This window comes from Enterovibrio litoreus (assembly GCF_045679545.1).
Classification (GTDB): domain Bacteria; phylum Pseudomonadota; class Gammaproteobacteria; order Enterobacterales; family Vibrionaceae; genus Enterovibrio.
Window position 1 is genome coordinate 692057 of the sequence record NZ_CP166195.1, and the last position, 57671, is coordinate 749727.

Genomic DNA, 57671 nt, shown 5'->3' on the forward strand with positions numbered 1-57671 from the left:
TCGGAATAGACTGAATTATTGACAGACAGTCAAAACAAGGGCAACGTCACCCACAAAAAAAGCAGCTTTCGCTGCTTTTTACATGTCCGCTTTGTGCCTTTTAGCTGGCGACATTGACCTTGTAAGCGAAAGAGGGGGCTTAAGGCGCTAAGCGCTCTATGTCCCAATGACCATCATGTTCGTCTTGGTAGATAAACCTATCGTGCAGACGATGCTCACCACCTTGCCAAAACTCCATGGAAGATGGCTTCACGCGAAAACCACCCCAAAATGTAGGGACAGGAACTTCACCTTTATCGAACTGCTGCTTCAGCTCCATGTACTTACTTTCCAGCGCGGTACGCGCAGTAATACGCTCACTTTGACGGCTCGCCCATGCAGCCAGTTGACTCTCTTTCGGACGAGACAAGAAGTACTTCATTACCTCAAGCTTGCTCAGTTTTTCAGCGGTGCCGGTAATATGAACCTGACGCTCCAGCGGATGCCAAGGGAAATGCAAACTAATACGTGCATTGTCAGCCAATTGCTTCGCCTTGCGGCTGCCGAGGTTGGTGTAAAACACAAAACCACCATCATCCACATGTTTTAGCAACACGATTCGCTGAAAAGGCTGACCGTCTTGATCAACGGTAGCGACGGTCATTGCCGTCGGGTCGGGAAGCTTCGCGTCAATGGCTTGTTTGAGCCAATGTTCAAAGAATTGAACAGGGTTTTCAGGCAGGTCTTTGCGTCTCAAACCGCCTTGGTTATATTCTCTTCGAATATCATACAAATCCATTGTGGTGCTCCGATTTTTTGTTTTCGCCATTTTGATGTGGCTTGTCTCTTTTCTCAAGAGAATTTCTAGCATAGGGACATGTTCAGGTATCTCTCCCTAAACAAGCTGAGTCACTCAACCCATTATCACTTCTTTGAGCAGGGATGCTATGCGCCGACGTGTCTTTATAACCCTAGTTACTATTATTGGCGTGCTTTTGACCACTTTGGTTGCGGTGTTCACTTACAACGCTATCGAAAAACGTTTTGACACGGACATCAAAAGAGATGTCTACCAACTGCAGGAGAAACTTGCGGCTGAGTTAGCACGATACAGCGAGATCCCCGTCGTTCTCTCTGCCGACCCACGTCTAAAACGGCTATTGCGCGTACCCAAAAGCACGCGTCTTCTGACTGACACCAACCAACTGCTGGCGGATTGGAATGCACGTTTAAACAGCGATGTCATTTACGTGATGGATCGCAACGGGTTAACCATCGCTTCAAGCAATCATCAGCAAGAAAGTAGCTTTGTCGGCTACAACTATAATTATCGTCCTTACTACCAGCAAGCCATGGAAGGGAACAAAGGACGATACTACGCATTGGGCGTAGTGTCAGATAAGCGCGGCTATTATTTTTCGTACCCAATCTGGGATGGAGAGACCATCACAGGCGTTCTGACACTCAAAGTCGACCTCTCAATCATTGACCGTATTTGGGACCAGCAGGCGTTTGACTACCTTATCGCCGATCCCCTTGGCGTCGTGTTTTATAGCTCCCGTGATGAATGGCTCTACCAATCTCTGTCGATACTTACCGAGAATCAAAAAAGTGCGATTCGCGCGTCACGTCGTTATGGTGATTCGTCGCTTAGCAGCCTCACTGACTACCAAGATTTAGACGCGATAAAACCGCTGTCGGCACTGTCACTGGGTATTAAGGAGAAGGACAGAGAAAGTGTTCTACTTTCAAGCACTTCTTTGGGGAGCGCAGGGTGGCGGATCTACGGGTTCATTCCTACCAGCAATATTTGGCCCGTGGTGCTTCAGGCAACGTTACTGTTTGCTACGTTCTACGGACTGCTCATTTTGGTGATCACCGCTTGGCTGCAAACCGTTAAAACCCAGAGAAAGCTCGCCCTCCTTAATGATGAATTGGAACAGAAGGTGGCCTCTCGGACAGCGAGTCTAGAAGAAACGAACTCAGCGCTTCGACAGAGTATTCAACAATACGAAGAAGCCCAACACGCTTTGCGTCAAACGGAATCTGAGCTTATCCAAGCGGCGAAACTTGCCATGCTAGGTGAAATGTCGGCCAGCATTAATCATGAAATCAATCAGCCGCTAGCGGCCATGCGCACTTACACAGAAAACAGCATCAAATTAATGCAAAAAGAACGCTATGATGCTGTCAGCACTAATCTAAACACGTTAAATGAGCTAATTGGTCTCGTGGCAGATATTGTGGCGCGCTTTAAGATCTTTGCGCGCAAACAGAACCAGAGCAGCAAATCTCGTGCATCGATTGATGATGTGGTCACGGCATCCATCAAGCTGTCTGAAGCCAGCTTCAATAAGAAGGGCATTCATATTGACTGTCAGGTACCCGAACAAGGGCTTCAGGTTAATGCAGATACCGTTCAACTCGAACAGGTGGTACTTAACCTTTTAAGCAATGCCTCTCAATCGGTTGCCAATACGCCTGCGGCGCAAATCGGCATCACCATCCACACTCATCTCGATCGCGTGTCACTTTGCGTGTGGGATAACGGCCCAGGTATGGATAACAACACCAAGAAACAGATTTTTGCGCCTTTTTACACCACGAAGAAAGAAGGACTTGGCCTAGGTCTCACCATTTGCCGTCGAATTGTCGAAGGATTTGGCGGCAGCTTGCAGGTACGAGACCATGCTTCAGGTGGTGCAGAGTTTATTGTCAATCTACAACGGCTTTACGACGGAGACACACGGACATGACACCCGAAATATGGATTATCGATGACGAACGATCAATCCGAGATGCATTAAGTCAGACATTGGACATTGAAGGGTTTCAATCCCGCGCCTTTGCTTCTGCGACAGAAGCATTAACCCTACTTACGAGCACTTTCGAAGGCGTTATTGTTTCAGACATCAACATGCCAATCATGGACGGCATGACATTTCTAACCAAGGCACAAGCGATCGACCCTGAGCTATCCGTTGTCATGTTAACGGGCCATGGCGATATCTCTACCGCCGTTTCTGCAATGCGAAAAGGTGCGTACGACTTCCTTGAAAAGCCTTTTTCAACGGATCACTTATTAGATGTGCTTCGTCGTGGCATTGAAAAGCGTCGTCTAGTGATCGAAAACCGCGAATTGAAGCGAGAGCTCGAAACACAAAGCGCGCCCGGCCCACGGATTCTTGGCAACAATGAATTAATCAAACAGTTGAGGCGTTCAATTTTCCATTTAAAAGATCAATCCAACGATCTCTTGTTGCAAGGAGAACGAGGCACTGGCAAAGAGCTTTCGGCGCGCTTCATTCACGACCATGGAAATCGACAGGATGAACCGTTTATTTCATTTAAATGCCGGCAGATCCCCGAAACCTTAATGGACATCGAATTATTCGGCACTGAGCAAAGCCCATTTTCCACATTACCTACTTACAAAAACAGCAAAATTGCGGCAGCAGGGAAAGGAACGCTGTTTCTCGATGGTATTGAGGCACTCCCTCCCAGTGTGCAGGACAAAGTTGCCATTTTACTGTCTGCGCCAGATCGACCGCGAATTATTGCCTCAACCCGGGTTGATCTGCATAACAGCGTTAAACAAAATATGTTTTCTCAGTCTTTGTTTAACACATTATCTAAGACAACCCTCGATTTCCCGCCACTAAGGCAGCGAGGCGACGACATCATTAGCCTTTGCCAAAACTTTTTTCGCACTACAGCGTCACGTTTTGGTATTGCTCCGCCGAATTTGGATGCCGAACACAAAACCATGCTCATGAACCACCCATGGCATGGCAATGTTCGCGAACTCAGAACCTTTGCTGAACGTTGGGTATTGATGGGTGAGCAATCGTTGGATCAAGATAGTCGAAGCGCTCACGAAAAAGAGCATGATTCATTAGGTGAGCGGATGCAAAAGGTTGAACGCGCGATACTTTTTGATGCGCTCAATCGACACAATGGCATGCTCAAAGAAGTGCAAACTGAGCTAGGACTAGCACGAAAAACCCTTTACGAGAAACTCAAAAAATACGATTTAGATAAAGAAAACTTCAAGGGCTGATTCCAGCCCTGTTTTTCCCTGCACCCCGCATCATTCCTGACATTCACATTAATCTCAACATTCTCATCGATAAGAGCATTGAGAAAGGTCTCTATCTGTAGACTGATTCAAATTCGTGAGAATCCAATAGTTAAACTACTCTTAATTAGTAAGTTTCAGTCATTTTACCAATGGGAAAACAATGAAAAAACGCGATAAATCTGGGTCCACACTGCCAGCCAGCGAACACCTCGATTACATAGATGACAAAACCGCTGCACTTTTGCTCTCTACGCCTAAAAGCGCAAGGGTATTATTGTGGGTGATCGCGCTATTTCTCTCCATTAGTGTCGTTTGGGCATCATTTGCAGAACTCGATAAGGTTACCGTCGGTCAAGGCAAGGTTATCCCTTCGTCTCAGTTGCAAGTTGTACAAAACCTTGAAGGCGGTTTAGTCAAAGAACTGCTGATACGTGAAGGCGATGTGGTCACCAAAGGGCAACAACTACTGTTAATTGATGACACCATGTTCCGATCTGATTTCCGTGAGCGTGTCCAAGAGCTCACCAGCTTGCAGGGCGATTCGATTACGCTTCGTTCTTTGGTTGATTCGGTCGTCGTTAACCCCAACACCGATATTGACAGCTGGCAACAGGCTGTCACGCTTCCTCGTACACCGCTGGTGTTTGACCCTTTGTTCGAAGAAGAGCACCCCTCTGTAGTTTCTCGTCAGCGTGCTGAATACAGAGAAAAGCTCAATAATCTTCAAAACCAGTTATCAGTGACCTCTCAACAAATACGTCAAAAAGAACAAGAACTGATTGAAGTAAAATCACGGGTTCAAAACCTCAAGCAAAGCTATAGCTACGCCCGAGAGGAATACAACATCACGAAACCGCTCGCCGATGAAGGCGTGGTCCCTCAGATTGACTTATTGAAACTTCAGCGCCAAGTGAATGACACAAAAAGAGAGCTTTCTTCTGCTGAGCTTTCTGTGCCCTCACTGTCTTCTTCACTTCAGGAAATGGTGTTCAAACACATTGATGTCGCACTCCAGTTTCGTGGCGAACAACAAGAGCGTTTAAATGATGTAGAAGACAAACTACTCGCAATGACAGAAACCCGCGTCACGCTGGCCGACCGAGTCGAACGTACCGTGGTGCTGAGCCCTGTGGATGGCACGATTAAAAAACTCCACGTCAATACGGTTGGCGGTGTTATCCAACCCGGCATGGATTTGGTGGAAATCGTTCCCAGTGAAGACAATTTATTGATTGAGGCCAAAATCGCCCCACAAGACATCGCATTTCTCCGTCCGGGCTTAGAGGCAATCGTAAAATTCAGTGCTTATGATTTCACTGTTTATGGTGGCCTAACGGGAGTGCTAGAAACCATCAGTGCCGATACCATTCAAGACGAAGAAGGCAACAGCTTTTATCTCGTCAAAATCCGCACCGAATCGAACAATATCGGTGAAGGAGAGGAGCTACCGATCATTCCTGGAATGACGGCATCAACAGACATCATTACAGGAAAGCGCAGCGTTCTTGATTACTTACTAAAACCAATATTACAAGCTCAGAAATCAGCACTTCGAGAATAAGCTGATCACAAAACTGTTGGACTGAGTGTTCAGTCATTTATAGGGGAATGTGTTTTGAATTGGAAAAAGTTACTTATTGCTTCAGCCGTGAGTGCATTGTGCACACCTGCTTGGTCAATGTCTGTCGAGGAAGCCGTTGCCACGACGATTGCAACCGATCCCGAATTGAAAAGTGCTTTTAATGATTTTATGAGCAACCGCGAAAGCATTGACTCTGCGCAAGGAGAATACTTGCCGGACATCAACGTCAATGCGGGCTATGGTTTCGAGCACATCGACAACAGTTCAACCCAAGCCAGCGGCGAAAAAGATTTCAATCGTAAAGATGCAAACATCAGCCTTACGCAGCTAATTTGGGATGGGAAAACGCTCAACAACATCGAGCGCACTGAATTCGAAGCAGAAGCTCAACGCTATCAGCTACTTTCTGATGCCCAAGACAAGTCATTGAGAGTGACTGAAGCCTATGTCGCGGTATTACTCGCCAAGCAGCTATTGTCGCTGTCTGAGGCCAACGTTAAAGTGCATGAGAAAATGCTATCCGATATTGAACGTCGAGCAGAGTCCGGAATTGGTTCCACCGCTGACTTGTCTCAAGTGCAAGCCCGTGTTGCCCGCTCAATCACCAATATGCTGGCAGCCAGAAGTAATCTTGATGACGCTCACACCACGTTTTTCCGTCTGGTTGGCGTAAACTTAGAAGCACCTGTCGATCCTGAAGTCGATGCCCTGTTCATGCCTCAGAACCAAGCAGAAGCGCTAGAGGTTGCTTACGCCAGCAATCCTGTGATCAGGCTAGCAACCTACGATATTGATGCCGCAAGAGCACAATACAGACAAAACAAAGGCAACCTTTCCCCTACACTTTCCATTGAGGCGAGTCAAAATTGGAGTAATGATGCCAACGGTGTTGAAGAGGATGTCAACGAATTCAGTGCCATGTTGCGTTTGCGTTTTAACATTTACAACGGCGGCAGCGACATGGCCGACGTACGTCGCAGCGCTTATCAGCTCAATAAATCCAAAGACGTGTTCGACAACGCATCACGTCTCTTAGGTGAAAGTACCCGTCTCGCGTGGAGCGCGTATCAGTTGACGGAACAACAGAAGAATTATCTCGCACAACATGTTGATGCGGCGTCCGAAACCGTGATCGCTTACGAGAAGCAGTTTCGAATTGGCCGAAGAACATTGCTTGATCTGTTGAATACCGAGAACGAATTGTTCGAGGCTCGTCGCTCATACCTAGACGCTCACTATGCGCATATCACCGCCAAGTACCGCGTACTCAATAGCATGGGGAGTTTACTCGACGCCCTTCGCGTTGATGTTCCGGAAGAGTGGCTTGAACCTGTCATAGATAAAGAAGGTTGATTCATGAAACACGTTTTGCTTTTCAGCAGCATTCTATTGGCCCTCAGCGGTTGCTCTATTTCCGCAGACGCGCCTCCCCTCGCTGAGCAACGTTCAGATTTACTCGATGCCGACAATGATGGCGTTATCAACGCTCGCGATTACTGTGATGACACACCGCGTGTTGCTGTCATCGATAATGATGGCTGCCCAACATACCTTTTGAATGAAAGTGACAATTCACTAAGAATTCAGTTTGCTAACGACGCTGCAATTGTCGAACCTGCTTACCTAGAAGCGCTGGACAAAATGACGGAATTCCTTAAGCTCTACCCTGAAACCTCTCTTGAACTTCAAGGACATACAAGCTCAATTGGGTCTGATGACTACAATTCAGCGTTATCTGTCCGACGTGCACAAGCTGTACAAGCACAACTTATTGAAAGAGGCGTAGACGCCAAACGCATCACTATCCTTGGTTTAGGTGAAGGCGATTTAATGCTGCCTGATAGCACGGAAACAACGCAACTCGTTAATCGCCGTGTCGTTGGAAGGGTTAAAGGATTGAAAGGAGATATTAAAGAAGCATGGACTATCTTTACCCGTCGGGAACAATAGCTTTTGAGATTGTCTGATGCATAAGCGGGCATCGCTGTTTTTATTGTTCCTTCTGCCGTCGATCATGACATTTGCGCTGAGCGACTCAGATACTCAATGGGTTGATAAAGTGGCAAGTTTTTATGGCGATAGAGCTGGTAAGCGTGTAACAGCATGGCGAAACGTGGTTGCCAACTCGGCGAATCTCTCCGAGCAGGAGAAATTAGCCGCTGTGAACAATTTTTTCAACCAGCTCTATTTTGTCAACGATATCGACCTCTGGGGAAAGAAGGACTACTGGGCAACGCCACTCGAATTTTTGGGTAGCGCGGCGGGTGATTGTGAAGACTTTAGCATCGCGAAATACTTCACATTAAGAGAACTTGGGATAGACGATAAGAAATTAAGGCTTGTTTACGTAAAGGCCATAAAACTCAACCAATTTCATATGGTTGTTGCTTATTATCCCTCGGCCTCAGCAGAGCCGGTCCTGCTCGATAATATTGATCCTGAAATTAAAAAGGCGTCGAAACGACGAGATCTACTTCCTGTATACAGTTTTAACGGTAGCAGGCTGTGGCTCATGAAAGAACGCGGTAAAGGTGAGCTTGCGGGTAAATCTTCGCGCTTGGGATTGTGGAACGATCTCAGAGCGCGTATGGGAACTGTCAAGCTAAACAGACCGATCAAAAACTATGATGGATAAACGTCTATGACTTTATACCGGCAATTGTTTACATGGATGTTGGCAATATTCTTCCTGCTAATTCTAGCGGTGACGGGCATTGAATTAAACACCACACGTAACTTCCTGCTGACTCAGCAATCCGCTGAGGTAAACAACACAATCAACTCGATGGGGCTGGCGCTTGCACCGTATTTAGAAGACGATGACAAAGTTGCCACCGAATCTGTTATCAATGCCCTCTTTGATGGTGGTTTCTATCAAGAGGTTCGCCTCAAAATGCTCTCTGACGGTAGCGAAATTATTCGCGAATATCCCGTGACAGTAGAAGGCGTTCCAAATTGGTATATTGCGCTCGATCTTTTCCCTGTCATCACGGAAGAACGCACCTTTACTAGCGGTTGGCTTCAGCTCGCCGAGGTCAGAGTCGTATCTCACCCTGGCTATGCTTACCGAGAAATGTGGCACTCAACCATCCAGCTTGGAGTCTGGATTGGCGCGCTATTTGTCGTCGCCATGTTGATCATTGCCATTCAGCTTAGTCGTTCATTACGCCCGCTTGCGACGATCACAAGCCGCGCGAAAGAAATCGCACGCAACAAGTTTGGCGAACCGATTCCACTGCCGCCAACAACAGAACTTAGAACCGTTGTGAAAGCGATCAACCAGATGAGCAGCCAGTTAGAAGCCTATTTTGAGCAACAAGCAAAAGAGGCAGACAGACTGAGAGAGCACGCGTACCGAGACACAGTGTCTGGTCTAGGTAATCGCAGCTTCTTTGTAGGGCAGCTGAAATCTTGGCTAGCCGAATCTGCAGTTGGTGGTTTGGTGATGGCGAAGGTGGATTTGATCACGGATACCTACCAAAACCAAGGGTTTGCGCAAGGTGATACGATCGTTACTCAGTTTGCTAAAAAACTTAACACCACCATTAACGACGCGGACTTCACGGCATCTCGCATTTCAAAAGATGAGTTTGCGATTCTGGCACCCAATTGCAGCAGTGAAGATTTGATGATGATCGGTGAAAGCCTTTTGGCCATCGTCAATGACATGCAGCATGACCCAATGGGTATTAGTCCACCGAAAGTGGCCATCGGCCTTGCGGTCAATAACTCGGTGAACCGCGACCCGAGTGTATTGCTTGCCCAAGTGGATAATGCCCTTTCTCAGGCGCGAAATTCACCCGCTCATCCCATTTCGATGATAGACCAAACTGCAAACGATTCGTCTATGGGTAAACAGCAATGGAAATCCCTTATTTTGGATGCCATCGCACACGACTGGTTTGTGTTTAAGTTGCAATCTGCATCAACTAGCGACCAGAACGTTATCCATCAGGAAGTCTTTTCCGCAATTGAAAAAGGCGAAGATTACTATGGGGCTGCACACTTCCTGGGCGCCGTGGAGCAGCTAGAGTTGGGTGAATCATTTGACCGCTATGTCGTCAATCACATGATAGAGCGCTTACTCGATGAACCAGAACTTGGCCCTATCGCTATCAACTTAACCCAAAATAGCGTCACTAACGCCTCGTTCATTCGTTGGATCAGTACGACCATGCAAAAACACCGTAATTTGGCGGGCCGTCTGTTCTTCGAAATACCAGAAAGTGTATTCGTTCGCTTCCCCGATCACGTGAGTTTATTGACGGAGCAAGCGCATCGCTTCAACTTTGGATTTGGTGTCGACAACTACGGTCGCAATTTCCAATCACTGGATTACCTCAATAAGTTCAAGCCTTCATACGTAAAAATCGACTTTGCCTACACGAGCAACCTTGACGACGAAGCGCAAAGCCATGTGCTCGCCTCAATATGCCGGACAGCGCATAACTTGAACATCACCACCATTGCAACTCGTGTGGAAACTGAAGCACAGCTAAACAAGCTCTCCGAGCTGTTTGTTAACGGTTTCCAAGGCTTCATCTTCGAGAAGAAAATAGAGAATCATGGTTAAAGACCCGCTCTTGCAATCTTTGGTATACGTCAGCCGTTATTTCGGTCAATCAAACTCGCCTGATGCACTTGTGTCAGGCTTACCGATATCTGATGGGTATTTGGCACCCTTCCTTTTTCCGCGGGCAGCAGAGCGGGCGGGAATTGATGCCAAAGAAACAAGAATGGGGCTGAATGATCTCTCATCATTGCTATGCCCGTGCATTTTGTTGCTCAAAGGCAACGAAGCCTGTGTATTGCTTGGTATTGACCAAGAGAAAGGGGAAGCAGAAATTGTTGCCCCTCATACTGAAACCACATCTAACCTCGTACAAATATCCGATCTTGAAGAAGAGTACCTTGGTCGGGTGTTTCTGCTCAAAAAGCGCTTTCGGTACGATGAGCGTTCGCCTGAAATATTAAAGGAACGCACTGGACACTGGTTTTGGAGTACGCTGTGGGAATCGAGGTCGATTTACAGAGACGTTTTGATCGCCTCGATTTTCATCAATGCCTTTGCGATTGCAACCCCCCTTTTCTCTCGCATCGTTTACGATAAAATTGTCCCTAACCTCGCCTTTGATTCTCTTTGGGTTCTCGCCAGTGGCGTGTTCGTTATCTTTATTTTCGATTTAGTGCTTAAGATGCTTCGTAGTTACTTTATCGATATTTCCGGTAAAAAATCGGACCTACTCATCTCTGCGCGTATTTTTCAAAAGGTGATGGGTATTCGCATGGAGGCACGTCCTCCGTCTGTCGGCGCATTTGCCAGACACATGCAAGAGTTCGAATCGATACGGGATTTTTTCACCTCAGCCTCCGTGTCGGCGTTGATAGACTTGCCCTTTGCGTTTTTCTTCCTGTTTATTATTTGGATAGTCGCGGGGCCACTGGTTGCAGTGCCTATTATCGCCGTGCTGGTGCTTGTGGTGCATGCCATGATCATTCAAAAGCCACTTCGTCACACCATTGAGGAAGGTTCTCGTCTTTCATCACAAAAAAATGCCAACTTGATTGAAAGCCTTGCTGGTCTTGAAACCATCAAATTGTTTGGAGCAGAAAGTCAGTTTCAATATCGCTGGGAAGAAGCTGTCGCTCATATGGCCAATTGGGGCATCAAAACACGCAGACTGACAGACTCGGTTCAAAATGCCGCTGGCTTTATCCAGCAGTTTGTCAGCGTCGCCATGATTGTGTTTGGTGTGTATTTGATTGCCAATGGCGATCTCACCATGGGTGGTTTGATTGCGGCTACCATGCTGAGTTCTCGCGCTGTTGGCCCCATGGTTCAGCTTTCCTTACTTTCGACCCGTTACAACCAAGCCCGATCCGCCATGGCGATCATCAATCAGTTGATGGAAATGCCCTCTGAGCAAGAAGAAGGACAGCGTTACATTCATCGCCCTATCATCCGAGGCAAAATTGAATTTGACCGTGTTAACTTCAACTACCCCAATTCAGAAGTGGCGGCTCTGCGTGATATCTCCTTGAGCATACTGCCGGGCGAGAAGATTGCGATAATCGGACGTATCGGCTCTGGTAAAACAACGCTCAGTCGCTTGCTGATGGGCCTGTATCGCCCCACAGCAGGCTCAGTGCGTATTGATGACACAGATATCACCCAAATCCATAACATCGACATACGACGCAATATAGGCTGCGTTCCACAAGATCCTGTTCTGTTCTTTGGGTCGATTAGAGACAACATTACATTAGGACGTCCACTGGCTAGTGACAGGGACATATTGGATGCAGCAAACCGAGCTGGCGTGACAACCTTTACCCAGCGAGATCCAGCCGGCTTGGAGCGTCAGGTTGGCGAAGGCGGCAATCAGTTGTCTGGCGGTCAACGTCAAGCCATCGCGTTGGCGCGTGCCATGCTAGGTCGCCCTCCTGTTCTTATGATGGATGAGCCGACCAGTGCCATGGATAATCGCTCTGAGCAGTACATCAAACAGCAACTTGGCTCTTTGCGTCGCGACGAGACTTTGATTATCAATACCCATAAAACAGGTATGCTGGATATCGTGGATCGCATTATCGTCATTGAACAAGGGAGTATCGTGGCCGACGGTTCAAAGATCGCGGTGCTTCAAGCATTGAAAGACGGAAAAATTCAGAAAACCGGTTAACGTCCATTGCAATACCACACGATCAAAAAAAGCACCAAGCGGTGCTTTTTTTCAATTTATCTGCTTTGAATCCATCTTCAGTCTATTCAACTTTCCTTCAGATTCCTTCAAAAGATATTTACAGTGTAAATGACGGTAAAGACAATCCCCTAGAGTGGCTCAATTTTGATTTCCTTACCGTTGGTGACCATTTTACATGAGCCATACTCATTAACCAGATCGATGGAGGTATCGCCAATTTGGCAATGAGCCCCAGCAAAGCTGTTCTTGAGCACTTCAATAGAATAACGGCGGTATAACGAATTGAGCTCTGACGCACTGCTGTCCATTAAGGACTTGATTTCAGCAATACGCTCAAAGTGGTGGGTCTTAGTCCATGATAAACGTTCGATTAGCTCGTCAGGTCGCTTGTTTGCAGGTTGTTGAAGTAGCTTCATTTCCGCATCTTTCACTTTCATCAATTGCTCATGCTCATGATCGAGTTCTTTTGACAGATTTAGCGTGCCCTGCATCAACTCTGTTAGTCCCGTGAAAGCATGGATATAGGTGTGCACGCCAGATGCAGCACCTAAGGTCACCACCTGCACACCACCTGCAGCAACGTGCTTACCGCCCGTCAATGTGCCAGTACGCTTCGTCTGATCACAAATGAAGAGGCTACCATCCGTGGTCGTGATGCAATGCATCGCGTGCTGACTGATCGTGATGTCTTCCTTCGCTTCAATTCTTGCATACTGAGCAAATTTCGCGACCACTGAGCCTTTTGCTTTAATAACGGTCGTGATGTCCTTATCAGATTGAAATTGTCGACCCAAAATGCCGTTGTGAATGACAATGTCACCCCCTGCTTCCAGTATCCCAGATTCCACAACGCCACCCACAGTAATAGAGCCTGTGGCTTGAACTTTCATGCCCGAGTTCACATCGCCATTAATAACAACGCTTCCCTCGAAATCAACGTGGCCCGTAGCAACCGTTACCGACTTCATACAGAGAGCGTTATCTACTTCCACCCCGTCTGGATGCAAAATGGGCATACCAGCGACATCTGAAACGATAACATTCTCGTCATTGGGGCTGTATTTACTTCCAGGATAAAGTTTGAGTGGAATTTCTTTACCCGGTGTTGTCGGCAGTATTTCCCCAGTCACACGAAAGCCCTCAATACCTTTTGTTGAGGGAATACGTTTTGCTAGCGGCTGGCCTTCTTGAACCGTAATCATCTTACCAAGATCACGCATATCAACCGTGCCATCATCTCGCTGCTGCGGCCTTAGAACTCTCGCTTTGCTGTCTTGAACAAGGTAAGCGAGCTTTGAATCATCCCCAGGGGTAGGCCACTTACCTGCGGCAATGGGTACTTCCAAGTACTCACCAGGTTTGAGGCGGGATGACGCCGTGAGTAGCTTTTGTAAGGTTTGTTTTTTAACGCCACGCACTATCTGCTCCTTCTTCAACGAAGAAAGCAGATCATTACCCTTGATTGGATTACCACCGCAGGCGCCATTAACACGCAAAAAGGCTGTCATTTTTTGATCGTCAAAGCGTGCGCTCACTGTCGCATCACGACGTTCAGCAACGACGACATCATCAGGCTCCCCTTTCCATTCATCACTCGATGTATTCATCTTGGCAAGAATGGAATCTATTGTTTCGTCGAAACGAAAAAAGCTGGCTACATTATTCTCTTTGAGCCAGTCAACAATATGTTTTTTCTCAATACGGGGCGCATCTTCTTCTGCCTTTGGTACTACGGTCATGTAAACCCTACGACCATCATTTGAGAGCCGCAAAAGCTGCTGCAGCATGTAATCCCCTAAACTAGAACATTAAAAACGCGAACTCACATCACATTACTATTGTACCAAGATGAAACACTCAGAAAGAATCACCTCTACAGCCAAGTTAGAATCAGATCGCATTAAAAAAATAACAAACGACTCAATTAGGATACGCATGTCATATAAATGAATTATAGAGAGTTTTAGTCATTCTGCTGCAACAGAACACGGATTAATCAACGGAATTCAAACATAAAAAAAGCACACTGTGTAAGTGTGCTTTTTAAATCAGTAAGTTACTTATTAATAACAACTTCGTTTTATTGCTACGGTGACAACGTATGGTGTGTTTCATCCGATAGCCATTCGTCTAAACTAAAGCCATAGCGAAACTTGCCTTGTTCATCACTATTGCGATAAACAAGGCTGCCTTTCAATTGCGGCACATCTGCTACGTTGAGAAAACAAGCAGCATCGAGATCGATATCTTCATCTGCCACTAAGCCCAAACCACTTCGGCTGACGTCGCGGATAATCACACGATATCCAAATTCACTTTCTTCATGTTCAATATCAGTATGATGTGGCGCGAGATGCAACCGCGCGTGAATACCGCCATTTCCCAATTCAACGCGTTCTTGAAATCGCTTGCACTCACTTTCACCGCCAGATTTTTCAATTAGCACATTGCACAGTTTTTCATATTCTTTTGTCATACTGGCCTCTACCCACCACCCAACAAGTTGTCTAGCAGCAAACTTTGATTATATTAGCGTTTCATTACACTGTTCGTATTGAAAGTTAGACACGCAAATTATTATTTTCTTATCATCGGCGTCAGTTTTACAGTGTAAATTGGTTAACGTTTGATACTTTGCGAGACGCATTTTCTTCTGATTGACTGACGCTTGGAAATATACTCCTCAAACAGAGTGACGTCGCTGCTAATGATCTGGTCTTTCGACAACCCTACTGTTTTTATCAAGTCCGCAACGCTGGCTAGGTCGCCAACATTATTTGCAAAATGAGCGTCAGAACCCGTGGTAATCCATGCACCATATTCTTTCGCCATTGCAGCAATCGTTAAACAATTCGGTTCACTGCCCTTTCTCGACCCATTTAACGACGAGTTGTTCAGTTCAATCGCCACACCACAATTTGCAGCTTCGCGCACCACAGCTTCAGCATCAATCGGGTAAGACGGATTCCCGGAATGTGCGATTGCATCGACTCGCTCTGATTTCATCGCATTGATAATCGCTTGAGTGTGAGATTTCAAATCTGTGGCAGGAAACACAGCTTCATGCAGACTCGCATTCACCCATTCCAAATCGCCGTAAACATAGATTGGCATATCCAGTTCACCATCAGCATTGAGAATATTGGCTTCGACACCGCGTAACAGTCTTACGCCGCTCAGATGGTCAGGTAACACACGTTGATTGACGAAGTGCCAATGGTGCGGTGCGCCTGGCATTTTACTCGCGTGATCGGTGACGCACATATACAGCAGCCCAGCTTTGGCTGCAGCCTGCGCATTTTCTATCACCGTGCTATAGGCATGACCACTTGCCAGTGTATGGGTGTGGGTATCGGCGATAAATTTCATTCAATCTCCTTTTTCTTGTCGAGTTGCACTGCTATCCATTTACGAATTGCCATTTCTGTCTCTTTTCGCCCTTGGTAGCCGAAAGCGGTTGCGACTTCATGCCAAGAACGCCGTTGAAGAACACGAGCAATCAGAGCATTGCATGCTTCCAGTTCCCTATCATGAGGCTCTCTCGTTGCAAGCCAATGAACAGACCACACCCAAAGGCTTCCAGCCACCAGATCATAACCTAGTGCACCACTGGCAAAAAGGGCAACTTGCTTCAGTGCTCTAGGGTCAGGAGACTGAACATTTGTTAATGAAACCAGAAGCCGCGATACGAGAGTAGGGTCCATATCTGAAAACTGTTCGTTTAGTTGATACGGGAAATTGATACTGAAAAGGGCGTCAACATCACGCAGCCACATGGGTGCTTGACCGAGCGGTTTGATCAATTGCAGAGAGTAGGTACCACTGGCCGCATCACGCTGCACACCCAAACGGGCGGGGAGATACGCCATTGAGGACCAAAACTGCCAGAGCTCGCTGTTCACCCCAAAGCTGGTTCCAACAATGGAGATATCTTTTTCAGTGGCTACGCGCTCGGTCGCGGCGACAAGTGCGTGTCCGATCCCTTGCTGCCGGCAAGAGGGAAGAACCGCGACACGCGTAATACGAAACAGATCATTGGTGAGAACTTCGAGCGTTCCCGTGTGTGTTGCTAAACTTTGAGCCAATAGATGACCACGAATACGACGCTGACCGTCAACCACAGCTTGGGCCAGAGTCTGCTCAAAACCACCTTCCCTTTGCGCGACGATAACCCCGACGGCTGTATCATCTAAAAAGGCAACCAGCACTGTTTGATTTTCGCCATCAAGCAATTGCACCAAATCATTCGGTGAGGTTTGATAATGCGCACTCACCAGCAACGCAAACACTTGCCGCAGTAGTTTTTCATCGCTGGAAAGCTCTCGTTGAGAAATCTCTCGGATTACTAACTCGCAGTTATCTTTTGGCAAAATGGGCTCTGCATCAAACAAGAACGTCGCAAATAGCCATGCTTCAAGTAAATCACCCGCCGCCCAACGCACTGGTGTTTCCAAGCGAACTTCTTTCCATCCTTTCGCTTTCGCATTCAGCAGGGTTCGAAAACGCGTGCTGAAGCCTCGCCCCGTTCCTTCATAGCCATGTTCCGTTGATGAAAAGACAATACGGCTATAGCGTGCCAGTATTTTGTCGAGCATGGGTAGCGGAATCGCCGCCGCCTCATCAACGAGCAGTAAGTCACATTCGGGCATTTCCTGAAGCAAAGCGTCAGGTGCAATAAACAGCAGCTCACTGCCACTATCTGCTACTAGCCCATACTTTCCCTTGCGTTGTATTGACGGTGCGTTAGCGGCATGCTGAAGCAGTGTTTCGACATTTGCCACGGTTGGAGCGGTCACCAACAGACGCTTTCTTTCCTCTTGCATGACACTGGCTGCCGCGATCCCCATGGCAGATGATTTCCCTCGACCACGATCAGCCACCAACAAGGCAGGGCGTCGGCGATGCCCAGACAATACATGCTTGATGGCTTCAATTGCTTTTCCCTGCTCGTGGGTGGTTACATTGTTCGAATACACGTCTCCTTCTCGCGGATCAGAGCGTCGACATGCAGGCATCGAAATAAAACCAGATTGGCAGATCATTGCGGCGTTAGCATGTGAGGAAAAAGACAGGAAGCGATCGCGAAAACGTGAGCCGTTTATGTCCGCTTCTTGTTCTTCGCCCACAATAAAGATAAGTAACTCACCACCTTTTATACACCCACTGATGGCACAGATCTTTTCAACGTCTATCTGTTCGCGAACATCCAGCGCGAGTGTTTGAGTTTCTTGTCCTAGTAACTGCTTTGCTTGTCGCCAAAGAAAGCGAGAAGGGAAGTCCCATTCATCACTAACCAATGTGACCTTAGGAAGTACATTCATCAACGAACACACGAAATCTGTGTCGCCTCGAACAAAAATGGGGATGCGCACATAAGAGCGTTGAGCCATTGCGTGCAACGAGAGTAGGGTAGAGATAGGATCGGAAGCCACGGCGTCGCCATTCATTATCGATAACGCTTTAATGATACCGGAACGTCGCTGGATTCAAAAAAAAACGTGCCGAAAAGGCACGTTGATTAAAATAGATAGCAACTTACGCCAAGCGAGATTGGATAAACTCGAGTATCGCCGCTGCGTCTTCTTCATTCATTTTTTTCAGATTGATCGCCAGCGAATCACCTTTACGACGATAAGTTGCTCGACCTTTAACAAGCTCTGTAGAAGGCGCTTCAGGCTTAGCTGCTTTTGGTTTCAACGCGTCACACCACTGGTCTAAAATCAGCGTCACTTCGCGAGTAATACGACTCACGCCAGTAGCATCGACAGTCTGCCAAACCGGAGACTCATCGAGTTTTGCCAGAAACGCAGCTTGCTCTTCATCTGTGAGAGAGAAAAACAGACGGTGAAGTTTCACAATGGTCGGTCTGCCAAGCTCACCTACACTTGGGTAAGCTTGCAAGAGCGGCAGAGGTAATGCCGCTGCTTTAAGCGCGCCACTCACCAAGGCTTCACTGCACTGGCACACTTTTGCCAATTCCTTCTGATCAAGCACATCACCACGATCAAGCATGGTTTGCATTTCTTTACCACGTTCGAAAAGGGACAATGGTTTGTGTGCATTCGCAACATCAGACAGGAACTTCGCATGCTTGCTGTTGATGCCTTTGGCAACGTAAACCAGAAAATCTTGATTCGCTAAGATACAAGACATACGGCGGCGACTACCGTCCAGCACTTCAATCTTGTTGCCTTCAAGCCAACGACCAACAGCCGGGTATTGCTGCCCACGGTCTTTCAACGTCACCAAAATGTCCGACAGAGCGAGCTCGTTCAGGAATGACTGCTCACGGGCATTCTCGGCAAACACTGAGGTGCGTGATACGACGTCAGCCGACGCAACACGTACCAACTCAAACTCGACGGTCGCCTCACCTGCGACAGACAGTTCAATCACTGCCGCTTTTTCAGAAGCGGCTTTTTGCGCTTCTTGCGCAGTGGTTGCGCGTCGCTTGTCGGCCTTGCCAAACAAACGGGCATTTAGTTCAGAGGTTTTAATGGCCATTTAATCACTCCTGATTGCGTTGCGACCAGTGACTGTGAAGCACGCGCTCAAGCTCCAGTCCGGCACGATGAACCGCTTCTTGTGCGGTGGAAAGTGTCTTCTTGCCGCCTTCAAAGTCTTGTGACGTCAAATCAAACACAGTGCTATACGTATCTGCACACGTTTCAAAAGCTCGACTGCGCGGAATCGTTGCCATCATCACTTGATCGCCCAACAAGTAGTTCATTTCCGTCAAAACAGAAACCTGCTTCTTGTTGTCGTCTTCAAACATGGTGGGTACCAATCGAACAAATTCCAGTCCTGGCCAATCTTCAGGAAACATTTCATAAACCGTTGGCAAATGCTGGAAAAAGTTAACTGTCGATGCCCAGTCGAGGCGCTTCGCAGCACAAGGGATCAGCAATGCGTTCGACGCGTACATTGCATTCCACACCAAGGGATCAATGTGTGGACCTGTATCAACCATGATCACGTCGAATTCGTCAGCAATCTTATCAATCACTTTTTCTTGAAGAAGTCGAACAATGTCTAGCGAGCCATTGGTCGCCAAATTCTGCCAAGCTTCTGCGTTGAACATAGCATCTTCAGGGAAAGCCGCGATGGTTTTCAGGTTCGGATACTGTGTCGACAACAGCACATTCTTCATCATGAATTCTTTGTCAGCGTCTTGTGGCGTGTTCTCAAGCATCACATCGACAGCAGAATAAATCCCTTCTTGCTCTGTCACGCTGATCTGTGGGTTTAGGAAAAGACGTAATGACCCCTGTGGGTCAAGGTCAATCAAGCAAATGCGGTATCGTTTCTCAAGATTCAACGCCAAGCAAGCCGCCAAGTGCACTGCACTCATCGATTTACCCGTGCCACCTTTTTGATTCTGGATATTGATTACCCAAGGCTTATGATTGGCACCTTTTCCTTGGTGGAATGCCGGCATGTTGGCGGATTCCATGATCTGATGTGCTTCATCTAGGGTAATAGAATAATGGTTGGCGTTGTTCTTGGTGAACTGATGTCCCGCTTCTTCCATACGCGTGATCGCTTCGTCGAGCTTGCGGCGCGTCAACCCTGAGCGAGTTTCCATTAAGGCTTTTGACATAGGAGGAAACAATTGATCGTGACGTTCTTCCATCACGATTTCAATTCGGTCCGCCTGCACTTGTTTTGTTTGCTCTGCAATAGATTGCAGGTTTTCTATCGTCTTTTCCCTATTCATTTTTCTTTTCGCCATAAAAGAGAACTGAAACAAAGTGTACAGCATAATACAGCACTTACAATAAAAAGCTGAACGCGCTGCTAAATAATTAAGATCACGCTCACCTTATGACAAATCATTGAAAATCTGCGCAAAAAATTGTGGCTAGTTGACGGCTGAATATCGTCACTTTTAAAGTGTTACAGCGTCACCTTTTTACAATGTAAACCGACAATTGTTGCTTATAATCTCAGAATCTTCCGGAACGGTGAAAATGGAGCGCTAGATTACGGTCACTGCATTTTGCACTTCAGTCTGAGTATTTCTATCGTATTTCTTCCTGTAAAACACTGCCTAGCCATCCCAAAACGGGCCGTAACCCATTGTCTTGATCATCTTTTGGGAACGATGATCAAGATAGATAGCAATGCAGCTCTGTTTGGATATGAATGACATTAAGGTTCCTTGATCATTGGTCCGGATCTAAAATGACGAAAAAGGAACGATGATCAAGGCATGTTTGAGGTCAACAAAACAACAATTTGGTGAGTTGTTGGATCTTTGATTCTCGAAAAAATGATCAAGCAAGATAACGATGAAAGATCATATAAATAGCGACTCGGAACGATGACGGATGCCGTCTAAATTACGGCTCATGCCTTTTCAACACTGAATCGAACGTAGAACCCACGACTAAACGTCATGTCCATGGTCGTTTGGGCTCAGATAGCATAACTGAATTGAAATACAGCGGCTTTAGCTTGATCATTGTTACGGGCTTCGGACACATATGCCGGACTGACTAAAATACGCTTGATGCAATTTCAATTGATGTGTAAACGACAGTCAGAAGTGGAAATGTCACGGGAAGTTGCACAGCAAAGAAGAGAAATCGACCGTAAACATGAAAAAACGACTCTAAAGTACACTTTCATGATCATCTTTCCGTCGACAATTCAGACCGAAGTAATGACAAACAGTGTAAACAGATGCGATATACACATATTTGAAAAAATCATCTGTGGATAACCTGTGAGGATACCATGATCATTCTTTTGAACTTATGATGATCACGTTTTCGTTAAGTCGATGATCATCGTTTCATACAAGTAATGATCATGCTTTCAAGTGTTTAATGATCATTGTTCCGACTAAACCATGATCATCGTTACGATAGGGTCACTTTTTAAGTTATTATTTATCAGTTAGTTAGAAGCTTATCATCGCCCTGATCATAAGATCATATAATCAATAAGATCAGTTTTAATCAATAAGATCAGTTAAAAAGCATCTTCAAAAAAGATCTTTCATTCTTGAATTTTTTCTATTAATCTTTTCGGAAAGATGGCTTAATTACGGCCATATGTATTCTGATAACACTTCGGCTTAACAAGGAGCTGTGGCGAAATGGCCTCAAGTCCCACGGAAAAAATACTGATCACAGCCCCACGATCCCACAAAGATGGGCATCTTTTTCAAGTTCATGGTCAGTTGATTGATTGGTTACCTCAGTACGAACATTTTAAGGGTGTAACCAAAAGCATTCTTGAACTACTGAATTTAATTTCATTACGTGGGTTCGCATCAAAAGATGGGTACGTATCAACCACCGAATTGATCGAAGCAACCGATGGTCATCTAACCCGAGCAGCTATCCAACAGCGTTTAAGAGCAGCCGTTCAAATCGGATTATTTACCCAACAAGGCGTTCGTTTTGAAGAGGGCCTTGCTGGAAAAACCATGCTGCACCGTTTTGTGAATCCTAGCCAACTAATATCGGTACTGGGAGCATCAGGCCTTCAGTCAGAAAAGACGAAGGTAATGGAGAAACAAAAACGCTCCAAAGCCTTGGCTCAAAACCATGTGAACAAGCAGCTATTGAGCGAACATGGCCTGGGCACGCCCCCACTCATGCCCGATGAAAAAGATCAAATCTTGATATCTCCCACCAGCTGGGCAGGCATCATAGATCAGGCGTTAGCCCCACCGCGGACGAAAAAAAGCTATCAAAAATCGATGGTTGCAATCAGTGGCAGCAAAGCGATCATTGAAACACGATCCTCCAAGTCGATCATGACTGTTGACGATCTGATGACTCTTTTTGCGTTGTTTACGCTAACCGTCCAATATCATGATCATCATCTGCCAAGCTATGAGCTGCAAACACAGAAGGTTGGAAACAAAACCCCTGTGTATATCACTGATATTCTATCGCTACGTGGCAAGAAAGATAGTGGTCCAGCGCGAGATTCGATTCGTGAAAGTATTGATCGCATTGAATTTACTGACTTTCAATTGCATGAATTAACGGGCCGATGGCTCAGTGAGAACATGCCTGAGGGGTTCAAAAGTGATCGTTTTCGATTTATTGCCCGAACGATCACGGCATCTGAAGAAGCACCTCGAGAAGGGGATGATGGTGAAATCCGGATCAAACCAAACCTCTATATTCTGGTTTGGGAGCCTTCATTTTTCGAAGAGCTAATGACTCGTGACTACTTTTTCTTGTTCCCACCAGAGATCCTACGCCAACATACCTTGGTATTTCAGCTCTATAGTCTCTTCAGAAGCCGTATGTCGCGTCGATTAGAAGATTCGATGACATTGAGTGACCTCAACCAGAAAATCGCTAGAAACATCGAATGGCGGCGTTTTTCGAGTGATCTGATCCGAGAGCTTCGGAAAATGGCCAAGAAAGAGACTCAGACAGAAGATATGTTCGCGCTCAACTTATATGGCTACCATCTCACCGTGTCACGCATGGATGATGACAAGAAGCATTCGGATTTCAGGATCGACATCAAGTGTAACGTTGATGAAGTGATCCGATATTCACGCGCGAAAACCTACAACGAAGGGAAACGATCTCTGGCACCTACCATGCCAAACCCGCTGCGTAATGAAATATTGCCCAAGCAAGACCTTGATCAGCTTTCCGGGATCATCGATGGAGAGTTTGAGCCGATCCAACGTAAAGAGAAACGTGGAGGGCGCTTGGGCCGTCGTGTTAAGCAGCGTAAACACTTGGTTGAGATCAATGCTGATGAGTTGACCATTACGTTGTCGAAATACACGTCCACAGAAGCGCTACAGCGCAGTATTACTGCATTGTCAGCCATGACAGGGCATCCTGCCGCCACCATTGCGGAAGAATGTCAGGCCTTTATGGACAAGCTTGATTGGCTGCGGGTTGATGGCGATATCATGCCTTACGAAACCTTAAGTCGTACCATTGAGTTTTACAATGAGCAGCAGGACGTTAAACACCTCTCGATTGAGCGACTTATCTCGGGTCTCGCTGTTCGACGTAAAGTCTGTCGTCAGGTGTATGACGGTCATCTAGACAGCTCAGTCCTGAGTGTTTTAGATGAAGTTGCTGCAGGTGGTTAACAGAAATGACCATGTTTTGACAAAACTCTGACATTGGAACTCTTTGTGACTACTAGGATTGAAGGCGAATAGATACCTTTGTCCTATTGGCATTCGGGTTCGCCCGATGCATTGATTTGCTAACCCTTTGACGAGCCTGATGGCTCGTTTTTTTTGTCTATAATTTCGGCAAAACTCTCGAATGTGTGAGTGTGAGGGTCTGGTCACACTCGATATATTGCAAAAATGTAAACGCAATGCTAGCGTTTAGAGTGTGCCGCAGATATCGGCCCGCCGCCCACGAAGGCAAAGCAAGCGCAATATCCACCATCCAATAATTTCTAAGAATTTGGTTGTCACCCGGAAGGGATGCATGCCGTGAGTGGGCCGCTGTGCGCGTATTTTCACCGGTCAATGATCCATAGGGAACACTGTGACATCCAAGACCCTGACTGACTCAGATCTCAAAGCCTTTAAGCGGCAAGCCAAACAACAAAAGCGCCTATTGCAATGTAGTCATATGCAAGCGCTGGAACTGATTGCGCGTTTAAATGGTTTCGACAGCTGGTATCAGGTGCTAAAAGTTGCGGAGCTTTGCGCAAAAGCGCGCTCGCGAGATGAGGCATCGAACACACAACGTGTTCTTTTGGATAATGCACTCTACACCTCTGTCCCCATAGGCTGGCTGATCGGTCGAAAATCCTACCCTGATTTATCTGTGAACCACGGTGATCCCCTGTGCTCTGAATCTTCTGAGCTTGAGGTACCTTCATCATTGTGGAACACGGAAAAAAAGGGGTAAACCCGGGATGACGCGACAGGGAGTTCTTCATGAAACGTGCAATCTTCGGAGCCGTCGTTGCTTCAGCCTTACTCAGTGTTAGTGCTTATGCCGAGACCATTTCTATTTCGTGTGGTGCTGTTGGCCAAGAGCTAGAGCTCTGTCAACAAGGTGTTGCTGCATGGGAAAAAGAAACAGGTCATACCGTAAAAATCATCACTACGCCAAATTCAACCACAGAGCGTCTTGCCCTCTATCAGCAGTTATTGGCTGCGGGCGCTGACGACATTGATGTGTTTCAGATTGATGTGATCTGGCCGGGCATCCTTGGTAATCATTTTGTGGATTTGAAGCCCTATTCCAATGGCGCTGAAGAAGCCCATTTCCCCGCTATCATTTCAAACAACACAGTGAAAGATCGTTTGGTCGCCATGCCTTGGTTTACCGATGCGGGCGTGCTGTATTATCGATCGGATCTGCTCGAAAAGTATGGTGAGAAAGCACCAGAAACTTGGGAGGCGCTGACTGCGACGGCTGAAAAGATCATGAAAGCGGAGCGTGAAGCGGGCAATGACAAAATGTGGGGTTTTGTTTGGCAAGGTCGCGCTTATGAAGGTTTAACCTGTGACGCATTGGAGTGGGTGGCTTCATACAATGGCGGCACGATTGTTGACGAAAAAGGCAAAGTCACCATCAACAACGACAATGCAAAGAAAGCATTGACCACCGCAGCCGGTTGGGTGGATACCATTTCTCCTCCTGGTGTGTTGAACTACGGTGAAGAAGAAGCGCGTGGTGTTTTCCAAACGGGCAATGCCGTGTTTATGCGCAACTGGCCGTACGCTTGGTCACTTGGCAACAGCGAAGATTCTCCTGTTAAAGGCAAGATCGGCGTGGTTGCATTGCCAAAAGGCGGTGAAGACGGTCGTCATTCCGGTACGCTTGGCGGCTGGCAATTGGCGGTTTCCAAATATTCTAAAAATCCTGAGCTGGCAGCAAGCCTTGCAATGTACCTGACTTCAGTAGAAGAGCAGAAACGTCGCGCGATTGTAGGCTCTTATAACCCTACCATTGAATCCCTCTATTCCGATGAAGAAGTGCTGACGGCTGTGCCGTTCTTCGGCAGCCTTTATGACACCTTCGCCAATGGCACGCCGCGTCCGTCAACCGCGACTGGCGTGAAGTATAACCAAGTATCCAATGCGTTTTGGAATGCTACGCATAGCGTGTTATCCGGCAGTCAAAACGCCGATGCGGCGTTGGCGAAACTGCAAAAAGATCTTAACCGCATTAGCCGCGGTGGTCGTTGGTAAGGTGTCATTATTGCTGTTAGGTGCATTGAGCGGCTAACAGCAGCATTTAAAAGGAAATCTTATGGAACAGACCAGCGCTCTCACGCGAAAACGCGTACGCGCCGCTTGGTGGTTTCTCACACCCATGATCATCACCCTTGTTATGGTGGCTGGTTGGCCGTTGCTAAGAACCCTTTGGTTCAGCATGACCAACGCGACCCTTGACGGCAGTGGTACGGCGGAATTCATTGGGTTTGATAACTACTTCGTTTATGAAGACGGCGAATATTACGGCATCTTGTTTGATCCCACTTGGTGGCAGTCTGTGTGGAATACCCTGTATTTCGCTGTGGTGTCAGTCAGCCTAGAAACCGTGTTTGGCATCATTGTGGCCTTGGTACTCAATACCAAGTTCAAAGGGCAGGGCTTAGTTCGTGCAGCGGTTCTTGTCCCTTGGGCGATTCCCACCATCGTTTCGGCAAAAATGTGGGGATGGATGCTTCACGATCAATTCGGGATCGTGAATGACTTTCTGATGACGATCGGGTTGATCGCTGCGCCATTGGCATGGACAGCAGACAGCGACATGTCACTCAATGTGGTTATTGCAGTTGATGTGTGGAAGACCACCCCGTTTATGGCGCTCTTGGTGCTTGCCGCCTTGCAAATGCTGCCTTCCGATTGCTACGAAGCAGCAAGGATAGACGGTATTCACCCTGTAAGAGTGTTTTTCAAGGTCACCTTGCCTTTGATCATGCCTGCAGTGATGGTGGCCGTGGTATTCCGAGCGCTCGATGCGTTACGAGTCTTCGATCTTATCTACGTGCTGACGCCCTCTAACGAAGCCACAATGTCGATGTCAATCTACGCGCGACAAAATCTGGTGGATTTCCAAGACGTCGGTTACGGCTCAGCGGCATCGACCTTGTTGTTCTTGATCGTGGCTCTATGCACCATTTTCTACCTCTACATCGGGCGTAGAAACATGAATGGAGGAACCTAATATGTCTAAAAAATGGTATTGGCGACTTGGGTTCTTTCTCTTGGTCTCAGTGATCGTGTTGTTCTCGGTGTTTCCGTTCTACTACGCCATCGTCACCTCGTTCAAATCGGGCTCAGCGTTGTTTGAGGTGGAATATTTCCCGTCGGTTTTTGACTGGGGTAACTATGCGTCGGTGTTCTCTGGCGGCACGTTTGGGCGAAACTTGTTGAACTCCGTGGGCGTCTCAACCGTGGTGGTGGCTATCTCGCTACTGCTCGGTGTGACCGCATCCTACGCACTTGGGCGTATTCGCTTTCGTGGTCGCAACATTGTGCTGCTCACCATTCTGGGGGTTTCCATGTTCCCGCAGGTGGCTGTGCTGTCAGGATTGTTTGAACTGATCCGTGGCTTGGGGCTTTACAACTCCATGCCAGGCCTTGCATTGGCCTACATGATCTTCACGCTGCCGTTCACTGTGTGGGTGTTAACGACCTTCATGCAGCAATTGCCGTTAGAACTTGAAGAAGCGGCCATTGTGGATGGCGCGACGCCATGGCAAATCATCACCAAAGTGTTGATGCCTTTGCTGTGGCCAGCGTTGGTCACCACGGGGCTCTTGGCGTTTATTGCGGCATGGAATGAGTTCCTGTTCGCGTTGACTTTCACCCTTACCAACGAAGAACGTACGGTCCCTGTGGCCATCGCGTTAATCTCGGGAGCGGGTCAGTACGAACTGCCGTGGGGCACCATCATGGCGGCGTCGGTCATTGTCACTGTGCCACTTATTGTCATGGTTCTGGTCTTCCAGCGCCGCATTGTTTCTGGCCTCACCGCAGGCGCAGTTAAGGGATAACACACGAAATGAATCAACAACAATTGCATTGGTGGCGCGGTGCGGTCATTTACCAAATCTACCCGCGTAGCTTTTATGATGCAAACCAAGACGGTATCGGTGATTTGCCGGGAATTACTCAGCAGCTTCCGTATGTTGCCGCATTAGGGGTGGATGCGATTTGGCTGTCTCCCTTCTTTAAATCACCAATGAAAGACTTCGGTTATGACGTCTCCGATTATTGCGATGTTGATCCCCTGTTTGGTTCACTAGAGGATTTCAAACAGTTGATCGCAACCGCACACGATCTCGGGCTCAAAGTGATGATTGATCAAGTGCTGAGTCATACGTCGGATGAACACGCTTGGTTTAAGGAAAGTCGTGTCAGTCGCGACAACCCCAAATCAGATTGGTATGTCTGGGCTGACCCTAAGCCCGATGGCACACCACCAAACAATTGGTTATCTATTTTTGGCGGGTGCGCATGGCAATGGGAAAGTCGTCGTCAGCAGTATTACCTGCACAACTTTCTTGTGAGCCAGCCCGATCTCAACTTCCATCACCCTGATGTGGTTGAGCACCTATTGGATACCGTGAAATTTTGGCTTGATTTGGGGGTGGATGGTTTCCGTCTCGATACGGTTAATTTTTATACCCATGACCGTCAACTGCGTGACAACCCCCCGTTGTTAGCGGGAGACAGTAAATCATTGGGCGTACCCGGCACGAATCCGTATTCCATGCAAAAGCATAAGTACGATATCTCGCAACCTGAAAACATGGCGTTCCTTAAGCGATTGCGAATGTTACTGGATCAGTATGAAGACATCACAACAGTGGGGGAAATTGGCGACGACAATCCACTGGCATTGATGGCGGAATACACCAGTGATAACGACAAGTTGCACATGGCTTACACCTTCGATCTGCTCAATGTTCATCGTTCACCGGCTTATCTTGCATCCGTGATTGAGAACATTGAGTCAGCAATCGGTGACGGCTGGCCTTGCTGGGCGCTGTCTAATCATGACGTGGTGCGCTGTCTGTCACGCTGGGGATCAGATGAATCCGATCCTTTGGCCTATGGCAAGGTGTTGCTCGCACTGTTGACCTCTTTACGAGGCAGTGTGTGTTTGTATCAAGGTGAAGAGCTTGGCTTGCCTGAAGCCGATATTCCATTCGATAAAATTCAAGATCCGTATGGCATTCCATTCTGGCCTGAATACAAAGGGCGCGATGGCTGCCGTACCCCCATCCCTTGGAATTCGAACGAGCAAAATGCGGGATTCAGTCAAGCAGAACCCTGGCTACCTGTCGATCCCCGCCATGTCACATTAGCGGTGAATGCACAGGAGTTAGATGCAAACAGCATGTTGGGACATTACCGCAAATATTTGCGTTGGCGTAAGCATCTACCCGCACTGGTTAACGGTGACCTCACGGATTTGGCGTCGAACCTTCAAGGCTTGCGCTTTGTTCGCTCGACTGCCAACCAGAGTGTATTGGTGGTGTTTAACCTTACCGATTCTTCCATGAACATGGCGCTACCAGCAGGAAACTGGCAAGCATTAGAAGGCCATGGTTTCTCGTTCGACTTAGAGAATGGGTCGGTATCCCTACCGCCGTATCAGGCGGCATTTGCAATAAAATCAGACGGGTAAGGATGCATTATGGCTGAGGTCATTTTAAAGAAAGTCAATAAAAAGTTCGGCAAAGTCCATGTCACTAAAGACGTTGATCTAAACATTCAATCCGGTGATTTTGTGGTTTTTGTTGGGCCGTCAGGGTGTGGTAAATCCACGTTATTGCGTTTGATCGCGGGCCTTGAAGATATCACCAGTGGAGAACTGCTGATCGAAGGGCAAGTGTGCAACGATCTGCCACCGCCAGAGCGTGGCATAGGCATGGTGTTCCAATCTTACGCCCTGTATCCGCACATGACCGTGTATGAAAACATGGCATTTGGCCTGCAACTGGCAAAAACAGAGCCGAAAACGGTGGATGAGAAAGTGCGTGAGGTTGCTGCCGCGCTGCAATTAGAGCCATTACTGGAACGTAAACCGAAAGAGCTGTCTGGTGGTCAGCGTCAGCGAGTGGCGATTGGTCGCGCCATTGTTCGTGAACCAAAAGTGTTCTTGTTCGATGAGCCACTGTCGAACTTGGACGCATCGCTGCGTGTACAAATGCGCATGGAAATTGCCAGATTGCATGATCGCCTAGGCGCAACCATGATCTACGTGACCCATGATCAGGTCGAAGCGATGACATTGGCGACCAAGATCGTGGTATTGGATGCCGGGCGAGTAGAGCAGGTGGGTTCGCCGCTTGAACTCTATAACCATCCGGCCAATACTTTTGTCGCGGGCTTTATTGGCTCACCGAAGATGAATTTCTTAACGGCTGACATTGTCGAAGTGGGTGAGTCCACCACGCGGGTACAAATTCACCGTGGGCAAGAAATCTCGGTGGCGGCGAATACGATAGGTGCCAGTGTGGGAGACCCATGTGTGGTAGGTATCCGTCCTGAGCACATTCGCTTTGGCGAGAAGGACGCGATTCAAGAAGGTGGTGTGGAGTTGAGTGTGGTTGAGCAATTGGGCAACGAATGCCTGATGTATTTCAGTACGCCACAAAGCGCTGATCCCGTAGTTATTCGCATAGAAGGGCAAACCACAATACGCGCTGGCGATAAGCGTTGTATTGAGTTCCCTGAAGATTACTGCCACTTATTTGATCGTGATGGAAGAGCGTTCAAGCGCTCTGTGGTGGGCGAAACTACGCCATTGCTGGTGGTTACGCCATAAATATTTAAAACAACGTCAGAAAGCGAAAGAGGCAGGAATACCCTGCCTCTTTAATTTTGTGCCATTTACATCTACCACTAAATACACCGCGGTCTGGCGTTACAAATTCGTCGGGCCTGCACCTGAATAGTGAATTCCCGCCAATTCTGCCATGTCTTTGTGGAATGTCGCCAAGTCATTGATGTTGAATTTACTCAGATCATCATGCCCACACGCTCTTGCCATCACTTGCATTAAGTGTGTTGAGGCGGTGAAAAAGTTATAAAGCTGCTCTGCGGATTTCTGCACATTGAGGCGTTTACGCAGCTCTGGATCTTGGGTTGCAATACCTGCCGGGCACATGTTGGAATTACACATTCTCGCACCAATGCAGCCAATGGCTTGCATCGCACTGTTAGAAATAGCAATGCCGTCAGCCCCCAACGCCAGCGCTTTGACAAAATCACTTGGCAAACGAAGACCACCTGTAATGATAAGGGTGACATCGCTAGCGCCTTGTGAATCCAAGAAGCGCCGAGCACGAGCCAAAGCAGGAATGGTCGGCACACTGATGTGATCGCGAAATAGGGTCGGTGCAGCGCCTGTGCCACCGCCACGACCATCAAGGATGATGTAATCCGCACCAGCATCCAATGCAAAGCCAATGTCCGCTTCCACATGGTTGGCACTGAGCTTAAACCCAATAGGAATGCCGCCTGTTACTGCACGCACCTCATCAGCAAAACGCGCAAAATCAGCCGAAGTGTGCAAATCGACAAAGGTTGAAGGGGAGATAGCATCGGTGCCTTCGGGAATGCCACGAACTTCGGAGATTTTACCGTGGTTTTTAACCCCTGGCAGATGTCCGCCTGTCCCCGTTTTTGCCCCTTGTCCGCCTTTAAAGTGGAACGCTTGAACGCCTTTGAGCAGATCTTCCTTATACCCGAACTTAGCGCTGGCTAATTCGTAGAAATAGCGACTGTTCGCCGCATGTTCTTCGGGCAACATACCGCCTTCGCCTGAGCAAATCCCCGTGCCTGCTTTTTCTGCGCCCATCGCTAGAGACACTTTGGCTTCTTCTGACAGCGCACCGAAGCTCATGTCAGACACAAACAGTGGGGTAGAAAGTGTCAGCGGTTTTTTCGCCCGCGGGCCAATCACCAACTCTGTTGAAACGGGAACATCATCCAGCAGCGGCTTGGTTGCCATTTGCGCCACCATAACTTGGATCTGATCCCATTCGGGCAGTTTGTAGCGTGGCACGCCCATCGAAGTCATCGGGCCGTGATGACCAAATTTGCTTAAGCCCTCTTTCGCCAACTGGTGGATAAGTTCAACAAACGGTTCTTCTGGTGTTGCTTTTGCGGCAGGCGCAGCATCTGTGTGTTGTACTTCAGGCATTTCTTTACCCACATCATCAGCGGTATAGCGCGTATGCGTACCATCGCAAAACGGGGAGTTTCCAGTGTGTTTACAGGCGCAAAACCATGCATCACCGTCTTTGTCTGCCTTGTAGGCGAGCGGGGTAAATGACGTCCCCGCATGGGCACCATCACAAAAAGGTTGATTCTTCGAACGTCCGCATTGGCAGTAGTAATACTCCTTGTCTTTCTCGAGGGTGACTTTGATTGGCTGGTTACCTGACACGACGGGATCTGACATTACTTGCTCCTTATTCGACACGGTTGTTTGTGATTTTTCTTTCTTGCTTCCCTGATAGAGCGCGATCATCGCCCGTTTATTGTTTCAACAGTATGCTCGGTTAACGTCTTGAATTCTTTTTCATATATGAGCATTTTCTAAAATAGTCGGTTTAGCTCGCCAACCCACGCTTGCCAAGGTTTGAGGCTCAATACACCGTTAGCTTCTGAGGGGGCGTTGTCCATATGCGGCAGGTCAATCGTTGTAGCCGTATTAGGTAAATTTAGCCGAATGGTGGCGTCTTTGGCTGAACCGTTTAATGCAATGATTAAGGTTTGGGACTCGTGGTGGCGTTCCAGCACCATCAGAGAATCATTGAATGCCAACACACGGCAGCTTCCTTCAAGGAGTGCTGGTTGATTTTTTCGCCATTTCAACAAGGCATGGGTGAAATGGAGCACTGAATGGGAGTTTGACATTTGAGCATCAATGGCTAGCTCTGCATGCTCTGGGGCGGCAGGAAGCCATGGTGCACTGTCGCTAAATCCTAGATGGGCATGTGTTTGAGACCATGGCAAGGGTGTCCGGCAACCGTCGCGGCCGACATAGTCGGCAATAATTTGCTGACCAAAGAAATCTTTTCGCGCCGCAGGGGGGACATTAGCTTCCGGCAAGCCCAACTCTTCGCCCTGATAAATGCTAATGACACCTTGTAAGCTGCACAGCATTGTCAGTAACAATTTGGCAGACGCCGGCTGGTTATTGGCGTCTTGCCAACGTGATACGGTACGGGCGATATCATGATTTCCTGTGCTCCAACATCCAAGACCTGGATGTACAGCATTGAAAAAGGCATTGAGTTGTTCACCAACCTGTTGAAAGTTATGGCACATGCTGAGTGACTCAAACACATTGGCTGCATCCAGCGCATCACCTTCGCTGGTGTAACGATCAATCACCGCATATGGCGACGGATCGCTCAATGAGCCGAGCAGCCATTTCCTATCTTCATAGCTGTCAGCAATCACGCGAAGCTGTTTAAGCAGATGGATATTTTCAGGGCGACTGATGTTGTAGCGTTGGCTCTGGTAACAATAAGGGTCTGCCCTGGCTTCGTCTTGCCACCCTAAATGCCGCGAAGGGTTACTGCGTAGTTTGTCATCATGCAGGAACAGGTTTACCGAATCGAAACGCAATCCATCAATGCCCAAGCCGAGCCAAAAGCGGGCATTGCCCAATAGCTGTCGAACTACTTCTGTGTTTCGGTAATTCAAATCGGGTTGATTGCTCAAAGTGTTATGTAAATAGTATTCACCACGGGTAGGGTGCCAACGCCATGCGGATTCACCAAAGATGGTTAGCCAATTATTGGGCGGTGTGCCATCTTTTCGTGCTGGCGCCCACACGTACCAATCTGCTTTCGGGTTGTTATTGCTCGAACTGCTTTCCAAAAACCAAGGATGTTTGCTGGAAGTGTGATTCGCCACAAAATCCAAAAAGACTAAAAGATTTCGTTCCCTCGCCTCTTTTACCAGCAAAGCAAACGTTTCAATGTCGCCATATTCCTGATTGAGGCTGCGCAGGTTTGTAATGTCATAGCCAAAATCACTGAGTGGCGATTCAAAAATCGGTGACAGCAAGATGCCATCGACACCCAGCCACACAAAGTAGTCGAGCTTTTCACGAACGCCGTCGAGATCGCCAACTCCGTCGCCATTGCTGTCAAAGAAACTGCGAACATAGATGTGGTAGAGAATCGGAGATGAAATTGGTTTCATTGTTTTTCTTATACTAAATAACGGGTTACATCAAAAATAATAGACCAACATAACACCGTTGTGGCGAATTCTTACCTGGCACAAAGTTTACAGTGTAAATGCTTGATGGGATGGCGAGAAAGTTGGCGTGTCAGATAGTTATTACCGCGAAAAATCGCCGGTATTGCAAAGTGAATATCGATGTTTTTCAGTTATTTAAACTTTTTTCTTAGGGGTGGGAGTGTGTTGCATTTTTGCGAGGTGTTTTGACCATTCAGACAGGGAAGATGTCGACCCAGTTGCGGCTTAAAAAGATAGCCAATAGGAAAATGATGGACAGGAGACAAGTTCAATGTGTTCTTAGCATTGAACCAGTCTGGATTTCCCTTTTAGTTTTATCTTCTTGCGTACTGTAATCAATAACTTCGCATGAATCATTGCATCAATAAAGAGACACATTTTTATACACCGTCTCCTAGACTAGTTGGGTAAATATTATTAAACCTTGGTGGCGACGGGTGATGACGTCATCAGATGAGAGAGGCATCGTTATGGAACAGAGTGAAAATAGTATTGTTCAGGAGCCGGAGAAAAGAAGCTTTGAGTGGCGGGCGTTTTGCTTCATCGCCATCTTTTTGTTTCCGATTCTAAGTGTCGTGTTGATTGGCGGTTATGGCTTCATTATTTGGATGAGTCAGATATTTATTTTTGGTCCTCCGGGTCACGGTTAGATCTCACCCAAACTTTGCATCCAATTTGACGCGTGAAAGCGTGCAAAAAAATCACCCAGATCGTCGCACCAACGCTACTCGGTGACCTGATGAGCAAGAGCAGATATCGATGAAAGAATTTATTAGAAAACTTTGGGCAACCATGCGGCGCCCAGCAACAAAAATCAGTTTGGGCACCCTTACATTGGGCGGCTTTATTGCAGGTGTGATTTTCTGGGGGGGCTTTAACACTGCTCTAGAAGCGACCAACACTGAACAGTTTTGTATTTCATGCCACACCATGCGTGAAAACGTGTACCCAGAATTGCAGCACACGGTGCATTGGTCAAACACCTCTGGGGTGAGAGCGACCTGTCCAGATTGTCATGTGCCTCACAATTGGACCGACAAAATCGCCCGCAAAATGCAAGCCAGTAAAGAAGTGTTTGCGCAAGTATTTGGCGTGATAGGCACGCGTGAAAAATTCCTCGATAAGCGGCTAGAACTTGCTCAGCATGAATGGGCACGATTTTCAGCCAATGGCTCGGCTGAATGTAAAACGTGTCACAAGTACGAAAGCATGCAGATAGAAAATATGCGCCCCGCTGCGCGTCTGCAAATGACACAAGCTGCTGAACGGGATCAAAGCTGTATTGATTGCCACAAAGGGATTGCCCACGAGCTTCCTGCTGAAATGGATTCAACAGGCGGTATGCTTGGTAAGCTGATTTCTCAGGCTCACAGCACCAACTACGAGAAAGACAAACCTGTCTATAGCGTTAACTTCCTTGAGATGTATGTCGATCAAAACCTTACGCAAGACGGCGGTGTTTTGGAGCCAGCCACCATGGTGACAGTGTTAGATGACAGCGAGGAGTCCGTGAAAGTGGCCTTGACGGGCTGGCGTAAAATGAAAGGCTTTGGTCGTGTGATTTATGAAGACTTTGGTTTAAATATCGCGTCAGCTGCATTGTCCAAAGCGGTGGCGCAGAGTAACACCGACGTGAGAACGTTTGAAACCAAGGAAGATGAACTGACCGGTCTGACATGGCAGCGTGTGGAAGTCGATCTGTGGGTCAAAAAAGCAGACTTCCTAGACAACATTGATCCTATTTGGACTGAAGCCAAACAAGCCTACGACACCAACTGTAGTTTGTGTCATACCCAGCCTGCGGTAGCACACTTTGACGCTAATACTTGGCCGGGTATGTTCGATGGAATGATGGGCTTTGTGAACTTCGATCAGGCGACACAGGCGCTGGTACTTAAGTACCTGCAAAAACACTCCAGCACCTTTGCAGACCACTAAGAGGGATAACGGCATGGCGATGAATCGACGCTCTTTCTTAAAACGCATGTTATCTGTTAGTGCAACGGTCGCAATTGGACCCAGTCTCCTTGTTGCCTCAGATGCAAAAGCAAATACTGAATTACTAGAGGGGGCATGGCGTACGTCAGGCTCTCACTGGGGGGCCTTCCGCGCCCGTATCGTGGGTGGTGAGGTAGCCGAAGTGGTGCCTTTCAGTCACGATAAACATCCTACTGAAATGCTCGACGGTATCAAAGGCCTGATCTACAACCCATCGAGGGTGAGATACCCCATGGTACGGTTAGATTGGTTGAAGAAAAGCGAAGGTTGGAATACTACCCGTGGCGATAACCGATTTATTCGTGTCACATGGGATCAAGCGCTGGATCTGTTTTATGGCGAATTGGAGCGAGTACAGAAAACTTATGGCCCGTCTGGCCTGTTAGCTGGTCAAACGGGTTGGCGTCAAACCGGCCAATTCCATAGCTGTACCACACATATGCAGCGGGCCATTGCCATGCATGGCTTCTTTGTGAAGAAAATCGGTGACTATTCAACCGGTGCAGGGCAAACCATCTTGCCGTATGTACTCGGCTCTACCGAAGTGTATGCGCAGCAAACCTCTTGGTCGTTGGTGTTGGAAAACGCTAAGCAGATCATCATATGGGCGAATGATCCTGTCAAAAATGCGCAAGTGGGTTGGCAGTGTCCTACCCATGATGTGTATGGCTACTTTGCACAGTTGAAAGACAAGGTCGCGTCTGGTGACATCAAGGTGATCTCCGTCGATCCTGTGGTGAGCAAGACGCAGAACTATCTCGGTTGCGATCATCTTCGTATCAACCCACAAACTGATGTGCCGTTCATGTTGGGTATCGCACACACCTTGTATACCGAAGATCTCTACGACAAAGACTTTATTAAACTGTATTGCCTTGGCTTTGAACCCTTCGTGGATTACGTGATGGGCAAGACCAAGGACAAAGTAGAGAAAACCCCTGAATGGGCTGCGGCGATTTGTGGTGTACCAGCAGACAAAATTCGCGAGTTTGCCCGTATGTTAGCCAGCAAACGTACACAGATCATGTTTGGTTGGAGCGTGCAGCGTCAACAGCATGGTGAGCAGCCCTATTGGATGGGGGCAGTTATCGCCAGTATGCTGGGTGGGATTGGCCTACCGGGTGGCGGTGTCTCTTATGCGCACCACTATAGTGGTATCGGCGAACCTGCCACTGGCGCCGCAGGGCCAGGGGGCTTCCCGCGTAATCTTGATCCGGGCATGACACCGCTTCACAACAATGAAGATTTTAAAGGCTACTCAAGCACTATTCCTGTTGCTCGCTGGATAGAAGCGATCGAAGAGCCGGGCAAAGAGATCAACTACAACGGCAGCAAAGTGAAGCTGCCACCGATCAAGATGGTCGTCGTCAGTGGTAATAACCCTTGGCACCACCATCAAGATCACAACAGAATGAAAAAGGCCTACCACAACATTGAAACCGCAGTGACCATTGATTTTGCGTGGACCGCCACCTGCCGTTTCTCAGACATCGTGTTGCCAGCGTGTACCCAGTTTGAACGGAATGACATTGATTTGTATGGTGCTTATTCCGCCACAGGCATACTTGCCATGCATAAGCTGGTGGATCCCCTTTATCAGTCGCGCACAGACTTTGAGATTTTCAAAGGACTGACACAGCGTTTTGGCATTGGAAAAGACAAAGAATACGCGCAAGATATGACCGAAATGCAGTGGGTTCAAAAACTCTATGACGAATGTGTCGTCGCTAACAAGGGTAACTTTGAAATGCCAGACTTCCAGACCTTCTGGAAAGATGGTTATGTGGGCTTTGGTGAGGGCAGCACATTTGTCCGACACGCATTGTTCCGCGAAGATCCCGAGCTCAACCCGTTAGGCACACCGTCAGGGTTTATAGAAATCACCAGCCGTAAAATTGGCAGTTATGGTTATGAATATTGCCAAGAGCATCCCATGTGGTTTGAAAAAGCAGAGCGTTCACACGGTGGCCCGGGTTCGAAAGCTTTCCCTTATTGGCTGCAATCTTGTCACCCGGACAAGCGCCTTCACTCCCAAATGTGTGAGTCGCCAGCTATCCGCGAAACCTACACAGTGCAAGGGCGTGAACCTGCTTATATCAACCCAGAAGATGCCAAAGCCAAGGGCATCAAAGATGGCGATTTGATCCGCGTGTATAACGACAGGGGGCAACTCATTGCAGGCGCGGTGGTATCTGATGACTATCCGTCTGGTGTGATTCGGATTCAAGAAGGCGCATGGTATGGACCAACAGGCTCAGAAATTGGAGCGATTGATACCTATGGTGACCCGAACACGGTAACGTTGGATGTCGGTACGTCAGAATTAGCACAGGCGTGCAGTGCGAATACCTGTCAGGTTGAATATGAAAAATTCAAGGGTGAAGCACCGGCGGTGAATGCGTTTAGCGGGCCGATTGTCGTCACGTCATAAGTTGCGCCGAAAATATAAACCGATAGAAAAGAGCCGTTTAGCGGCTCTTTTTGTCGGTGAAAGAAATGAGCGAGTGAAGGTCGTTAAGCCGCCATTTCCGCTTTCATCGTATCTGCCACAAAGTGAATCAGCGCGACCCAAGCATCCCGCGTTTCTCGCGTAAAATCATCGCCCAGCCCCACTTTGAGGGTGTGAAGTAACGCATTGCCCACCGGCGTGAAATGTGCTTTTTTTACGCCATAACCTTCATGCCTTTTAGCAAGCTGTTGTAACACAGGAAGCAACTGATCGGTCGCGTTCAAACTGCTTACAGCAGCATGCAAAATCGCCATCAATTTACGACCTTGTTGCTTCATGTCACCTTTAAAAAGTGGTTTGAGAGACGGGTCATATGAAAATAAGGTGTCATAAAATATTTCCGCAGCTTGGAGTGAAATTGGCTCTACCTTACGAAAACTGTTGGTGATCAACGTGACTTGCCGTGCTGTTAACGCCATAACAGATGTCCCCAAATATGGTGCGTTGCCTATTGGTATTTTATGCTAGTTGTTGCGCACTCTATCAAAAGAGTAGGAAATCATGCCGTTTTGTCCAATGACTAGTTTTGAGCCTCGCTCATTATTCGGGTCGTTGCGGTGTAACTATCATCTAATCAAAATTGAGAATCAGATCTCAGTAGGATGATTGATTTTCCTATTAGCTATATAGAACGAAGGGATAGCTTTAACGATACATGCCCATGCAGGGAGCAATCACTGGTTTGTCCTGATTCACACCCGCTTCACGTTACATTGATAAAAAGACCGCAATAGCGGCGACATGACAAGGAACAGCATGTTTACATTTGACGATATTTGCTTGCGCCCCGCCAAAACCGAAGAACGGGATCATCTTTGGCACTTCATCTACGTGGAGAATGAGTGGAAAGCACACGATGCGCCCTATTTTCCGCTAGAGCATCAATCAAAATTTCAATTTCGTCGTCATCTGTTTAAGCGCCTCAAAGAAGCCAAAACCGCGATGGTGATTGATTATCAAGGTGAAGCGGTTGGTTACCTTTCTTGCTATTGGGAAGAGCAGTCTACCCGTTGGCTAGAAGTGGGGATAACCCTTTTCACGTCGACGCATTGGGGCAAGCAAATTGGGCGAAGAGCGCTGACCTTGTGGATATCTCATCTTTTTGAACAATACGACGTGGAACGCATAGGCCTGACCACTTGGTCTGGAAACCCTCGAATGATGAAGTGCGCGAAGGCGCTGGGAATGCAAGAAGAAGGGCGCATTCGTAAAGTGCGTTTCTATCAGGGGGAGTATTTTGACTCCTTGCGTTACGGGGTATTGCGCGACGAGTGGCAATCCCAGCAACGAGCGGCCAGTAAACTTCGCTGTGTCGGTTAGCTTTTACAGTGTAAACGGAGGGAGTAATATCTTGCTTCCTTTGGGCGAATAAGCCTAGCTAGTGTGCTATCAAAAACTGTCTACCTAGCGCAATGTTCTGAGCCCGTAGCGTTGCTCTAGAGATGTCAACTGCTAGAATTGCGGCTTACAATAACAACTCAAAAGAAAGTGAATCATCATGAAATTGGAAGCCGTCGATTTCAACGCGCCCGATGCGGCTGCGCGTTTCGTTGAATCCCTGCGTAATACCGGATTTGGCGTACTTAAAAACCACCCCATCAGCCAAGACCTCGTTGCCTCTATCTACACGAACTGGCAGGAATTCTTCAACAGTGAAGATAAAATGGGGTTTCGTTTTAACCCTGAAACCCAAGACGGTCTATTTCCGTCAGACGTGTCCGAAGTTGCCAAGGGCCAACAGAAAAAAGACATTAAAGAGTTCTTTCATTACTACCCATGGGGGCAGTGCCCAGATTCGTTGAAAGACGAGATACAAGATTACTATGATCAAGCCAATGGGTTTGCTCAACAGCTTCTTTCTTGGGTAGAAACGCACTCTCCTGAAGAGGTTTCCGCCCGTTATTCTCAGTCGCTTTCAAGCATGATTGACGGTAGCGAGAAAACCTTGCTGCGTGTCCTACATTACCCGCCAATGCAAGGTGATGAAGAACCAGGGGCGATTCGCGCCGCCGCGCATGAAGACATCAATTTACTGACTATTTTACCTGCTGCTAACGAACCCGGCCTGCAAGTGCTAGGCAAAGATGGAAAGTGGCTAGATGTACCGTGTGACTTCGGTAATATTATTATTAATATTGGCGACATGCTTCAGGAGGCGTCGGGCGGTTACTTCCCTTCTACCACCCACCGTGTGGTGAACCCACAAGGTGCAGACATGAGTAAATCACGCATTTCTTTGCCTTTGTTTTTGCATCCAAAGCCAGACGTGGTGTTGTCAGAACGTTATACCGCGCACAGCTATTTGATGGAGCGATTACGTGAGCTTGGTCTGATTTAATTCGCCCTTTATCTCACACAAGAAGCCAGCGAGAAGCTGGCTTTTTTGATCGTTAACCAAGCTTAGCCGAACAAGCACTTTTGGGTTGGCTGGGTATGTGGTCAATAAGATTGATTTAAAACGCTTAAAGTGAGGAAGAATATACTGCGTCGACTAGTATTCTATAAGAGGATACAGGAGTCTCATTAATGAAAAGGTCAATTTTATCAAACTTGAAGCGAGCCATGGGTAGTGTGATTGGCTCTCACACCGACGTTGGCAGTGAAGCCAGCGCGAAGATCGCTGCACTTGATAAGTCGATTGCGATTATTGAGTTTGACCCGTCGGGTCATATTCTTTCCGCCAATGAAAACTTTCTCAATGTCATGGGTTATAGCCTTGAACAATTGGTGGGCAAACATCATTCAATGTTTGTCGACCCTACCTATGCAAAGTCGAAAGAATATCGAGATTTTTGGGCCAAATTGGCACATGGAAAATCGTTTTCTGCCGAGTACAAGCGCGTGGGCAATAACAAGGTGAATGTCTGGATTCAGGCCTCTTACACGCCGGTTTACTCTGCTGAGGGTAGCGTGCAAAAAGTGGTGAAGTTTGCTACTGACATTACGCAGGAAAAAAACAAGAATCTGGATTACTTCGGCCAAATTGAAGCGATTAATCGAAGCCAAGGTGTGATTGAGTTCGACGTCAAAGGTAACATTCTCAAGGCCAATGATAACTTTCTTGAGGTGATGGGCTATTCGAGAAATGAAATCATTGGAAAGCATCATTCTATGTTTGCTGATCCTGAATATGCTCGCTCTGCTGAATACAAACAGTTCTGGGAAATACTGGCTTCCGGAAAATTTCAAAGCGCACAATACAAACGATTTGGGAAAGGCGGCAAAGAGGTGTGGATCAGCGCATCTTATAACCCCATTCTTGATGATGAAGGTAAGCCTTTCAAAATCGTAAAATTTGTCACCGACATTACCGCACACAAGTTGCGAAATGCTGACTTTGCAGGACAAGTCGCTGCCATTGGTAAGTCTCAAGCGGTGATTGAATTTAATCTCGACGGCACTATTCGCCACGCAAATGATAATTTCCTCAATGCCGTGGGTTATCGATTAGAAGAGATTGAAGGTAAACATCACTCCATGTTTGTTGGCCATGAGCAACGAGATTCCCAAGAATATAAGACTTTTTGGAAAAAGCTTGGCTGCGGCGAATTTCAGGCTGGTGAGTACAAGCGAATTGGTAAAGGAGGCAAAGAAATATGGATACAAGCCTCTTACAACCCCATTATGGACGCTTCTGGGCGACCGTTTAAGGTTGTGAAATATGCCACTGATGTGACGGCGCAAAAGCTGAAAAATGCTGACTTTGAAGGTCAAATCGACGCCATTGGTAAATCGCAAGCCGTGATTGAATTTGATATGGACGGTACTATCCGCCATGCCAATGATAACTTCCTCAACGCAATGGGTTACACCTTAAAAGAAGTGCAAGGTCGCCATCATTCGATGTTTATCGAGACGAAAGAAAGTGGTTCTCAGGCGTACAAAGCTTTCTGGGAAAAGCTTAATCGCGGCGAGTTTGAAAGTGCTGAATTTCGTCGTATCGCCAAAGGCGGTCGTGAGGTGTGGATACAGGCATCATACAACCCCATTAGTGATGTGAACGGGAAACCGTTCAAGGTCGTTAAATACGCTACCGATATCACATCAAAAAAACGTGCCGTATCCTTGATTAGCAATTGCTTACTGTCGCTCTCTAAAGGCGATCTTAGCCATACCGTCAGTGAAACGCTGGACGCCGAGTTTGAACCTGTTCGTGATGCGCTAAATTCAACCATTGAGCACCTTAATAAATTGGTAACAGATATTGTGCGAGGGTCTGACTCTGTTAGCACCGGCGCTCGAGAGATAAAACTGGGCACGACAGATTTAAGCGATCGCACTGAATCCCAAGCCGCCAGCTTGGAAGAAACCGCCGCGAGTATGCAGGAAATCACCGCCACGGTTCAGCAGAATGCCGATACGTCTCAAAGTGCGGTCATGCTGGCTAACGAAGCAACGCAAAAAGCGGAGCGCGGTGGAAAAGTGGTGCTTGAAGCGGTGGGCGCGATGGCAGAAATTGAAAAGTCTAGTAAGCAGATTTCAGACATCATTGGTGTAATCAATGAAATTGCCTTCCAGACTAATTTGTTGGCACTGAATGCCGCTGTTGAAGCAGCAAGAGCCGGCGAGCAAGGCCGAGGTTTTGCCGTGGTTGCAGGGGAGGTTCGCAACCTTGCTCAACGAAGTGCCAAAGCATCTGTTGAAATCAAAGAGCTGATCAATGCCAGCGTTAACAAGACCAAAGACGGCACGCATTTAGTGCGAGAGTCTGGCGATAACTTAATCGAGATTGTTGATGCGATTAAGAGTGTGTCAAAGCTCATTGGTGACATGAGTACGGCCACCCAAGAGCAATCGCAAGGTATTGCCGAGATTAACCGTGCGGTCACTGAAATGGATAATATGACACAACAAAACGCAGGGTTAGCGGAAGAAACCACTGCTGCCAGTGAGAACTTGCTGGTCGAAGCAGAAAGCTTACGAGAACTCGTAACCTTCTTTAAAACGCGTGCGAGTTAACCGCTGATAGAGCTGATAGATAGGTAGAAACAACGAAGCGGGCGAAAGCCCGCTTTTTATTTGTCTGAATGAGTACAGTTTATCCATGTAGGGCGTTGGCAGTAAGCAATGAAAAAATGAACGGGTGCTCTTTAGTGACGTGTGCAGCTTAGCGGCTGATATCAAGTAGCGTAAGCGATGAGCGGCTTAGCTTAGGCTTCCTGTTCATTATCGCCATAATCATCGTTTTCGTATTCTTCCATGTCGTCGTTGTCTTCATCAAAGATGAGGTGATCAGCATCGATGCTTGAGCTCAGGGAGCGGCGTGGTACGTTGTCCATCCTGTTATCTGGTAGATTAAAGAACGCCACCATTTCTGTCATGTCTTGAGACAGGTTCCACATGCCTTCGCTGGCGGTGGTGGCTTCTTCCACAAGAGCCGCATTTTGCTGCGTCATGTTGTCCATTTTGGTGATAGACAAATTGACCTGCTCAATACCGACGCTTTGCTCTTGTGCTGCGTCCGAAATCTCTTCCATTTTGCTGCCAACGTCCTCAACCATGGCGACGATTTCAGTAAGCGTTTTACCGGACTCGCTCACTAAATCAGAGCCAGTCGCGACTTTTTTCTTGCTGGCTTCAATGAGGTCTTTTATCTCTTTAGCGGCGCCAGCAGAACGCTGAGCGAGGTTGCGAACCTCACCAGCAACCACCGCGAAACCACGCCCTTGCTCACCGGCCCTTGCGGCCTCAACCGCTGCGTTCAGTGCCAATAGGTTCGTTTGGAAGGCAATTTCATCAATCACGCCGATGATCTCAGCAATTTCGTTGCTCGCTTCGCTAATTTCGTCCATTGCTATGATGGTTCGTGATATTGCGTTGCCGCCCTCGCGCGCCTTCGCGCGCGCTTTCATGCTTACCATTTTGGTCGACAAGGCGTTCTCCGCGCTTTGTTTTACTGTGCCTGTCATTTGCTCCATGCTGGCAGCGGTTGATTGAAGCGACGAGGCTTGTAATTCTGTGCGCATACTCAAATCTTGATTGCCCGTAACAATTTCTCGAGAAGAGACAGAAACGGTGGATGCCGTGTCGCGGATGCTATAGATAACTTCAGTGAGTTTATCAATGGTTTGGTTGGTGTCGTTCTTAAGCTGAGCGAGTCGTCCGCTGTAAGATTTTTCCATACGCTGAGTCAGATCGCCTTTGGCCATAGCGGCGAGTATTCGCTGCATATCAGCAAGAGAGCTTTCGACGTTTTCCGTGAGTACGTTGAGCCCTTCTGCCAAATTGTAAAAAAAGCCCTCTTTTCCCACCATCTCGATACGGCCACTGAAATCTCCGCGGGTCGCACCGGAAATCACCTCTGCGATTTCGCGTTCAATGGCGACTTCTGCTGTGCGATCTTTCCACTCAATCACAGTGCCAATACGATCGCCATTTAAGTCTGTCATTGGCATGGCATTGATTGACATGACTTTATCGCCAACAAAGAATTCACTTTTAAACGCAGTAGTGAGCTTGGCCAGAATGTTCTGCTGTTTGGTTGGCACACGATGGAACACATCAATGTGTTCGCCAATGACTTTTGACGGGTTAAAGTTCTTAATTTCTTTCCTAAAATCGTCCTGAGCGTCCACCAGCATTGTTTTGGCTGCATCATTGAGATAGATGATTTCATTGCTGCTGTTGGCTAGCATGATGTTGTTTGAAACACTGTCGAGTGCCTGACGCACTTGTGCATTCTCTTGCGCAATGACTTGCGACGTTTTCTCCGTTTCCAGTTTGGCTTGCTCCACCAATTCGGCGTTGTTCAGAGAGTGGTTAGTGGCCTCTTTGATGGACAGTAAATCACCGCTGTAATCCCCTTGAATGCGAACGCTGAGATCCCCCTCTGAAATACGTGCCATCACGGTGTTTATTTCACTGAGTGCGTTTTGCGTTGCCGTCATTAACGTGTTGAATGCCTCGGAAGATTGACTGATTTCGTCGTTTCCTTTAACACTAAGGCGAACAGAGTAATCCCCATTTTTAGAAACGGCTTTGAGACTTCTAGTCATGTCAATAAGAGGCTTAGTCACTGACCGCGTGATTAAAACGGCAACTAAAATGCCCATGATCACACCGGCAAACCCGGTCAGCTTAAGCACCGTAGTGATTTCGAGATTGAGATTATTGAGCTTTTCCATTTCTGTTTTCAGTGTTTCGTTTTGTACCGTCACGATGTCTTCGATCAAAGTGAGCGACAGCGTGGCTAAGGGCGAGGCTTTGGTTCCCAACAGATATTGCGACATGTTCCACTGATCGGAGTCTCTCACTGCGAACATTTGTGTGACAAGAGGGGAGAACTGGTCACGGTATTTTGAGTATTCTTCCATGTACTCAGCTTGCTCGCGAGTGAGAAGGTGCTTGTGGTCTTCCAGGGTATGAAAAAGGCGTGTATTGGTCGTCCATTGCTCGAAAAATGAGGCTTTAAACGTTTGGTTCCCACTCAGCAAATAGGATTGAACGGCCGCAAGCCCTAATGAGAATGACGCGCTGGATTCTGCAAATAACCCCAGTAGTTCTTTACGTTCTGGCGTTGCAGGCAACCCTCGTTCAATACTGGTCAGGTAATTGATGGCGTAAACCAGCCTCAGCACGATGGGCTCGCCTTGTTCCGCATAAATCTTCATCGCGGGTTGTTCATCAGCGGTATGTGCAATGCGTTCTGCATCATCTTGTGCAGAGCGGTATTGCGCCAAACTTGCTCTTAGCGTTGCCAGCTTTTCTTTGTAATCTTTGATTTGCTGATGATCGTTATCGGTATTGGCATCCAGCACGGCCAGTTGTTGATTAATACTTTCCCAGACCGCTTGTCGTTGTAGTTTGAATTCGGGGTCACCCAACACGAGGTATCCGCGAAGAATAGCCAGCGATTTATTGACTTCTGCCACCAGTTGGTTGCTAGCCAAGGTAGCGGAAAACGTGGAGTTAACCAGCTCTTGTTCAACGTCTTGCACTTCCGTTAGTCTTGCGCTGGACAGAGTGACAGCGGCCACCAATATGGCAAGGACTAAACCAAAACCCAAAGCGAGGCGCTTTCCAATCGTATAGCGGAAATATTTAAGCTTCATTGGCTATTCACTCGTCCATTTTTGTCTGTTTGCTAAGTTGCTGCTGTTCACCAAGTAACACGGTCAGTTTTCTGTGGATCAGTTCGACAAGTGCATAGACGTCTGACGGGGTTTTGGCTCGTGCATAAGTGCGATGAGAATAAAAATCGCCAAAGTTGTTTTCTGGCTCAATGTTAGAGAGCGTTTTCGATAAGGTGTCTAAGCTCGCTCCGGCTAACAAAAACACTTCGGCAGGAATAGCTTCATTGGCTTGGCGTTTAACGCGTGCAACGGGTGGAACATCGTAGCGCATGGCCAAGCGGTCGATGTCATCACATAGATTTCCCAGTGAGACGAAGACTTGTTCAGGTTTGTAACCGTTCACGAGAACAATTTTTCGTGGCAAATCGCGTGCAATGGACGGCTGATATTTGTAGGCGTAGTGCATCACCATCGAATCGATGTTCTTCACTAAGGAATACACTTGCGTGGGCGTGAGTTCGCCGTACAGATCGGAATATCCATAGCCAGTGCTTTTCGTGGTTGTTGAAGCAGCTTGACTCGATGTGGGTGCGATCGCAGACGTGATCAGCATGCAGCACAATGCCGCATAGGCGGTCGAAAATCGCCGGCTTGCATGATGGTTTTCGAACGTTATTTGCTTCATTTCATGCCTTCCAGTGAATCAAGAATAAGATCATCAACCCAAAAATTGGCTTTGGCTCACATTTAAGTCTAGACGTAATTCACGTAAATGCCTGTTTAGACAAGTGCTAGCAATAGAGGTACACAGAGGAAGTAGAGGGAGAAATAGACGTGTTCAAAAACAAGCGGTGAACAATGAGATTCAGTGACGTTGCGAAACCCAAAAAGACGATAGAAAAAGCAATATAAGGTAGCAGTGCTTAGGTGGCTGCGCTATGTGCCCATTTCATCTTGTGCAGAGATTTGCTGCAACCAGCGACCCAGTTTGAGTATTTCGGGCTGGCGTGATCTGTGCTTCTTGTACACAAAATACAGGCTGTCACCGGTCGGCATTTCATGCATGGGAATACGCACCAACTGCTCGCGATCAATTTCGTTCATGAAGTAGTGATTCAAAAAGGTAATACCGTGTTCATAGCGCGCCGCCTCGGTCGCAAGCAGCATGTGGCTGAACGAATGGATTTTTACCGTGTTTGGCAATGAAAACCCACCCAATTTACACCACTGAACCCAGTCGTTCTCCATGAGGGATGTAACAGACAGTAGCGGATAATCCCAAAGCGCTTCAGGCAACGGCTTGTCTTTGATTTGTTGCCAAATCTTGTGGCTACAAACCGGGTATAAATATTCTTTGTAAAGCAAATCGTACTGGTAGTTTCGCCCCGGCTCGAAGTCGATAATAAAGCAATCGGCCAGTTTATCGGAAAGGTGAGGGTGGTCTGCGAACATTTCCAGAGCGAGATCGATTTCAGGGTGTTTTTGTCGAAAGTCAGATAATTGCGGCATGAGCCATTTCACGGCAAGCGAGCTGAAAACGGCTAATCTCAGCTGGCCAGATACACCTTCTCTGACTTGATGGCTGGCACGAGCGATGGCCTGTAGCGGGTCAGCAACGTCATCGTAATAGCGTTGACCGACAGGGGTGAGTTGCAGTGAACGGCCTTGGCGATCAAACAAAGATTCGCCCAAAAAATCTTCCAGTAAGCGTATTTGATGGCTAACTGCACTTTGCGTCACGCTCAAGCGTTCAGCCGCTTTAGAGAAGCTATTTAGACGGGCAACCACCTCGAAATATTGCACTGCACGTAGTGGTGGAAGCTTCATTATCTAAATAACTCATGGAAGAAGTATTTTCATCATTATACGTCATGCTAAAGCGAGGCTAGTATGTGTTTTTGTGATCAATGTTTGATCTCATCATCACGAACCGGAGCCTTTATCGTGCGTACTATTTCTGTTGGATTGGCCATGACCTTGTTGGTTATTGGCAACCTCAGCGCGACGTTTTCCGACGCGCTGGTTAAAACCATGGAGGGTGGGCCAGATGGCGCTATCTTCCAATTCGCGTTATTTCGCCAGGTGTCTGCCGTTCTCATTTTGCTGCCTTTCTGTTTGACGGCACCCGTAAAAAACTTAAACAAAGGCTTGAAGTGGCATGCGCTGCGTGCGCACATTTGGTTACTCGGTGTGTTCTTTTCTGTGATCGCACTGACGACCATGCCGTTGGCAACCGCGAACGCCATTTTCTATGCTGCACCACTGATCATGCTGCCGTTGGCGGCCATTTTTCTGAGAGAAAAATTGTCAGCATCGTCGATTATTGCCGCCGTTGTTGGGTTTATTGGCGTGCTGATTTTGGTGCGTCCGACAGAGCTTGATTGGGGGGCGTCATCCGCGCTGATTGTGGCGGTGACGCTGGCGGTCAACAACTTGTTGATCCCGAAAATCCCGCGTGAGCAAACGGTGTCACAGACCTTGCTGTTGCATAACTTAATTGGTATTCCTATCGCGTTTGCGCTGGCTTTGTATGAAGGCATGCCATTTAGCTTGGATTTATTCTGGCGCGCGGCAGGTTCGACCGCATTCATCTTGGTCTATGCCGCCACCTGTGTAATTGCGTATCGCGCCGCGGAGAGCAACAAAATCGCCAGCGCGGAATACAGCGGCTTAGTGTGCGCGGTGGGTGTTGGCTTGGTACTGTTTGGTGAAGTGCCTGACATGATCATGATAGTCGGTACAACCTTGATCGTGGTGCCGTTGATTTGGTTGGCAGGGCGCGAGAAACACAAATCACGTAAAGCCAAAAAAGCGGCAACGTTGGCGGCAAAACAAAAGGCGATAGAAGAAGCTATCGAACCCGCGTAAAGCCATTTTATTAGTATTTAAAACATAAACCACGCCAGACTCTTTTCGAGTGGCGTGGTTTTTTTATGCTTCAACATTGTTCTAGCGCGTTAGTTAGTTTGCTGTTCGCAGTTGCGGAGGAATGCCCGCCATCAAATGGGAGATCAGCGCTTTGAGTCTTGCTGGCTGGTGGCGATCTTTGTGGTAGAGCAGATAAAGAGGCACGTTATCAACCTTCCAATCCATAAATACGGCTTCCAATTTCCCTTCGGCAACAGCTTCTGTACAGTACAAATCTGGCAAGCGACAGATCCCATTCCCTCGCAATGCTGCGTTCAAAAGCACATGTCCATTTTTACATTGTAAATTGCCGCCCACATCGACTTCGATATGTTGCTGGGCATCTTGGATATTCACGTATTTCCACTTAGTCACTGAACCTGTCAGGCAATCGTGTTGTTGTAAATCGTGAGGGTGATTGGGTCTTCCGTTTTGCGCCAAATATTGGGGGGAGGCATAGGTGCCAATGTTGATGTTTCCCATTTCGCGCCCAATTAATAAAGAGTCGGGTAGCGCTCCCATACGGACAACCAAATCAAAACGCGATTGAATCAAGTCGACGCGCTCCGAGCTGAAATCGAGTTCAACATGGATATCGCGGTGGGCCGCGCAGAACTGATGAATGGCGTCGCCAATCAGTGATTCTCCAATGATCCCGCCAACACAATTCACGGCAATAGACCCTTTCATCTGATCGGCATCATCACTGGCGAGGGAAATCGCATCATCAATTTGCATTAGCGCTGCTTGGCAGCGCGTAAAGAATGCTTCGCCTGCTGTGGTTAATCGTTGAGAGCGAGTAGTACGAATGATGAGCTGCACGCCTAAGCGAGATTCAAGCTGACTAAGCTGACGTGACATGTGCGCGCGGGATGCACCGAGTTTATCCGCCGCTTTTGAAAAACTGCCTGATCCGGCAATGGCCACGAAGGCGCGAATGTCGTGCAGGTTATCGATCAATGGGTCTCTATTGGTGCTCATAAGGTAACACTGAGTTTTATTGTGATATATATATTAACAATCATGACTTATTTAGAATGCAGCCTCAATAAGAAACACCCAATAACAAAAACAAACAATCCGATCGAGGTAGAGCATGAAAAAGTTAGTTGTTATCACTGGTGCAAGCTCAGGTATTGGCGAAGCCATCGCAAAACAATTCTCAGCGCAAGGTCATCCACTGTTGTTGCTTGCACGTCGTGTAGAGCGCCTTGAAGCATTGAACTTACCAAACACCCTGTGTAAGCAAGTTGATGTGACAGACAAAGCCTCTTTCGATGATGCCGTTGCTGCTGCACAAGCCATGTACGGCGAAGCCGATCTGCTGGTTAACAACGCGGGTGTGATGTTGCTTGGCGATGTGTCTACTCAAGACGCGGCGGAATGGCAAACCATGTTCAATGTGAATGTGGTGGGCCTACTCAATGGCATGCAAGCCGTACTTGCACCAATGATTGCGCGTAATAGCGGCACCATCATTAACATCAGTTCCGTCGCTGGCCGTAAAACATTTCCGAACCACGCAGCATACTGCGGTACCAAGTTCGCAGTTCATGCCATCTCTGAAAATGTACGTGAAGAAGTGGCAGCCGCAAACGTTCGTGTTATCACCATTGCACCAGGCGCAGTAGAAACCGAACTCTTGTCTCACACGACGAGCGATGAAATAAAAGCTGGCTACGAAAGCTGGAAAGAAGACATGGGCGGTATTCTAGCCGCGGATGACATCGCTAACGCAGTGACCTACGCATACAACCAGCCACAGAATGTATGTGTACGTGAAATAGTGCTAACGGCGACACGTCAACAGCCGTAATAGTGGTCAATATTTCTGTGCCTAAACAAGCATTGGCCTCGGTAAATACCGAGGCTTTTTTGAAATGAGAGGAAGAAGAAATCGAGTACAAGGTGATGCGTTAACACGCAATGGCGAGTTTAGATGGCCTGCCCTTGATTATTCGTTCTTTTAAGTGGCGTGAGCGATGGTATCATCAGGCTATACGCGTTTTTAAAACCCTCATTAATAAAACTGTGCCCGTGGCGGAGTCAAAATGGCAAAACTAACACTACAAGAGCAGATGCTGAAAGCTGGTCTTATCGACAAAAAGGCAATGAAAAAAGCAGGGAAGACGTCAAAAAAATCCCGCACCTTGGCAAAAGAAGCCAAAGCCGCTGTTGAAGAAAATCGCTCAGCGCAAATCGCCCAAGATCAAGAGCTTAATCGTCAGAAGCAGATGGAAGTTGAAAAGAAAGCGATCGCCGCACAAGTGAAGCAGCTTGTTGAAATGAACAAAATTGATCGTAGAGACGGCGACATTGGTTACAACTTCACTGATGGTACTTTGGTGAAAAAACTTTACGTCAATAAAGACATCCAAGCGCAGTTGGTAAATGGCCGTTTGGCGATTGCACGCTACCTTGATGGCTACGCTATTGTACCAGGCGTGGTGGCAGACAAAATCAGCCAACGAGATGAAGAGACAATCATCGTTAACAACACCGTTAACGAGCAAGAGATTGACGAAGATGATCCATATGCAGACTTCAAAATCCCTGACGATTTGATGTGGTAATCGGTCACTAAACGCCTTTGTAAAAGCCAGTCGTATCTAGATTTGATCATTTGTTGATTTCATCGCGGCTGGCTTTTTTGATCGTCTTTTCTCGCGCTAGAGATATCAAAAAACAAAGGATAGTAAAACCTATTCATTTCAATGTGAAAGTGAATCCTGCCTTTATCCTAAGCTGCAAAAACTGGGTTATTTCACGTCATCCACCCTGCCAGCCCAAAAAAGCATGTGCGTCGCCATGTGCATCACATTGATACATTCTGTTTTTACCTGATCTGCTACTTCGCCCAATTTTGTGTGAACAACTTTCTCATGATGATGGCAAGTATTTGTCTACACTTTTGTCAATAGTGATTCAACTGTCACAGTGTCGATTGGCTGGTTAGTGTTTGTCAAACCTCGTTACTGTTTATGTTTTTGTGAGATTAAGGGTGTAACTTAATGAAAATAAAGTCAAAAATTATATTAAGCTTTGGTTTTATAGGTTTGGTTATTGCCATTATCAGTGGCTTAGCTGTTTTGTCTTTGTCCAATAGTTCTAAATCTCTTCAGTATATTGTTGGGCCAGCTTGGGACACTGCTGACGGCGCGATGGAGACCTCCATCGAGGTGGAAGCACAGATGCTTGCGGTGTATGACCTGATTGGCGGTGCAGACAAAGCGTCGGTTATGGCGCGGCTTGCCAATGCCGATGAAAGCGCTCGAGAGGCTTCGTCTCGATTGATCGCCGCAGGTTTGATTGGGGCGGCTCGCACAGATGATTTCAAGACAACGTATCAGCAGTATTTATCAAATAGGGATGCACTTATTAAGCAGGTTGCGTTGTTTTCTGCGGCGAAAGAAAATTATGACATTGCTACCGCTGAATTGGTCGATTTGGGTGAGCAGCTGGAAGAGCTCGGTGACAGTGCAGTCGAAGAGCTTGAAGGCAGCCCTGACAAGTTTGTGACTTGGCGTGTTGATATCCAACCTCGTTGGCAAGCGGCTGATGGCGGCATGGAATCAAACATTGGGTTGTTGTGGAAACTCTATCAAACACAGCGGTTGCTTGATGGCGAAGACTTTGCCTCGCAGCAAATTAAGATAGAAGAAGCGCGCGCTTTTCAAAATGAGGCAAATGAGGAAATGTTTTCTACAGGCCGCTTTGATGTGTCTGCGGGTGGAGCGTGGGGTGATGAGACTTATGCGGATGTATTTAAACGCTTAAATAATGGTCACAATGCCGCGCTGGATAACGTCGTCGCTGCTTATGGCGCATTCAAAACAGCGTTAGATAGCTACAACCGAGCCTCCAGCACCTTATTGGCATTTATTGGGGAACTTGAGGAATATGCAGACGGGACGGTAGAAAACCATGCTACCGAAACGCTTGCAGATGAGGCAACGGCGGCGTCGACGTTTAAATCAGTACTTATTGGTGGACTGGTTTTGGTGTTGATCATGGGCTGGGTTCTGATGCGTCAAATTTTGACTCCTATCGACCGACTGCTGACGCGAATGACGGATATCGCCGATGGCGAAGGGGACTTGACGCGTCGAGTAGAGATTTCTTCTCCAGACGAATTTGGACAACTTGGCAACGCAGTCGACCGATTTATCGCCAGGGTGCAAAATCTTGTCGTTGATATGAATAGCTCAATTTCTTCAGTACGTGAAGCCATGACCGAGCTTTCTCATGCTTCCAATGAAACGTCTAACATTAGCGATCAGCAGACGCGTGAAGTGGTTACCATCGCGACCTCGGCGGAAGAAATGGCAGCCAATTCGACCGAGGTTGCCAGTGGCGCGCAAGACGCAAGTCAATCGGTACTTTCAATCGATCAAAATACGAAAGCCACCTTGGTTCAGGTACAAGAAGCTTCTGTCGCCGTGTCGGGTCTGGTTCAAGAAGTGACGCGTGGTACAGAGGTCATTAATTTTGTTCTGAGTGATGTCAATAACATAGAAGCCATCCTATCTGACATTAATGGGATTGCCGAACAAACCAACCTTCTGGCATTGAATGCAGCAATAGAAGCGGCACGTGCTGGTGAGCAAGGGCGTGGATTTGCTGTCGTGGCTGATGAGGTTCGCACCTTGGCAACCCGAACGCAAGATAGCACGGGTGTTATTCAGGCGCGTATTCAGCAGCTGCAAAAAAGTGCTCATGAAGCCGTAAAAGTAATGAGTAGCGGCATGGCAGAGGGAGAAAAAACCGCAAGTATTGCCGCAAAAGCACAAGAATCGCTGAATTGCGTGGCGGGAGAGATTAATAATTTAAGCGGTATGAATCAGCAAAGCGCGAGTGCAATTGCCCAACAAGAAGAAGTGGCCAAGAGTATCGCTGTAAATATCTCAAACGTGCAGGTACTCGGTGAAACGGCGTTGGGTCATATTCGCCAAAACGAAAAAACCATCCAGTTGTTACTGCAGCATCAAGAAGCGCTTTCAAGCAAGGTTGCGCGCTTTAAGGTGTAGTGACTTCACCGAGCCGTGGCCTCCACATGTGGCAACAAAAAAACCGGAAGGCGACTTCCGGTTTTTTGTATTTTGACAATCCGGCTAAGCCATTAAGCCATTAAGCCATTAAGCCACTAAGCAAGAACAACGAAACAACGGGGAAATACACTCTAAGAAAGTAAACTACCGCACTGCACCTATTCCCCTTTGCTGAAAACCCAAGAAAACAGATGCCAGACGGTATTCCTTTTCGATTGATGGATTACCTAGAGCTTGTCGATTGGGCAGGACGGCAATGCCGAGAAGATAAACGTGGTCATATTGAGAGTCGTGAACCCGACATACTCAGTCGTTTAGGGTTTTGCGTTGCTGAATGGCTAGACACTTACACGAAAGTGGAAAAGGGAACCATATAGGCACAGAGTCATCGATTAAAGGAGCCTTAACTTTGCCTGTCCTAGTAGACCGTGTCCCAGCAGACCGCCTCACTGTAAACACCCAAACATAAAGGCGCACCCCAATCGGTGCGCCTTTCTCTTATCTATTTCCAACTAAATCAATAGTTAACAGGGCTTTCTATTGATACCAGAATCTACTGATAGCTAAGCTCTGTTGCCTTTCCTTTGAATATTCGATAAACCACAAAGGTATAAAGTAAGATCATGGGCATGACGAACGCTGCGCCGACACCGACAATCTTCAGTGTGGCGGGAGAGCTAGCCGCCTCTTGTGCCGTCATGATACCCGGCACCACATACGGGAAGAAGCTATAGGCCAACCCTAAGAAACTGAGCGCAAAGATCATGCTTACGCCGAAGAAAGGCCATCTTGCACCCAAATCATCTTTCATGGGGACTTGACGCAGATAGCGGTCAACCAGGTAAATGATGGACATCACGACCAATGGTACAGGGGCGAGCAACAGCATTTCAGGGAAGCTGAACCAGCGCTCGGCGACTTGCTCGTTAACGATAGGGTTCACAATACTCACTGAAGCAATGCCAATCGCCGCCAACCAGCCCGCACGACGAGACCATCTCGCAGCGCGAATTTGCAATTCCCCTTCGGTTTTCAGCACCAGCCACGCACCGCCGATATAGACATACGCCGCGGTGACACATAGCGCACTTAATAGAGCGAAACTGTATGCAGACGGTGACGACTCAAAGCCCATTATGTAGCGACCCATCATGTAGCCTTGCGACAATGACGCTATCAGCGAGCCAGCTTTAAAACAGCGATCCCACGTGTCTTTGCGCTCGGCTTTCGCTTTGGCGCGAAAATCAAATGCGACACCTCGCATAATAAGGGCAAACAGCATGACGGCGGTAGGCAGATAAAGCTCTGTCAGGATCAAGCTGTGCGCAGGCGGAAAGGCTATCAGCAAGATGCCAATCGCCAGTACCAACCAGGTTTCATTGGCATCCCAGAACGGGCCAATAGAGGCAATCATTCTGTCGCGCTGCGCTTGGTGATTAGCGGGCAATAAGATGCCCACACCAAGATCGTAGCCATCAAGAATGGCGTACATGAAGGCGGAAAAACCCAATAGCAGCAAGTAGATTTCCGGCAAGTAATCCATCATACGATTGCCTCCTGAGTGGATGCAGTCGGCGTGTCATGCTCGGCATGGATGGCCTTCCTCGCCAAATAGAACAAGGTGCGAATATAGGCCACCAGCAACACCACATAGACCACCAAATACATCGTCAGTGAAATCATGACATGGCCGCTCGGCACTGTGGTGACCGCCTCTGAAGTGCGTAGCACACCGCTCACCAACCAAGGCTGACGACCAATTTCCGTCACATACCAGCCAGCCAAAGTGGCTATCCAGCCGGAGAAGGTCATTGCGACTAGCCCGTATAGGTATGGCTTTGGCAATTCGCGCTTACGAATGATCCTAACTGCGCCATAGCTGGCGACCAAAAGCATCAGCACACCCACACCAACCATGATGCGAAAACCATAGAACAGCGGCGACACAGGCGGGTGATCTTCAAAATCATTTAAGCCAACCAATTCACCATTTAAGTCATGGGTGAGGATCAGGCTCGCCAACTTCGGAATGCCAATTTCCATCGCATTACTACGAGTATCTTCATTAGGGACCGCAAACAGCAGAAGCGGCGCGCCATTTTGGGTTTCCCACACTCCTTCCATTGCGGCGATTTTCTCGGGTTGATGCTCAAGGGTGTTCAAACCATGTAAGTCACCGACAAAAATCTGCACCGGAATCAGTCCTGCAGCGGCAAGTATCGAGACTTTCAGCCCTGTTTTTGCCACGCGATGATCGGGCTTTTTAAGGTATTGATAGGCACTAATACCTGCAATCAAGAAACTGGCAGTTAGGCCAGATGCCAACAAAGTGTGTGCCAGTCGATACGGCAGTGACGGGTTCAATATCACCTCTTTCCAACTGGTAACGTGAACAATGCCGTCAATCAACTCATAACCCGCGGGCGTGTGCATCCAACTGTTGAGCACCAATATCCAAAATGCCGAGAGGCTTGTGCCCACTGCCACCAATATTGTTGCGAGCGTATGTACCCAATCCGCCACTTTGCCGCGCCCAAACAACATGACGCCAAGGAAGGTGGCTTCCATGAAGAACGCGGTCATGACTTCATAACCCAGCAACGGGCCCGCCACATTGCCCACGCGTTCCATAAAGCCCGGCCAGTTGGTGCCAAATTGGAAACTCATGGTAATGCCTGATACCACGCCCAGTGCGAAGGTTAACGCGAACACCTTTACCCAGAAGTAATAGAGATCCAGCCAAACGGAATCTTGCGTTCGGTTAAAGCGGAGTTTGAAGAACACCAGCATCCAGCCCAACGCAATGGTGATCGTCGGGAAAAGGATATGGAAGCTGATGTTCGCCGCGAACTGTATCCGCGACAACATAAGGGTTTCTAACATTTTGGTACCTCAATCATGAACAACCCGAAAATGGGGGTATCGTGCGAACACGTACAAATAAAAACGCGAGTTGTGATCGGGTGACGTCGATGCTCTGACTGTCTGCAAAGGTGTCGATTATTGATCTATATCAATATACGGGTTTATACGGTAGGAGGTTTACGTGAGGATCTACCTCGAATTGTATTCAAATATTAAGGGGTAACAAGGGCGCAACAATGCATGTGAAATGGTTACATTAGCGTGAGCATATTGGCTTGGGAAAGCCAGTTTAAAAGGTAGGGGAAATATAAAATTTCAGATCTGATGTCTAATGAAAAAAAGGCCATCAATGCGATTTGATGGCCATTTTATACTTGGGTATAGGTCTACTTACTGAAAACGTTAGTGATGGTTTTCTTGGCGTTCTTATCCGCTTTTTTCTCTTTTGCGGTGCGAACTGGTTTCTTCTTGTCGTTCTTTTTGCTGTTTTGTCCCTTACTCATGATGCTTTCCTTTCAGGTGACTATCTATGCCCAGCGTCAGTGTGTTCTGACCTCAGGGCCTTGCTAAGCAACGACCTCTTTCTGTTTTATCAAAGCTATGCATAGCTGAGTTCAGTATGTTCCCAAGTCAGAGGAATAGATAGCTATATCTCGGGTTGCATCTGCGTCTCTTCTTCGGCGTGCCCCGTTCTTACTGATTACCTTGATATTAAATGAGGGAAGTGGTTCATACTGACTATACTTCTGGTGTGACAATAATAACTATTTGA

Annotated in this window: 42 protein-coding genes and 1 pseudogene (1 of these 43 cut by a window edge); 27 read left to right on the forward strand and 16 right to left on the reverse strand. The window is 47.6% G+C overall.

Annotated features, from left to right (window positions below; all coding sequences use genetic code 11):
• Positions 1 to 9 carry the 3' end of a PAS domain-containing protein gene (locus tag AB8599_RS18530; protein WP_407334374.1) on the forward strand. It extends 705 nt beyond the left edge of the window, so 9 of the gene's 714 nt are visible here — the last part of the coding sequence; its start codon lies beyond the left edge, outside the window; it ends in the stop codon at positions 7 to 9.
• A 130-nt stretch (positions 10 to 139) separates the two neighbouring features.
• On the opposite strand, the gene pdxH is transcribed toward AB8599_RS18530, so the two are convergent.
• A complete protein-coding gene (pdxH, locus tag AB8599_RS18535; RefSeq protein ID WP_407334375.1) occupies positions 140 to 778 on the reverse strand; it encodes a pyridoxamine 5'-phosphate oxidase in 639 nt (212 codons plus the stop codon).
• Positions 779 to 926: 148 nt separating this feature from the next.
• Here pdxH and AB8599_RS18540 point away from each other — a divergent pair, with 148 nt between their 5' ends.
• The 8 genes from AB8599_RS18540 to AB8599_RS18575 all read left to right on the forward strand — a co-directional run bounded on the left by AB8599_RS18540 (position 927) and on the right by AB8599_RS18575 (position 12325).
• Positions 927 to 2735 (forward strand): ATP-binding protein, encoded by a 1809-nt coding sequence (locus AB8599_RS18540; protein ID WP_407334376.1) that lies wholly within the window; start codon positions 927 to 929, stop codon positions 2733 to 2735.
• Complete coding sequence (locus AB8599_RS18545) at positions 2732 to 4039, forward strand: sigma-54-dependent transcriptional regulator (protein WP_407334377.1); 1308 nt, start codon at positions 2732 to 2734, stop codon at positions 4037 to 4039. The genes AB8599_RS18540 and AB8599_RS18545 overlap by 4 nt, the downstream gene beginning before the upstream one ends.
• A gap of 181 nt (positions 4040 to 4220) precedes the next feature.
• Positions 4221 to 5621, forward strand: a complete 1401-nt coding sequence (locus AB8599_RS18550; protein ID WP_407334378.1) for an HlyD family type I secretion periplasmic adaptor subunit — start codon at positions 4221 to 4223, stop codon at positions 5619 to 5621.
• 54 nt (positions 5622 to 5675) lie between these two features.
• Positions 5676 to 6995 carry a TolC family outer membrane protein gene (locus AB8599_RS18555; protein WP_407334379.1) on the forward strand — a complete coding sequence of 440 codons (1320 nt, stop codon included), beginning with the start codon at positions 5676 to 5678 and terminating at the stop codon, positions 6993 to 6995.
• A gap of 3 nt (positions 6996 to 6998) precedes the next feature.
• Complete coding sequence (locus AB8599_RS18560) at positions 6999 to 7592, forward strand: OmpA family protein (protein ID WP_407334380.1); 594 nt, start codon at positions 6999 to 7001, stop codon at positions 7590 to 7592.
• A gap of 16 nt (positions 7593 to 7608) precedes the next feature.
• Positions 7609 to 8277 carry a transglutaminase-like cysteine peptidase gene (locus AB8599_RS18565; RefSeq protein ID WP_407334381.1) on the forward strand — a complete coding sequence of 223 codons (669 nt, stop codon included), beginning with the start codon at positions 7609 to 7611 and terminating at the stop codon, positions 8275 to 8277.
• A 6-nt stretch (positions 8278 to 8283) separates the two neighbouring features.
• Entirely contained in the window at positions 8284 to 10215 is a 1932-nt protein-coding gene (locus AB8599_RS18570) for an EAL domain-containing protein (protein ID WP_407334382.1), read from the forward strand.
• Positions 10208 to 12325: a type I secretion system permease/ATPase gene (locus tag AB8599_RS18575; RefSeq protein ID WP_407334383.1), complete on the forward strand. Its 2118-nt coding sequence runs from the start codon at positions 10208 to 10210 to the stop codon at positions 12323 to 12325. The genes AB8599_RS18570 and AB8599_RS18575 overlap by 8 nt, the downstream gene beginning before the upstream one ends.
• Before the next feature lie 149 nt (positions 12326 to 12474).
• On the opposite strand, the gene AB8599_RS18580 is transcribed toward AB8599_RS18575, so the two are convergent.
• The 6 genes from AB8599_RS18580 to AB8599_RS18605 form a co-directional block, all read right to left on the reverse strand.
• Positions 12475 to 14085, reverse strand: coding sequence for a DUF342 domain-containing protein (locus AB8599_RS18580; RefSeq protein ID WP_407334384.1), 1611 nt, complete (start codon positions 14083 to 14085; stop codon positions 12475 to 12477).
• A gap of 347 nt (positions 14086 to 14432) precedes the next feature.
• The gene (locus AB8599_RS18585) at positions 14433 to 14822 is read right to left on the reverse strand and encodes a PilZ domain-containing protein (protein ID WP_407334385.1); all 390 of its coding nucleotides are present in this window, start codon (positions 14820 to 14822) and stop codon (positions 14433 to 14435) included.
• A 143-nt stretch (positions 14823 to 14965) separates the two neighbouring features.
• Positions 14966 to 15715: a phosphatase gene (locus AB8599_RS18590; protein WP_407334386.1), complete on the reverse strand. Its 750-nt coding sequence runs from the start codon at positions 15713 to 15715 to the stop codon at positions 14966 to 14968.
• Positions 15712 to 17793 (reverse strand): GNAT family N-acetyltransferase, encoded by a 2082-nt coding sequence (locus AB8599_RS18595; RefSeq protein ID WP_407334387.1) that lies wholly within the window; start codon positions 17791 to 17793, stop codon positions 15712 to 15714. Before AB8599_RS18595 ends, AB8599_RS18590 begins: the two co-directional genes overlap by 4 nt.
• Before the next feature lie 88 nt (positions 17794 to 17881).
• Positions 17882 to 18850: a ParB/RepB/Spo0J family partition protein gene (locus AB8599_RS18600; protein WP_407334388.1), complete on the reverse strand. Its 969-nt coding sequence runs from the start codon at positions 18848 to 18850 to the stop codon at positions 17882 to 17884.
• Between the two features lie 4 nt (positions 18851 to 18854).
• Positions 18855 to 20063 (reverse strand): AAA family ATPase, encoded by a 1209-nt coding sequence (locus AB8599_RS18605; RefSeq protein ID WP_407334389.1) that lies wholly within the window; start codon positions 20061 to 20063, stop codon positions 18855 to 18857.
• A gap of 1386 nt (positions 20064 to 21449) precedes the next feature.
• Here AB8599_RS18605 and AB8599_RS18610 point away from each other — a divergent pair.
• The 7 genes from AB8599_RS18610 (at position 21450) to AB8599_RS18640 (ending at position 30102) form a co-directional block, all read left to right on the forward strand.
• Positions 21450 to 23432 (forward strand): replication initiator protein RctB domain-containing protein, encoded by a 1983-nt coding sequence (locus tag AB8599_RS18610; protein WP_407334390.1) that lies wholly within the window; start codon positions 21450 to 21452, stop codon positions 23430 to 23432.
• A 412-nt stretch (positions 23433 to 23844) separates the two neighbouring features.
• Positions 23845 to 24213, forward strand: a complete 369-nt coding sequence (locus tag AB8599_RS18615; RefSeq protein WP_407334391.1) for a hypothetical protein — start codon at positions 23845 to 23847, stop codon at positions 24211 to 24213.
• A 29-nt stretch (positions 24214 to 24242) separates the two neighbouring features.
• Positions 24243 to 25505 (forward strand): ABC transporter substrate-binding protein, encoded by a 1263-nt coding sequence (locus tag AB8599_RS18620; protein WP_407334392.1) that lies wholly within the window; start codon positions 24243 to 24245, stop codon positions 25503 to 25505.
• 61 nt (positions 25506 to 25566) lie between these two features.
• A complete protein-coding gene (locus tag AB8599_RS18625) occupies positions 25567 to 26487 on the forward strand; it encodes a carbohydrate ABC transporter permease (RefSeq protein WP_407334393.1) in 921 nt (306 codons plus the stop codon).
• A gap of 1 nt (position 26488) precedes the next feature.
• Positions 26489 to 27319: a carbohydrate ABC transporter permease gene (locus tag AB8599_RS18630; RefSeq protein WP_407334394.1), complete on the forward strand. Its 831-nt coding sequence runs from the start codon at positions 26489 to 26491 to the stop codon at positions 27317 to 27319.
• Between the two features lie 8 nt (positions 27320 to 27327).
• Positions 27328 to 28959, forward strand: a complete 1632-nt coding sequence (locus AB8599_RS18635; RefSeq protein WP_407334395.1) for an alpha-glucosidase — start codon at positions 27328 to 27330, stop codon at positions 28957 to 28959.
• Positions 28960 to 28968: 9 nt separating this feature from the next.
• The gene (locus AB8599_RS18640; protein WP_407334396.1) at positions 28969 to 30102 is read left to right on the forward strand and encodes an ABC transporter ATP-binding protein; all 1134 of its coding nucleotides are present in this window, start codon (positions 28969 to 28971) and stop codon (positions 30100 to 30102) included.
• Positions 30103 to 30201: 99 nt separating this feature from the next.
• Here the strand turns inward: AB8599_RS18640 and AB8599_RS18645 are convergent, their stop codons facing one another.
• Both AB8599_RS18645 and AB8599_RS18650 read right to left on the reverse strand, forming a co-directional pair.
• Positions 30202 to 31743 carry a glutamate synthase-related protein gene (locus tag AB8599_RS18645; protein WP_407334397.1) on the reverse strand — a complete coding sequence of 514 codons (1542 nt, stop codon included), beginning with the start codon at positions 31741 to 31743 and terminating at the stop codon, positions 30202 to 30204.
• Positions 31744 to 31880: 137 nt separating this feature from the next.
• Positions 31881 to 33500, reverse strand: coding sequence for an alpha-amylase family glycosyl hydrolase (locus AB8599_RS18650; protein ID WP_407334398.1), 1620 nt, complete (start codon positions 33498 to 33500; stop codon positions 31881 to 31883).
• 530 nt (positions 33501 to 34030) lie between these two features.
• Between AB8599_RS18650 and torE the strand changes: the two genes are divergently transcribed.
• The 3 genes from torE to torA all read left to right on the forward strand — a co-directional run bounded on the left by torE (position 34031) and on the right by torA (position 37989).
• The gene (gene torE / locus AB8599_RS18655) at positions 34031 to 34210 is read left to right on the forward strand and encodes a trimethylamine N-oxide reductase system protein TorE (RefSeq protein ID WP_407334399.1); all 180 of its coding nucleotides are present in this window, start codon (positions 34031 to 34033) and stop codon (positions 34208 to 34210) included.
• Positions 34211 to 34319: 109 nt separating this feature from the next.
• Positions 34320 to 35498: a pentaheme c-type cytochrome TorC gene (torC, locus tag AB8599_RS18660; protein WP_407334400.1), complete on the forward strand. Its 1179-nt coding sequence runs from the start codon at positions 34320 to 34322 to the stop codon at positions 35496 to 35498.
• 13 nt (positions 35499 to 35511) lie between these two features.
• Positions 35512 to 37989 carry a trimethylamine-N-oxide reductase TorA gene (gene torA, locus AB8599_RS18665; RefSeq protein ID WP_407334401.1) on the forward strand — a complete coding sequence of 826 codons (2478 nt, stop codon included), beginning with the start codon at positions 35512 to 35514 and terminating at the stop codon, positions 37987 to 37989.
• A gap of 83 nt (positions 37990 to 38072) precedes the next feature.
• Here torA and AB8599_RS18670 read toward each other — a convergent pair whose 3' ends face one another.
• Complete coding sequence (locus tag AB8599_RS18670) at positions 38073 to 38486, reverse strand: globin family protein (protein WP_407334402.1); 414 nt, start codon at positions 38484 to 38486, stop codon at positions 38073 to 38075.
• 337 nt (positions 38487 to 38823) lie between these two features.
• On the opposite strand from AB8599_RS18670, the gene AB8599_RS18675 reads away from it, so the two are divergent.
• The 3 genes from AB8599_RS18675 to AB8599_RS18685 all read left to right on the forward strand — a co-directional run bounded on the left by AB8599_RS18675 (position 38824) and on the right by AB8599_RS18685 (position 43026).
• Positions 38824 to 39387, forward strand: a complete 564-nt coding sequence (locus AB8599_RS18675; protein ID WP_407334403.1) for a GNAT family N-acetyltransferase — start codon at positions 38824 to 38826, stop codon at positions 39385 to 39387.
• A gap of 178 nt (positions 39388 to 39565) precedes the next feature.
• A complete protein-coding gene (locus tag AB8599_RS18680) occupies positions 39566 to 40405 on the forward strand; it encodes an isopenicillin N synthase family dioxygenase (RefSeq protein ID WP_407334404.1) in 840 nt (279 codons plus the stop codon).
• A 188-nt stretch (positions 40406 to 40593) separates the two neighbouring features.
• Positions 40594 to 43026 (forward strand): PAS domain S-box protein, encoded by a 2433-nt coding sequence (locus AB8599_RS18685; protein WP_407334405.1) that lies wholly within the window; start codon positions 40594 to 40596, stop codon positions 43024 to 43026.
• Positions 43027 to 43217: 191 nt separating this feature from the next.
• Here AB8599_RS18685 and AB8599_RS18690 read toward each other — a convergent pair whose 3' ends face one another.
• From AB8599_RS18690 to AB8599_RS18700, 3 genes are all read right to left on the reverse strand, one after another.
• A complete protein-coding gene (locus AB8599_RS18690; RefSeq protein ID WP_407334406.1) occupies positions 43218 to 46118 on the reverse strand; it encodes a methyl-accepting chemotaxis protein in 2901 nt (966 codons plus the stop codon).
• 7 nt (positions 46119 to 46125) lie between these two features.
• Positions 46126 to 46764 (reverse strand): hypothetical protein, encoded by a 639-nt coding sequence (locus AB8599_RS18695; protein WP_407334407.1) that lies wholly within the window; start codon positions 46762 to 46764, stop codon positions 46126 to 46128.
• A gap of 251 nt (positions 46765 to 47015) precedes the next feature.
• Positions 47016 to 47906 carry a LysR substrate-binding domain-containing protein gene (locus tag AB8599_RS18700; RefSeq protein ID WP_407334408.1) on the reverse strand — a complete coding sequence of 297 codons (891 nt, stop codon included), beginning with the start codon at positions 47904 to 47906 and terminating at the stop codon, positions 47016 to 47018.
• 117 nt (positions 47907 to 48023) lie between these two features.
• Here AB8599_RS18700 and AB8599_RS18705 point away from each other — a divergent pair, with 117 nt between their 5' ends.
• Positions 48024 to 48947: a DMT family transporter gene (locus AB8599_RS18705; protein ID WP_407334409.1), complete on the forward strand. Its 924-nt coding sequence runs from the start codon at positions 48024 to 48026 to the stop codon at positions 48945 to 48947.
• A gap of 93 nt (positions 48948 to 49040) precedes the next feature.
• Here AB8599_RS18705 and AB8599_RS18710 read toward each other — a convergent pair whose 3' ends face one another.
• Complete coding sequence (locus AB8599_RS18710; protein WP_407334410.1) at positions 49041 to 49967, reverse strand: LysR family transcriptional regulator; 927 nt, start codon at positions 49965 to 49967, stop codon at positions 49041 to 49043.
• Between the two features lie 115 nt (positions 49968 to 50082).
• Between AB8599_RS18710 and AB8599_RS18715 the strand changes: the two genes are divergently transcribed.
• From AB8599_RS18715 to AB8599_RS18730, 4 genes and pseudogenes are all read left to right on the forward strand, one after another.
• A complete protein-coding gene (locus tag AB8599_RS18715; RefSeq protein ID WP_407333248.1) occupies positions 50083 to 50802 on the forward strand; it encodes an SDR family oxidoreductase in 720 nt (239 codons plus the stop codon).
• Between the two features lie 235 nt (positions 50803 to 51037).
• Positions 51038 to 51559, forward strand: a complete 522-nt coding sequence (locus AB8599_RS18720; RefSeq protein ID WP_407333249.1) for a DUF2058 domain-containing protein — start codon at positions 51038 to 51040, stop codon at positions 51557 to 51559.
• A gap of 438 nt (positions 51560 to 51997) precedes the next feature.
• Positions 51998 to 54013 (forward strand): methyl-accepting chemotaxis protein, encoded by a 2016-nt coding sequence (locus AB8599_RS18725; protein WP_407333250.1) that lies wholly within the window; start codon positions 51998 to 52000, stop codon positions 54011 to 54013.
• A 170-nt stretch (positions 54014 to 54183) separates the two neighbouring features.
• Positions 54184 to 54503 (forward strand): annotated as a pseudogene (locus tag AB8599_RS18730) (hypothetical protein); the annotation flags it as partial.
• Between the two features lie 84 nt (positions 54504 to 54587).
• Here AB8599_RS18730 and AB8599_RS18735 read toward each other — a convergent pair.
• Positions 54588 to 55580, reverse strand: coding sequence for a cytochrome d ubiquinol oxidase subunit II (locus AB8599_RS18735; protein ID WP_407333251.1), 993 nt, complete (start codon positions 55578 to 55580; stop codon positions 54588 to 54590).
• A complete protein-coding gene (locus AB8599_RS18740) occupies positions 55577 to 56917 on the reverse strand; it encodes a cytochrome ubiquinol oxidase subunit I (protein WP_407333252.1) in 1341 nt (446 codons plus the stop codon). The genes AB8599_RS18735 and AB8599_RS18740 overlap by 4 nt, the downstream gene beginning before the upstream one ends.
• Positions 56918 to 57671 lie beyond the last annotated feature (754 nt).

Bases quoted from the DNA above. Each gene is read 5' to 3' on its own strand.
- pdxH (WP_407334375.1), bottom strand. From the start codon at position 778: ATGGATTTGTATGATATTCGAAGAGAATATAACCAAGGCGGTTTGAGA.
- AB8599_RS18540 (WP_407334376.1), top strand. From the start codon at position 927: ATGCGCCGACGTGTCTTTATAACCCTAGTTACTATTATTGGCGTGCTT.
- AB8599_RS18545 (WP_407334377.1), top strand. From the start codon at position 2,732: ATGACACCCGAAATATGGATTATCGATGACGAACGATCAATCCGAGAT.
- AB8599_RS18550 (WP_407334378.1), top strand. From the start codon at position 4,221: ATGAAAAAACGCGATAAATCTGGGTCCACACTGCCAGCCAGCGAACAC.
- AB8599_RS18560 (WP_407334380.1), top strand. From the start codon at position 6,999: ATGAAACACGTTTTGCTTTTCAGCAGCATTCTATTGGCCCTCAGCGGT.
- AB8599_RS18565 (WP_407334381.1), top strand. From the start codon at position 7,609: ATGCATAAGCGGGCATCGCTGTTTTTATTGTTCCTTCTGCCGTCGATC.
- AB8599_RS18570 (WP_407334382.1), top strand. From the start codon at position 8,284: ATGACTTTATACCGGCAATTGTTTACATGGATGTTGGCAATATTCTTC.
- AB8599_RS18575 (WP_407334383.1), top strand. From the start codon at position 10,208: ATGGTTAAAGACCCGCTCTTGCAATCTTTGGTATACGTCAGCCGTTAT.
- AB8599_RS18580 (WP_407334384.1), bottom strand. From the start codon at position 14,085: ATGACCGTAGTACCAAAGGCAGAAGAAGATGCGCCCCGTATTGAGAAA.
- AB8599_RS18585 (WP_407334385.1), bottom strand. From the start codon at position 14,822: ATGACAAAAGAATATGAAAAACTGTGCAATGTGCTAATTGAAAAATCT.
- AB8599_RS18590 (WP_407334386.1), bottom strand. From the start codon at position 15,715: ATGAAATTTATCGCCGATACCCACACCCATACACTGGCAAGTGGTCAT.
- AB8599_RS18595 (WP_407334387.1), bottom strand. From the start codon at position 17,793: ATGAATGGCGACGCCGTGGCTTCCGATCCTATCTCTACCCTACTCTCG.
- AB8599_RS18600 (WP_407334388.1), bottom strand. From the start codon at position 18,850: ATGGCCATTAAAACCTCTGAACTAAATGCCCGTTTGTTTGGCAAGGCC.
- AB8599_RS18605 (WP_407334389.1), bottom strand. From the start codon at position 20,063: ATGAATAGGGAAAAGACGATAGAAAACCTGCAATCTATTGCAGAGCAA.
- AB8599_RS18610 (WP_407334390.1), top strand. From the start codon at position 21,450: ATGGCCTCAAGTCCCACGGAAAAAATACTGATCACAGCCCCACGATCC.
- AB8599_RS18620 (WP_407334392.1), top strand. From the start codon at position 24,243: ATGAAACGTGCAATCTTCGGAGCCGTCGTTGCTTCAGCCTTACTCAGT.
- AB8599_RS18625 (WP_407334393.1), top strand. From the start codon at position 25,567: ATGGAACAGACCAGCGCTCTCACGCGAAAACGCGTACGCGCCGCTTGG.
- AB8599_RS18630 (WP_407334394.1), top strand. From the start codon at position 26,489: ATGTCTAAAAAATGGTATTGGCGACTTGGGTTCTTTCTCTTGGTCTCA.
- AB8599_RS18635 (WP_407334395.1), top strand. From the start codon at position 27,328: ATGAATCAACAACAATTGCATTGGTGGCGCGGTGCGGTCATTTACCAA.
- AB8599_RS18640 (WP_407334396.1), top strand. From the start codon at position 28,969: ATGGCTGAGGTCATTTTAAAGAAAGTCAATAAAAAGTTCGGCAAAGTC.
- AB8599_RS18645 (WP_407334397.1), bottom strand. From the start codon at position 31,743: ATGTCAGATCCCGTCGTGTCAGGTAACCAGCCAATCAAAGTCACCCTC.
- AB8599_RS18650 (WP_407334398.1), bottom strand. From the start codon at position 33,500: ATGAAACCAATTTCATCTCCGATTCTCTACCACATCTATGTTCGCAGT.
- torE (WP_407334399.1), top strand. From the start codon at position 34,031: ATGGAACAGAGTGAAAATAGTATTGTTCAGGAGCCGGAGAAAAGAAGC.
- torC (WP_407334400.1), top strand. From the start codon at position 34,320: ATGAAAGAATTTATTAGAAAACTTTGGGCAACCATGCGGCGCCCAGCA.
- torA (WP_407334401.1), top strand. From the start codon at position 35,512: ATGGCGATGAATCGACGCTCTTTCTTAAAACGCATGTTATCTGTTAGT.
- AB8599_RS18670 (WP_407334402.1), bottom strand. From the start codon at position 38,486: ATGGCGTTAACAGCACGGCAAGTCACGTTGATCACCAACAGTTTTCGT.
- AB8599_RS18675 (WP_407334403.1), top strand. From the start codon at position 38,824: ATGTTTACATTTGACGATATTTGCTTGCGCCCCGCCAAAACCGAAGAA.
- AB8599_RS18680 (WP_407334404.1), top strand. From the start codon at position 39,566: ATGAAATTGGAAGCCGTCGATTTCAACGCGCCCGATGCGGCTGCGCGT.
- AB8599_RS18685 (WP_407334405.1), top strand. From the start codon at position 40,594: ATGAAAAGGTCAATTTTATCAAACTTGAAGCGAGCCATGGGTAGTGTG.
- AB8599_RS18690 (WP_407334406.1), bottom strand. From the start codon at position 46,118: ATGAAGCTTAAATATTTCCGCTATACGATTGGAAAGCGCCTCGCTTTG.
- AB8599_RS18695 (WP_407334407.1), bottom strand. From the start codon at position 46,764: ATGAAGCAAATAACGTTCGAAAACCATCATGCAAGCCGGCGATTTTCG.
- AB8599_RS18700 (WP_407334408.1), bottom strand. From the start codon at position 47,906: ATGAAGCTTCCACCACTACGTGCAGTGCAATATTTCGAGGTGGTTGCC.
- AB8599_RS18710 (WP_407334410.1), bottom strand. From the start codon at position 49,967: ATGAGCACCAATAGAGACCCATTGATCGATAACCTGCACGACATTCGC.
- AB8599_RS18715 (WP_407333248.1), top strand. From the start codon at position 50,083: ATGAAAAAGTTAGTTGTTATCACTGGTGCAAGCTCAGGTATTGGCGAA.
- AB8599_RS18720 (WP_407333249.1), top strand. From the start codon at position 51,038: ATGGCAAAACTAACACTACAAGAGCAGATGCTGAAAGCTGGTCTTATC.
- AB8599_RS18725 (WP_407333250.1), top strand. From the start codon at position 51,998: ATGAAAATAAAGTCAAAAATTATATTAAGCTTTGGTTTTATAGGTTTG.
- AB8599_RS18735 (WP_407333251.1), bottom strand. From the start codon at position 55,580: ATGATGGATTACTTGCCGGAAATCTACTTGCTGCTATTGGGTTTTTCC.
- AB8599_RS18740 (WP_407333252.1), bottom strand. From the start codon at position 56,917: ATGTTAGAAACCCTTATGTTGTCGCGGATACAGTTCGCGGCGAACATC.